The 45,842-nt window shown below is 39.9% G+C and carries 45 protein-coding genes and 1 rRNA gene; 27 read left to right on the forward strand and 19 right to left on the reverse strand.

Annotation, left to right across the window (positions count from 1 at the left end):
- Window positions 1-218: 218 nt before the first annotated feature.
- Window positions 219-920, reverse strand: coding sequence for a metallophosphoesterase (locus tag ACFVSW_RS21625; protein ID WP_387318729.1), 702 nt, complete (start codon window positions 918-920; stop codon window positions 219-221).
- A gap of 311 nt (window positions 921-1,231) precedes the next feature.
- On the opposite strand from ACFVSW_RS21625, the gene ACFVSW_RS21630 reads away from it, so the two are divergent.
- Window positions 1,232-1,852 carry a DUF3885 domain-containing protein gene (locus ACFVSW_RS21630; protein ID WP_387318730.1) on the forward strand — a complete coding sequence of 207 codons (621 nt, stop codon included), beginning with the start codon at window positions 1,232-1,234 and terminating at the stop codon, window positions 1,850-1,852.
- 928 nt (window positions 1,853-2,780) lie between these two features.
- On the opposite strand, the gene ACFVSW_RS21635 is transcribed toward ACFVSW_RS21630, so the two are convergent.
- From ACFVSW_RS21635 to ACFVSW_RS21645, 3 genes are all read right to left on the reverse strand, one after another.
- Entirely contained in the window at window positions 2,781-2,924 is a 144-nt protein-coding gene (locus tag ACFVSW_RS21635) for a YvrJ family protein (protein WP_387318684.1), read from the reverse strand.
- Window positions 2,925-3,003: 79 nt separating this feature from the next.
- Window positions 3,004-3,222: a DUF2922 domain-containing protein gene (locus ACFVSW_RS21640; protein WP_387318685.1), complete on the reverse strand. Its 219-nt coding sequence runs from the start codon at window positions 3,220-3,222 to the stop codon at window positions 3,004-3,006.
- Between the two features lie 42 nt (window positions 3,223-3,264).
- Window positions 3,265-3,483, reverse strand: a complete 219-nt coding sequence (locus ACFVSW_RS21645; RefSeq protein WP_387318686.1) for a DUF1659 domain-containing protein — start codon at window positions 3,481-3,483, stop codon at window positions 3,265-3,267.
- 569 nt (window positions 3,484-4,052) lie between these two features.
- Between ACFVSW_RS21645 and ACFVSW_RS21650 the strand changes: the two genes are divergently transcribed.
- From ACFVSW_RS21650 to ACFVSW_RS21665, 4 genes are all read left to right on the forward strand, one after another.
- Window positions 4,053-6,575 carry a beta-glucosidase gene (locus ACFVSW_RS21650; protein WP_387318687.1) on the forward strand — a complete coding sequence of 841 codons (2,523 nt, stop codon included), beginning with the start codon at window positions 4,053-4,055 and terminating at the stop codon, window positions 6,573-6,575.
- Between the two features lie 172 nt (window positions 6,576-6,747).
- Window positions 6,748-8,310, forward strand: coding sequence for a right-handed parallel beta-helix repeat-containing protein (locus tag ACFVSW_RS21655; RefSeq protein ID WP_387318688.1), 1,563 nt, complete (start codon window positions 6,748-6,750; stop codon window positions 8,308-8,310).
- A 1,053-nt stretch (window positions 8,311-9,363) separates the two neighbouring features.
- Complete coding sequence (locus tag ACFVSW_RS21660; RefSeq protein WP_387318689.1) at window positions 9,364-9,546, forward strand: hypothetical protein; 183 nt, start codon at window positions 9,364-9,366, stop codon at window positions 9,544-9,546.
- A gap of 172 nt (window positions 9,547-9,718) precedes the next feature.
- Window positions 9,719-11,392: a M4 family metallopeptidase gene (locus ACFVSW_RS21665; RefSeq protein WP_387318690.1), complete on the forward strand. Its 1,674-nt coding sequence runs from the start codon at window positions 9,719-9,721 to the stop codon at window positions 11,390-11,392.
- 417 nt (window positions 11,393-11,809) lie between these two features.
- Here ACFVSW_RS21665 and ACFVSW_RS21670 read toward each other — a convergent pair whose 3' ends face one another.
- From ACFVSW_RS21670 to yjcZ (ACFVSW_RS21695), 6 genes are all read right to left on the reverse strand, one after another.
- Window positions 11,810-11,917, reverse strand: a complete 108-nt coding sequence (locus ACFVSW_RS21670; protein ID WP_387318691.1) for a YjcZ family sporulation protein — start codon at window positions 11,915-11,917, stop codon at window positions 11,810-11,812.
- 56 nt (window positions 11,918-11,973) lie between these two features.
- Window positions 11,974-12,099, reverse strand: coding sequence for a sporulation protein YjcZ (gene yjcZ / locus ACFVSW_RS21675; RefSeq protein WP_387318692.1), 126 nt, complete (start codon window positions 12,097-12,099; stop codon window positions 11,974-11,976).
- Between the two features lie 701 nt (window positions 12,100-12,800).
- Window positions 12,801-12,920 carry a YjcZ family sporulation protein gene (locus tag ACFVSW_RS21680; RefSeq protein ID WP_387318693.1) on the reverse strand — a complete coding sequence of 40 codons (120 nt, stop codon included), beginning with the start codon at window positions 12,918-12,920 and terminating at the stop codon, window positions 12,801-12,803.
- A gap of 41 nt (window positions 12,921-12,961) precedes the next feature.
- On the reverse strand, window positions 12,962-13,081 hold the full coding sequence (gene yjcZ, locus ACFVSW_RS21685; RefSeq protein WP_387318694.1) for a sporulation protein YjcZ: 120 nt from the start codon (window positions 13,079-13,081) through the stop codon (window positions 12,962-12,964).
- Between the two features lie 661 nt (window positions 13,082-13,742).
- Window positions 13,743-13,838, reverse strand: coding sequence for a YjcZ family sporulation protein (locus tag ACFVSW_RS21690; RefSeq protein WP_387318695.1), 96 nt, complete (start codon window positions 13,836-13,838; stop codon window positions 13,743-13,745).
- Between the two features lie 64 nt (window positions 13,839-13,902).
- Window positions 13,903-14,022, reverse strand: a complete 120-nt coding sequence (yjcZ, locus tag ACFVSW_RS21695; RefSeq protein ID WP_387318694.1) for a sporulation protein YjcZ — start codon at window positions 14,020-14,022, stop codon at window positions 13,903-13,905.
- 451 nt (window positions 14,023-14,473) lie between these two features.
- Between yjcZ (ACFVSW_RS21695) and ACFVSW_RS21700 the strand changes: the two genes are divergently transcribed.
- Together ACFVSW_RS21700 and ACFVSW_RS21705 are read left to right on the forward strand one after the other, a co-directional pair.
- A complete protein-coding gene (locus ACFVSW_RS21700) occupies window positions 14,474-15,445 on the forward strand; it encodes a hypothetical protein (protein ID WP_387318696.1) in 972 nt (323 codons plus the stop codon).
- Between the two features lie 49 nt (window positions 15,446-15,494).
- Window positions 15,495-16,844 (forward strand): hypothetical protein, encoded by a 1,350-nt coding sequence (locus tag ACFVSW_RS21705; protein ID WP_387318697.1) that lies wholly within the window; start codon window positions 15,495-15,497, stop codon window positions 16,842-16,844.
- A gap of 97 nt (window positions 16,845-16,941) precedes the next feature.
- On the opposite strand, the gene ACFVSW_RS21710 is transcribed toward ACFVSW_RS21705, so the two are convergent.
- The 4 genes from ACFVSW_RS21710 to ACFVSW_RS21725 form a co-directional block, all read right to left on the reverse strand.
- A complete protein-coding gene (locus tag ACFVSW_RS21710) occupies window positions 16,942-18,684 on the reverse strand; it encodes an ABC transporter ATP-binding protein (RefSeq protein ID WP_387318698.1) in 1,743 nt (580 codons plus the stop codon).
- Window positions 18,685-18,894: 210 nt separating this feature from the next.
- Window positions 18,895-19,647: a twin-arginine translocase subunit TatC gene (tatC, locus tag ACFVSW_RS21715; RefSeq protein ID WP_387318699.1), complete on the reverse strand. Its 753-nt coding sequence runs from the start codon at window positions 19,645-19,647 to the stop codon at window positions 18,895-18,897.
- 71 nt (window positions 19,648-19,718) lie between these two features.
- Window positions 19,719-19,898, reverse strand: a complete 180-nt coding sequence (gene tatA / locus ACFVSW_RS21720) for a twin-arginine translocase TatA/TatE family subunit (protein ID WP_387318700.1) — start codon at window positions 19,896-19,898, stop codon at window positions 19,719-19,721.
- A 37-nt stretch (window positions 19,899-19,935) separates the two neighbouring features.
- Window positions 19,936-21,150 carry a metallophosphoesterase family protein gene (locus ACFVSW_RS21725; protein ID WP_387318701.1) on the reverse strand — a complete coding sequence of 405 codons (1,215 nt, stop codon included), beginning with the start codon at window positions 21,148-21,150 and terminating at the stop codon, window positions 19,936-19,938.
- Window positions 21,151-21,582: 432 nt separating this feature from the next.
- On the opposite strand from ACFVSW_RS21725, the gene ACFVSW_RS21730 reads away from it, so the two are divergent.
- A complete protein-coding gene (locus ACFVSW_RS21730) occupies window positions 21,583-22,383 on the forward strand; it encodes a DeoR/GlpR family DNA-binding transcription regulator (protein ID WP_387318702.1) in 801 nt (266 codons plus the stop codon).
- Window positions 22,384-22,597: 214 nt separating this feature from the next.
- On the opposite strand, the gene ACFVSW_RS21735 is transcribed toward ACFVSW_RS21730, so the two are convergent.
- From ACFVSW_RS21735 to ACFVSW_RS21745, 3 genes are read right to left on the reverse strand one after another with little or no spacing between them, the layout of a single operon-like run.
- Window positions 22,598-23,290, reverse strand: a complete 693-nt coding sequence (locus ACFVSW_RS21735; RefSeq protein WP_387318703.1) for an LrgB family protein — start codon at window positions 23,288-23,290, stop codon at window positions 22,598-22,600.
- Window positions 23,260-23,667 carry a CidA/LrgA family protein gene (locus tag ACFVSW_RS21740; protein ID WP_387318704.1) on the reverse strand — a complete coding sequence of 136 codons (408 nt, stop codon included), beginning with the start codon at window positions 23,665-23,667 and terminating at the stop codon, window positions 23,260-23,262. The genes ACFVSW_RS21735 and ACFVSW_RS21740 overlap by 31 nt, the downstream gene beginning before the upstream one ends.
- Window positions 23,668-23,719: 52 nt before the next feature.
- Complete coding sequence (locus ACFVSW_RS21745) at window positions 23,720-24,373, reverse strand: GntR family transcriptional regulator (RefSeq protein ID WP_387318705.1); 654 nt, start codon at window positions 24,371-24,373, stop codon at window positions 23,720-23,722.
- A 609-nt stretch (window positions 24,374-24,982) separates the two neighbouring features.
- Here ACFVSW_RS21745 and agaB point away from each other — a divergent pair.
- The 18 genes from agaB (at window position 24,983) to ACFVSW_RS21835 (ending at window position 42,865) form a co-directional block, all read left to right on the forward strand.
- Complete coding sequence (gene agaB, locus ACFVSW_RS21750) at window positions 24,983-25,456, forward strand: PTS galactosamine transporter subunit IIB (RefSeq protein WP_387318706.1); 474 nt, start codon at window positions 24,983-24,985, stop codon at window positions 25,454-25,456.
- Between the two features lie 11 nt (window positions 25,457-25,467).
- Window positions 25,468-26,271 carry a PTS galactosamine transporter subunit IIC gene (gene agaC, locus ACFVSW_RS21755; RefSeq protein ID WP_387318707.1) on the forward strand — a complete coding sequence of 268 codons (804 nt, stop codon included), beginning with the start codon at window positions 25,468-25,470 and terminating at the stop codon, window positions 26,269-26,271.
- A complete protein-coding gene (gene agaD / locus ACFVSW_RS21760) occupies window positions 26,258-27,058 on the forward strand; it encodes a PTS galactosamine transporter subunit IID (RefSeq protein ID WP_387318708.1) in 801 nt (266 codons plus the stop codon). Before agaC ends, agaD begins: the two co-directional genes overlap by 14 nt.
- The gene (locus ACFVSW_RS21765) at window positions 27,059-27,496 is read left to right on the forward strand and encodes a PTS sugar transporter subunit IIA domain-containing protein (RefSeq protein WP_387318709.1); all 438 of its coding nucleotides are present in this window, start codon (window positions 27,059-27,061) and stop codon (window positions 27,494-27,496) included. It begins immediately after the preceding gene.
- A gap of 263 nt (window positions 27,497-27,759) precedes the next feature.
- Complete coding sequence (locus ACFVSW_RS21770) at window positions 27,760-28,536, forward strand: Cof-type HAD-IIB family hydrolase (protein WP_387318710.1); 777 nt, start codon at window positions 27,760-27,762, stop codon at window positions 28,534-28,536.
- Between the two features lie 74 nt (window positions 28,537-28,610).
- Window positions 28,611-29,777 (forward strand): SIS domain-containing protein, encoded by a 1,167-nt coding sequence (locus ACFVSW_RS21775; protein ID WP_387318711.1) that lies wholly within the window; start codon window positions 28,611-28,613, stop codon window positions 29,775-29,777.
- An 88-nt stretch (window positions 29,778-29,865) separates the two neighbouring features.
- Window positions 29,866-30,801 (forward strand): tagatose-6-phosphate kinase, encoded by a 936-nt coding sequence (gene lacC, locus ACFVSW_RS21780; RefSeq protein WP_387318712.1) that lies wholly within the window; start codon window positions 29,866-29,868, stop codon window positions 30,799-30,801.
- 15 nt (window positions 30,802-30,816) lie between these two features.
- A complete protein-coding gene (gene lacD, locus ACFVSW_RS21785; protein ID WP_387318713.1) occupies window positions 30,817-31,803 on the forward strand; it encodes a tagatose-bisphosphate aldolase in 987 nt (328 codons plus the stop codon).
- Window positions 31,804-32,314: 511 nt separating this feature from the next.
- Complete coding sequence (gene melA / locus ACFVSW_RS21790; protein WP_387318714.1) at window positions 32,315-33,619, forward strand: alpha-galactosidase; 1,305 nt, start codon at window positions 32,315-32,317, stop codon at window positions 33,617-33,619.
- 55 nt (window positions 33,620-33,674) lie between these two features.
- A complete protein-coding gene (locus tag ACFVSW_RS21795; RefSeq protein ID WP_387318715.1) occupies window positions 33,675-34,946 on the forward strand; it encodes an ABC transporter substrate-binding protein in 1,272 nt (423 codons plus the stop codon).
- Between the two features lie 143 nt (window positions 34,947-35,089).
- Window positions 35,090-36,040, forward strand: coding sequence for a carbohydrate ABC transporter permease (locus ACFVSW_RS21800; RefSeq protein ID WP_387318716.1), 951 nt, complete (start codon window positions 35,090-35,092; stop codon window positions 36,038-36,040).
- A 9-nt stretch (window positions 36,041-36,049) separates the two neighbouring features.
- Complete coding sequence (locus tag ACFVSW_RS21805; RefSeq protein WP_387318717.1) at window positions 36,050-36,874, forward strand: carbohydrate ABC transporter permease; 825 nt, start codon at window positions 36,050-36,052, stop codon at window positions 36,872-36,874.
- A gap of 71 nt (window positions 36,875-36,945) precedes the next feature.
- The gene (locus ACFVSW_RS21810; RefSeq protein WP_387318718.1) at window positions 36,946-37,881 is read left to right on the forward strand and encodes a carbohydrate kinase family protein; all 936 of its coding nucleotides are present in this window, start codon (window positions 36,946-36,948) and stop codon (window positions 37,879-37,881) included.
- A gap of 106 nt (window positions 37,882-37,987) precedes the next feature.
- Complete coding sequence (locus tag ACFVSW_RS21815; RefSeq protein WP_387318719.1) at window positions 37,988-38,707, forward strand: GntR family transcriptional regulator; 720 nt, start codon at window positions 37,988-37,990, stop codon at window positions 38,705-38,707.
- A 107-nt stretch (window positions 38,708-38,814) separates the two neighbouring features.
- Complete coding sequence (locus tag ACFVSW_RS21820; RefSeq protein WP_387318720.1) at window positions 38,815-39,726, forward strand: ROK family protein; 912 nt, start codon at window positions 38,815-38,817, stop codon at window positions 39,724-39,726.
- 11 nt (window positions 39,727-39,737) lie between these two features.
- The gene (locus ACFVSW_RS21825; protein WP_387318721.1) at window positions 39,738-40,904 is read left to right on the forward strand and encodes an SIS domain-containing protein; all 1,167 of its coding nucleotides are present in this window, start codon (window positions 39,738-39,740) and stop codon (window positions 40,902-40,904) included.
- Between the two features lie 41 nt (window positions 40,905-40,945).
- Window positions 40,946-42,094 (forward strand): N-acetylglucosamine-6-phosphate deacetylase, encoded by a 1,149-nt coding sequence (nagA, locus tag ACFVSW_RS21830; RefSeq protein WP_387318722.1) that lies wholly within the window; start codon window positions 40,946-40,948, stop codon window positions 42,092-42,094.
- Window positions 42,095-42,196: 102 nt separating this feature from the next.
- The gene (locus tag ACFVSW_RS21835; RefSeq protein WP_387318723.1) at window positions 42,197-42,865 is read left to right on the forward strand and encodes a D-lyxose/D-mannose family sugar isomerase; all 669 of its coding nucleotides are present in this window, start codon (window positions 42,197-42,199) and stop codon (window positions 42,863-42,865) included.
- 123 nt (window positions 42,866-42,988) lie between these two features.
- Here ACFVSW_RS21835 and ACFVSW_RS21840 read toward each other — a convergent pair whose 3' ends face one another.
- Together ACFVSW_RS21840 and ACFVSW_RS21845 are read right to left on the reverse strand one after the other, a co-directional pair.
- Window positions 42,989-44,500 carry a DHA2 family efflux MFS transporter permease subunit gene (locus ACFVSW_RS21840; protein WP_387318724.1) on the reverse strand — a complete coding sequence of 504 codons (1,512 nt, stop codon included), beginning with the start codon at window positions 44,498-44,500 and terminating at the stop codon, window positions 42,989-42,991.
- 142 nt (window positions 44,501-44,642) lie between these two features.
- Window positions 44,643-45,263: a TetR/AcrR family transcriptional regulator gene (locus ACFVSW_RS21845; protein ID WP_387318725.1), complete on the reverse strand. Its 621-nt coding sequence runs from the start codon at window positions 45,261-45,263 to the stop codon at window positions 44,643-44,645.
- 520 nt (window positions 45,264-45,783) lie between these two features.
- Here ACFVSW_RS21845 and ACFVSW_RS21850 point away from each other — a divergent pair.
- Window positions 45,784-45,842: ribosomal RNA gene (locus tag ACFVSW_RS21850) — 16S ribosomal RNA — on the forward strand; the annotation flags it as partial.

Below are 45,842 nucleotides of genomic sequence, written 5' to 3' on the forward strand. Positions count from 1 at the left end.
ATAGCGCCTATTGGATACCATTTGCAAGATTATTTGGTAGAAACGTGTTCCAATAGCGCCTATTGGATACCATTTGCAAGAATATTTAGTAGAAGCGTGTTCTAATAGCGTTGATTGGATACCATTTGCAAGTTGGGTCGTTTATAAGGGCTATAAACGACCGGCGTTGAGAGATTTTCCCAAGTGGGTAGCTTATAAGTGCTTTAAGCGACCGAGGTTCAATCAACATAAAAAACTTGTGAACTCCCAACTTCCAGACAATACAATCTTCCACCATATGCACAGCCACCATCGATTCCAATGATTTTATTTTCCCCGAAGTATACATCGCTGCTTTCGTGCAAATTCATTGTCGGTGTATGTCCAAATACAATGGTCTTTTCTCCCTGATATCCCTTGTGAAACTCCTCGCGAATCCATACTAGTGTATGAGGTTCAGTCGAAGCCACTGGTGTATTTGGATGAACACCTGCATGAACAAAGATGTGGGTGTCTGTTTCATAGTAGTATGGAAACTTTTTTAGTATTTCAATGTGTGCGCGGATACCATCATTCATTTGAATTGGCTTAGGCATTTCGTCCGTCGTATACCAATACTCGGCATCGTCCTTTTCAATTTCATAGCCATAATTTTGAAGCGTTTTTATTCCGCCATTGTAATACCATCTTTTCAAGTTCATTGGATCACCATGAAAGGCATCGATCATCATCTTTTCATGGTTTCCATTTAAAGCAATCGCTCCCTCGCTCTTCAGTTGAATGACTTTATCTAAAACAGCTTTCGAATCGGGCCCCCGATCGACAAAATCACCTAATAACAGGAGCAGGTCTCGGTCTTGGTCATATTGAACAAGCTCCAAAAGGCGTTCAAATTTTTCTAAATCCCCATGTATATCACTTATGGCAAGCATTCGTTTCAACTGTCTCACATCCTTTTGAACCGGTACAATCGTTGTTTTAAATGACTCTATCATACCATACTCTATTAAACCGGTGCCTGTGGCACAAGCTTTATGATTCCATCTAAAATTAGGTAAGTCTCCATGGGCGTTACAAGTTTTTTAATGGGTGACGATCACATTTTATCTTATTACATATGGGAGTAACTTTTTTTGAAGAAACATATTTTGATTTTAATGTTAAAAGCCTAACCCCAAATTTAAAGGGAAAGATAAAAATTGGGTTTAATGAAGATAATATAGGAGGTGCGGAAATGAAATTAAGCCACTTTATGAATAAGAATTTCCCCAATTTAGAGCTTAGACCACCTTTGTTTTATAGTTGGGATATTGGTATACGTTTTGAACTAGGGGTGGAGTGGAAAAGAGAATATGATTATCCCGACAACCCTTATATACTGGGGTGTTATAAAAGGGCAATTACTTTATTCGAAGCCTTACATTCTCCAACAGAGGAAATTTTTTTCGTGATGGATGTAAATGATTTTGATAATGGGAAAAACATTAGGCATCAGTTAAAGAACTTTTCCCGCTATGTTGAAAAATCATTATTGTTTAGGCTGAAACATCAAGCAATGCCTTATATATTCCCAGAGGATGATGAAGAAGGTACATATAAAACTCATAGATTTTCTCTAAACTGCAAAACATCTGATTTTAAATACATTCCATTATTAAAAGCAATTTGCAATCAAGACTTGGGGTTGAAACCAAGTATTTTCCATAGAGTTTACTTCATAAATATCAATAAGAAAACTATCTTTCAAGTTTACGATGACAGAGGCTGTGATTTATTAGCGACATCACCTGAAACAATTAGAGGTATTTATGACAGATACAATGATTGGATTCTAGAATACGATAGGAAGGAAATAGACAAGGTGTTTAAATAAAGGAATATAGTTTCTCTTCTATTGTTAAAGGGGTGCAAGAGTTTGCAGAACAGTGGCTATTGCGGCAGCTTCTTTTTTCTTCAAGTAACGTGTGCAGTTTAGAGAGATTCAGGCTAAAATTACCTGATGTAATACATAAAAATAACAATTATTATTGATTGGAAAACAAAGTATTGTTGAACTAACTTTACTTCAAGATGGGATTCCACAGAGATCCCATCTTATTCATCTTCAACTAAAGGCGCCCAGATAATTAAAGGAGAGTGTGAAAATGTGAGAACTTTACGTAGGTGTAATTTCTAACCCATAATCCGAGTACTTACCACTCTACTGCCCAGAAGCAAACGCTGCCATTTTGTTTGCCATTATCCCGTAACCTCTGTCAGCCTTAGTTCTTTGTTCAGCAAAATTCCTGCATTAATAAGGTGGTTCAGGAATTTTAATCCATAAAAGATTGGATGTAAAATTCAGCCCGTAATGTAGTCCAAGATAATTGTAATCTAAGATTCTTCTCCATAAGTCTTCAATGTTCTGTTTTGTTGCAACAGCAAATATAATCTACGAATAAGTGTTTCCTTCCTTTTTTTCTTTTCTAAAACTTTACTTTTAAGATTAAATGACATATTCGCACCTCGATGTCTTGTTTATTAAGTGTGATCGGACTTTTTGCTTAACGCTTATATTATTCGACAATATTTGTGTTTTTTTGTCCTTCGTCTATTAAAAATATCCTCTATAGGAAATAGACATTCCCAAATCTTTCAAAAGTAACACCTCTTTTTTCTTACCCAATTTATCTATACCGTAGGCAGATGGTCTCTTCAGAGGGCGGGGGGACCGTAGGGAGAGAAAGGTATCCTACAAGTAAACCACCCTGCACCGCTATTAGCAGAGCGGTCCACCCTTAATCGCAGCGAAATGACTGAATCTATGATTTCGCATTCATGCGGTTGGGCAGTTCCTGTATGGACTGGACCACCATATCAAGCTTGGATTCAATCCGATAGAGCAGATAGAGGGTCACAACAATCGGGAATCCGACCTGGCTGATGAATGAAATGATTTGTTCCACGAGTACTCGCTCCTTTCTATATTAAATGTGTTGTAAAGAAAGGCCGGCTTCGTTTGTTGCGAATCCGGCCTCTACCTTATTAAACAAGTTCGTAATCCGTTACATTACGTTCGATGACTCGCGCTCCTTTTGCAGCCGCTAACTTTCCGGTGGCTGTTGTGAAAACTCCCGATGCAATAATCTGTTCCATCGATTGTTTCACGAGAACTTCATTAATCGGTTCTCTTGGATTATCTACCGAAATGCTTGCCGTCTTTCCAAACTCCGTTTCAAATTGTAATACCAATGTTTTTGCCATTTCCTTCACCTCCGATCATCAAAGTTTCACCAATCCAAACATTTAAGCTAAAATCTCAGTACTGTCATTGCGTTCCACTTTGTTTAGGGTGTCTTTGCACAAAACAGAGATTGCCTGTGCCGCTTGAAACAACTGATCTGCCGTTGCCTCTTTTTTCACATTGCTAAACGTTTTAGCTTTGTAAAGTGGTTTTCCTTCGTCATCAATCCCCGCTTCAAACACCATGCGAAGCTTCGTCCCTAGTAATAATTCCATTGCCATTGTCGCCACCTCCTTTCACCTTCTATTTATAGTTTTAGAGGGAAAAAGGACAGGGTGGAGGGAAATAATTTTTGGAACGAGGGAGTGAGCCGAGAGGACAGGCACCTTGTCCCACTCACACTTGAACATTCTTGATTCATGACAAAACCCGTAAGAGTTTCTTAATGGTTATTAAATGTAACATTACCCCCATTTCTAGTTCAGCCACTAACCATAGTTCCATGCCACCTTCGAGTGGTTTCCAAATATTATTGTAATAAAAATTATTTGATAAATAGAAATTGTTCCATCCTGTTTACATATATTTAGAATATTGAAGTATAACTTCATTTATTTTGATTGTATATTTGGCGAATCATTGATTTATAAAGGGTTTGAATACCCTTAGGGACTTTAGGAGCGTTACTAATCTCGTGGTTTTTGTTCCTGTTATGTAATCAACTGTTCATACCAGTGTAATAGTTTTTCGCTATACTAATATACTTATTTGAAAGTAAGGGAGAGATTAAAATGATAAAACGGATTATTTCAATACTAATAGACAAATAGATAGGAAGGGAGAGAGTAAGATGATAAAACGAATTAGTTCAATTTTTTTGACAGCAATAATTTTCATGTCTACGTTAGTAATTCCTGCTGATGCGGAGAACGGTGGAACGGAAGGGACTAAACCCTGGATGAACACCCAGCTCTCTGCTGAAGAGCGTACCGAGCTGCTTCTCGATGCAATGACGATGGAACAGAAGATCCAGCAAATTGCGATCTCGCGCTTCAATGAGAACGATACTGGTGATACGGTCGTCATCAAAAGGGGCGGCACTAGCAAGTACCAGAACGGTGAATTCGCGCCCCAGGGTACCCTGCCCAAGTGTGAGTGGCAGGACACCGGCCGGCAGATCCGTGGGATCGAGGATCTGGGCATCCCCACAGTCCGCATGACCAATGGTGGTACTGGCGTGAAGGGCGGATCGTGTGGCAATGACCCGGAGGCGACCGGGCTGCCGTCGACCCTGGCCATGGCCGCAACCTTCGACCGCGGGCTAAACTATGAAGCCGGCCGAATCCTCGGCGAGGAGACCCGGGCCTTCGCGCACCACGTGCTACTCGGACCGGGCATGAACCTTGTGCGTCACCCATACAATGGACGAAACTATGAGTACTTCAGTGAGGACCCGTACCTGACGGGTACACTGGCAACTGAGCAAGTCAAGGGCATCCAGGACCAAGGGGTCCAAGCCCAGCTTAAGCACCTAGCCGGTAATGAGCAGGAGACCGAGCGATGGACGATGGGTGTCCAGGTTCCCTCAAAGGCCATGAACGAGCTCTACATGCTTCCATTCGAGATGACCGTCAAGGATGCTGACCCAGCCTCCGTGATGTGCTCGTTCCCGGATGTCAACGGTACCTTTGCCTGTGACAGCTCTGAACTGCTTCAAGATGCACTAAGGGACAAGTGGGGCTTCGATGGTTACGTTATGAGTGACCGTCGCGCGATTCATGACATGGTTTCTGCCATTAAGGCGGGCATGAATGTCGAGCTCGACTGGGCACCGCAGTACTACACTCAAGAGAAGATCCAGGAGGCTCTTGACTCTGGTCAGGTGACCGAGGACGACATCGACAATTTACTTCGTCCGCGGTATATCAAGATGATCGAGTACGGCCACATGGATGAGCCATACGACAAGTTTCTGCCGGAGATCGTCGATCCGATGGCCAACGGCGCCAGCGCACGGAAAATGGCCGAGGAAGGGGCCGTGCTGTTGAAGAACGATGACGGGTTCCTGCCGCTGAATGGCGAGCCGAAGTCAATCGCACTGATCGGCGTCGAGTGGTTCGCCGGTGAGGCCAAGATGTCTCCGCGTTCCGTTCGGGACAACAACGAGAACGTCGTGACCCCTTACACGGTAACACCAAAAGAGGGCTTAGAGAATGTCATCAAGGAACTCGGATACAATACAAAAGTAACGTATAATGATGGACGTGACCCGGAGGCTGCAGCCAAGCTGGCCGCTGAGTCTGACGTTGTACTGCTGATGGTCGGCGACAACCCGCATGAGACCGTGGACCGCGATACCCTGGGATTCCCGGCCATCGACCTCAACACGAATCCGGACAAAGAGGACTGGGTGGAACAGGAGCCGCTGATCGACGCAGTTCTGAAGGCCAATGCGGAGAACACCACTATGGTCCTGAAGACCTCCGGTACGGTTCTCATGCCGTGGCTGGATAAGGTCCCTGCAGTCCTCCAGGCGTGGTTCCCAGGCATGGAGGATGGCAATGCCGTCGCTAATCTGCTCTACGGTAAGGTCAATCCTTCCGGCAAGCTGCCTATGACGTTCGGTGCTACCGAGCGTGAGGCTGCGTTCGCGACAGAGGAGCAGTACCCTGGAACCCGTCAAGACACTGGTAAGCCAGGTGGCCCTGGCCCGTACGGTGACGGTTCTGACCAGTTAATCGCCAAGTACACCGAGGGACTCGAGATGGGCTACCGCTGGTACGAGGCCAACAACGTGAAGCCGGTCTTCCCATTCGGGTACGGCCTGTCGTACACGACTTTCAAGTATGACGATCTCAAGGTGAAGAAGGTCCGCGGTGAAGGCAAAGGCAACAACGGCTCGTTGTCCGGTATTGACGTGTCCTTCACTGTAACCAACACCGGTGACGTTGCCGGTAAAGAAGCGGCACAGGTCTACCTGACCCTGCCAAACGAAGCTGGGCAGCCGACCAAGCGACTTGTTAACTTCGAGAAGGTTTACCTTGAGCCAGGTAAGAGCCAGCAGGTGACTGTACGGATTAACCAGGCTGACTCCAACCACCCGTTCTCCTATTTCATTCCGGAAGAACCGGATAACCTGGCGAACTGGGCTGACGGCGAGTGGGCAACTGCTGACGGAAAGTACCGCGTGCATGTCGGTAGTTCCTCGGCAGACACCCCTCTGGAAAAGGAAGTTCCGTTGAACTTCAAACTCAGCAAAGACGACAGCATGGGGAACGGAAACAACGGAAACAATGGAAATAAAGGAAATAAAGGAAACAAAGGAAACAACGGGAATAACGGAAACAAAGGAAACAACAACTCCCAACATTAGGCCTCTGGCCATGGGATGACATCGGCGACCCGGTAGGGGGCGTCAGGCATCCCGAAGATAGTGAGCCCGCGGGCTCGGCGAATCAAGCCGAAGCCCGCGGGCTCACTGCTTTTCTCGACGCTTCCATGGGCGACGAGAGGGACTAAAAGAGTCAAGGAAGGATGTGAAAGGTATGATGAAGGGATCCGTTCGGAACAGCCGGCGAGGTCCGGCGCATTCGTGGTGGGTGGTCCTTGGCCTGGTGGTCCTCTTGACCGCATGCACCGTCGAGGAATCTGATGGGCCGGTCGGGAGAGATGACGCCGTGGGACCCGCCCAGTCCGGGCACGGCGACTGGCAGGTCCCCGGCTTGGTGGACCGGTCCGGCACGCCAATCGAGGTGCCGAAGCCTGGTCCGGCCACTGGCAGGACCCTGGACGTTACGGACTTTGGGGCAGATCCGAATCCGGACTCGCACGACGACGCATCAGCCATACGGGCGGCACTGGACGCAGCCAAACCGGGTGACGAAGTCTTGCTGCCGGCCGGCACGTATGACTTGCGCTCCACTGACCCGGCCGACAAGTCGGCGAACATCGTGCTGCGCAGCGGAGTGAACCTGCGCGGTGAGGGCCAGGAGCGCACCGTGCTGCTGACCTCCCTCGACGGCGAGGATAACAGTCGGGTAATCCGCGGCTCCGGCGTCCGCGACGTCATTGTCGCTGACTTCACCATTACCTCCCGTCATGAGGGTCCACTTGGCGAAGACACCGACGACGGCGACGCGGGTGGCGGCCCGATGTACGGAATCTACCTTGGAGCCCACGAAGGGAAGGCCAGCTCCCGGGTCCTTGTGGAGAACCTGGGCATCCGGAGGTTCGAGCGCCACGGGATTTCCGTCAAGGCCAGCCGTGAAGTGACCCTCATTGGAAACTACGTTAGTGAGGCAACTGCCGTTGGCCCCGGCGGACAGGGCTACGGCATCGCTATCGAGGGCTCAGCGGACCAGCACGACCCGGATGCCGCCAACGATTCCCGGCACAATGTGGTCATCGGCAATACCTTCGATGGCAGGCATTTGCGGCACGCCATTCTGCTGCAATTCCCCACACACAACAATCTCGTGGCGGAGAACACCATCGTCAGCAGCCACCTCGACGCCATCGACCTGCACGGTGAGGGTGAATACCTGAACGAGGTCCGGGACAACACGGTCATCGGCGGGCAGCAGGCGGGCATCGCGCTAGGCAATTCAGGCGGGGCCAAGAACAAGCACGACGCCTCAGGACCTGGAAACTGGGTGCACTCCAATGACCTGATTGGAAATCGTCAGGGAGTCCTCGTCATCCTGGGAACTCCTGACACCCTCATCGAGGACAACAGGATCACCGCCGGGGAGGATTCGAAGGCCGGCATCGAGGTCCGCAATGCACCAGGCACAGAATTGCACGGTAACCACATCACTGGAGGGACTGACGGATTCTGGGCCATCCGGCTCAGTGAAGACCGCGGTACTGACGGACGGGGAAAAGGAATCCCCTCAGGCATCAGGATTGAGTCCAACGTCATTCGTCAGGCCGCCAATGGCATCAGGATCGATGCCGGGGAGGACCTCAGGATAGTCGAAAACGTCGTCGACGGCATCGACGGGGCCGAGCTAAGGGTGGCCGACGGGATCAAGGTGAGCCAGTCGGCCCAGCGGTCCAGCTCCACCAGGGCACCGGGGGCATCGAAGTCGCGGGAGAGCACCCGGTGATGGCGGCCAGCACCGCAGCGCCGTCGGTAGCCTCCTCCCCGGACAGGGCCTGGCGCCAGCGGGCCACGCCACGCGCTCGGTGGACTGCTGCAGCATGCCGGAAGTCCACTCCCAGTCGGCGCGGTAATGGTTGGACAGCAGTCCGGTCCGGATGGCGACGGCCTCGGCGCCCTGGAACGTGGGATGGGGGCAGATATGAAATGAACCGTAAAAGCTAGACACGAATTTTATGCTGCGTTTTGGATATTCCATTAATCTGGCTTTTCTTTGAACTAAGTAAAGAAAATTCAATAGGGATAAATGTGGCACCATCTGTCCAACCAAGGGTAAGCATGCGAAATCCCTTATAGAAACGCAACGGTGCGAAAGTTGAGTAACTAGTAATTCTTATTTTAACTTCTATAATTAACCCAGCCTTCATCAAAAAGAGGGCTGGGTTCCATCTAATAAGTTCCCTCATTTTTCACTAAACCATATTTAATATATTCACCATATTAAACCAAAGGAAGCCCTAACCTCGATCAAATGTTTGATTTTCTGACAAAAATCTTAGCCGCCAATCTAACCTGCCCTTTTCTACTTAGTAGTTGTCTTAGTTTAGTAGCCGATCATAAAAGAGGCTCCTACAATGATGATATATTTTTGGGGATAAGGGTGGCTTGGACAATCATCATATAGTAGGAAAAAATCAGCGATTTTCCTAAAAATTTTCCTTTTAAAAAGGCTCTGTTATAACTGATTGTTGATTTCATGTGTTTGAAAAATAAACGGTAAAATTCCGTTTAAATTGGGAAATACCCATATTTCCTTAAAAATAAAGGGAGTTTTTCCGTTTATATTATCCAAATCTTTGGATTTTGCCTTATTTAGAGCGGTTAATCGGAATATCTCCGCTTATATCTGCTTCTTAAGCTTTCTCTATATACATTAGCCGGAAATTCTCCGCCTATGAATTCTCATACCTACAAGAAAATCAACAATGAATAATAACAGAGCCTTTAAAAAAAAGAACGTCTGCAATTCATGCAAACGTTCCATTGGAGGTGTTAGGATATGTCTGAGCTTATAGCATCGGTGGTAATAATAACATATGCATTTAGAATAAAAGTGAATGGACAAGTGCTGATTAAAAATAAAATAGGCAGGAAATGTACAATAACAACCATTCTTGACCACATGTTCTTACTATTTTTGTTAGGTTATTTTAAACTCATCATTAACAGGTTTGCCTTCTAATGACTCAAATTCGGCAGATACCCCTTGACGCAGTCAGTAAATTATACCTATCCTAGCCTGATGCTAGGTATTTATTACCTATTTTTACAAAAATTAAAATAATTCTAATTATTCATGCGAGTGAATTTTTGTTAATCTATAATAAAATAGATGGAAATAATAGGGGGGATTTATGTTGAAGAGAAAATTTATAGTACCAGTAGCTCTATCGTCAGCATTGTTGGTAGGTTCTATCCCGGTGAGTAGTGTATTTGCAAAGCCGATTGATTCGAAGGTGGTTAATAGTGTACAAGCTTCTAAGAAGTGGAATGAGAACGCTAGCGTTCCTCTATTTGTGAAGGAGCGATTTGCAGAGAAATTCTCTTCTAGCACCCCTTCCAATGCACTAAATTATTTAAAGAAAAACGAAGGTAAAACTGGAATTAAAAATCCGGACAAAAGCCTAAAAGTAAAAGATACACAAAAAGATGAACTGGGTATGACTCACGTCCGCTTTAATCAGTCAATAAATGGAGTCAATGTCGAAGGGTCCGAGGTTATTGTTCATTTTAATAAGAATAATGAGGTAGTATCCATAAATGGAAGAATCAATCAGACTATTGCCGATGATACAGTTGACACGACAGCCAGCTTAAGGAGTGATACTGCATTAAAGACGGCAATGTCCACTGTCAATGCTCCTAATGAGTTGACATATGAGCCGACTACTGAGCTAGTAGTCTATCCTTTTGAAGGAGAAAATCATACAGCTTATAAGGTGAATGTGAACTTCATGGGGGATGAGCCCGGAAACTGGTTTGTCTTTGTGGATGCAAAAACAGGACAAGTCATCGACAAGTATAATGGCTTAATGCATGCGGATGAAATAAGAACACAAAAAGGTGTTGGAAAAGGTGTACACGGTGATCATAGGGAATTACATATTTCTCAAGTGAAGGAACCGAAATCTGGAACTAAGTTTGCGTTAGCAGATTACGCTCATGAGAACCTTGAAGCTATCTTAACATATGATTCTAAAAATGATACAGATACTAGAAATGATACCCTATATGTTGGGAATTCTGCTGCCTTTATCGGTGATTATGATCGAGCTGCGGTCGACGCCCATTATAATTCCGAAAAGGTTTATGACTATTATTTAAATGAACATGGCCGTAATTCTCTAGATGGGAAAGGGATGGCAATAAAATCCTATGTTCACTATGATAAAAATTATAACAATGCGTTCTGGAATGGTGCTTGGATGACCTATGGGGATGGTGACGGTGAGTTCTTTATTTCACTATCTGCCGGACTTGACGTTGCTGCCCATGAAATGACCCATGGTGTCATCACTCATACAGCAAATTTAGTATACCGCGATCAACCTGGAGCACTAAACGAATCATTCGCTGACGTCTTTGGTGCGCTTGTTGACGATAAAGATTGGGAAATGGGCGAGGATATTATGGCACCGGCTGCTAAAGCAGATGGTGTAACGAGATTGCGTAGCTTGAGTGATCCTAACAGTGTTAAAGTTAGTAATGCGCAAAGAGCGGCGTATGGAAGCGGAGTATATCCGGCTCATATGGATGAATTTTATCACATGCCGCGTAACGTAGATAACGGCGGTGTCCATGTGAACTCCTCCATTACAAACCATGCTGCTTACTTGATTGGTCAAGAAATTGGCAGGAAAAAATTAGGACAGATTTACTATCGAGCTTTATCAGTATATTTAACTCCTAATTCCAATTTTAGCGACGCGCGTAAAGCGATCGTACAGTCTGCGATCGATATTTATGGTGCAGGCAGCGCGGAAGAGGCTGCAGTTAATTCCGGTTTTGATGCGGTGGGAATTTATTAAAAATATAATTGCAACCTGCATGCAGGAATAGAATATTATAAGCGGATTTTAGATGAATATTGAAGTGTGTTTTATGTTCCCTCAAACTAAGAGTTTGGGGGGATTTTGTTTGAAAGTTGAAAAGGCGGTTGAGAATGAAAAACATCCCGGAGTGAGACTATGTAGTTCACTCCTTTAGAATTTTGGGGTCAGTCCTCCGGTGAACTAAAGCTTTAACGCACCGGGGGACTGACCCAATGTCACCTATGTAAATGGAGAAACCGGGTGTCATGCACCATCCAAAGGCACCATCCAATTGAAGATTAGTAGTTATTTGCATGTGTAATTCATCCTCCTTTCATTTCAGAAGCCTATCTGTTAAAAAGGACAGAGTAGCCTAAGCTAACCTGCCCTTTCCTACTTAGTAGTTGTCTTAATTTAGTAGCCGCTCATAAAAGAAGCTCCTACAACGATGAGTAGAACGAACAACACAACGACTAAAGCAACAGCGTTTTGTTCTCTATGTTCGTGTCTAAATTCTTCCATGAATATTACCTCCATAATAGGATTTTACTTCGCCCCAAATCATACCGTTTGGTTGATTAAATGACGCTAGTCAGTACGATAATCAGCAGAATGAACAATACAACGATTAAAACAAAAGTTGAACCGCCGCCATAACCACCGCCGTAGCCGTAACCGCCGCTATATCCACATGATCCAAACATATTTTTCACCACCTATTGGGTTATTTGGAGGAAAAACACTCCTACTATGTATATATATTTTCTTAAGACAAGGGTTGATTGGACAAATATCATCGTGTTAAGACAAAATTAGCGATTTGCTTAAACAATTTCTAAAAATGAAAAGAAGCGACTGCAAAACATGCAATCGCCTCTTCGGAGGTATAAATATATGCTGGTGCTGGCGGTGGTAGTAATAATATATGCACTCAGAATAAAACTGAATGGACAAGTGCTGATTAAAAAAAAAATAGGCAAGAAATGTACAATAACAACCATTCTTGACCACATGTTCTTACTATTCTTGTTAGGTTATTATAAACTCATAAAAGATGAACTTGTTTTTCAACTAACCTTCTACCTTTAATTGTATAAGAACAGCTGCCTTTGATAGCTGCTGTTCTTACCTGAGGGCTTTTCCGGAAACACTGCTTAATTCATTTACTTAAAAGAATCTACGTCTTCTTCTGTCGAATTCAAAGCGTCTTCTTCTTTCGAAATCAAAGTCGAACGGGAAAAATTCTCTTTCAAAAGGGAAAAACCGTCTTCTTCTAAAGTCGTCTCGAAAAAATCGATCTCTTCGATCAAAATCAAAAAATGGCATTTAATTCATCCTCCATTCATTTTAGAATCAATATGACAAAGGGACAGTTTAACTTAACCTGCCCTTTGTTCCGTACAAATTAGTAGCCGCTCATAAAAGAAGCTCCTACAACGATGAGTAGGACGAACAACGTAACGACTAAAGCAACATTGTTTTCTCTACGTTCGTGTCTAAATTCTTCCAAGTTTAACACCTCCATAATAGGATTTTACTTCGCCTCAAATCCAACCGTTTAGTTGATTAAATGACGCTAGTCAGTACGATAATTAACAGAATGAACAAAACTACGATTAATACAAATGAACTGCCTCCACCATATCCACCACCGTAGCCATAACCGCCACCATATGATCCGTACATAATTTTTCACCACCTATTGGAATATTAGAGGGGAAAACCCTCTATATATATATATTTCTTAAGATAAAGGTGGCTTGGACAATCATCATATAGTTAGAAAAATTCAGCGATTTACTTAAACTATTTCTAAAAATGTAGCTATAGAACGCCGTTAGGTTAATAAAAAAAAGCCGCCAATTATAGCAGCCTAATCTTAAAGTAAAAAACGCCTTATGTTTAATAACTTTCAATTTGTTCAATAAGAACAGCTGCTTATGATGACAACAGTTCTTTTACTTAGGCACATGGAAACACTGTTTAAATCTTTTGCTTAAAAGAATCTGCGTCTTCTTCTTTCGAATTCAAATCGTCTTCTTCTTTCTAATTCGATTTCAATTTCAAAGGGAAACCGTCTTCTTCTATTTATATTAGGAAAAGAGAGGCGATTAGAAAGAAGGGAATGAAATCAAAATCAAAGCCTCGACGCATAAATATTCCTCTGGATGGGTCAACCCTATCTATTACTCCTCTGTGAACTCTTCCATAATGGTCCCAGACCTCAACAGCTCGTCCACAATTTCTCATAGCGAAATTTCGCATTTAATTCATCCTCCTTTCATTTCATCAGTCTAATTGACAAAGGGACAGATTAACTTTCAACCTGCCCTTTGTTCCATACAAATTAGTAGCCAACCATAAAAGAAGTCCCTACAATGATTAGAAGAACGAATAATACAACGATTAACGCAAAAGGATTTCTCCTTTCCTCAAATTCCATGGCTAACAACTCTTTTACTTGATTAAAAAGGATTCAACTCGTCCAAATCCAACCGTTTAGTTGATTAAATGACGCTAGTCAGTACGATAATTAACAGAATGAACAAAACTACGATTAATACAAATGAACTGCCTCCACCATATCCACCACCGTAGCCATAACCGCCACCATATGATCCGTACATAATTTTTCACCACCTATTGGAATATTAGAGGGAAAAACCCTCTATATATATATATTTCTTATGATAAAGGTGGCTTGGACAACCATCATATAGTTAGAAAAAATCAACGATTTGCTTTATCAATTTCTAAAAATGAAAACAAGTGTCAATGTGGAAAAAGGTGTCAGGCACCATCCAGCTCGACATCCTTTTTTCATGATGGGTGATAAAAAGCCATTTAGAACCAGGGGCGAAACCATTTTAAATCAATTGTTTGATTAGAATTGAGACATGTCCAATCTAAAGATAGTTCTAAATCGCTAAAATGTTCCAAAACTAAAGGTAATTTGAATCATTAAATTGTAGGTGAAAAGAATTGTTTCTTTATATTCGTGAAGAAAATGGTCAAAAAATGTTTAATTATCACGAATTTTGTTCGTGAACATGACGATTAATGAAAGGGGGTGAGATGTTGCACTTCCGTCATTTTCTTATACCAGTGCTTATGGTCGGAGCAGCCCTGTTTTTACCAGATAACACCTTTGCCGAAAAGAATGAGCATGGTGGACAGCAGAATTCCCACAAGGAACATGTTCAAGTGAAGAATTCTTCAGAAAAATCTGGGAACACAGCTAAACAGTCTAACGTTCCGGCAAAAGCTGAAAACGCGAAGCCAAGGGAAAAAACTGTGGTGATGCCTGAACAGGCTAGTAAAAAACAGAATGGTGTAAAACAGCAGGATTCCAATCATGCTGAGAAACAAGGTAATTCCAAAAAGTCAGCTACTACAGATCCGAAGACTTTACCGGAGCAGGCAAATGGAAACGGATACGGTCTATCTAAAATAAACAAGACTGAGAAAACCGTTAAGGCTCCTGGTCAGGAGAAAAGCGAAGCTGTCAGGGATGATAAAAGAGGGCAGGGAAAGAATAAGCTTAAGGATAGGGACAAGCGTTCCTCTGATATTGCAGTAAAAGATAAAGTCGAACACCCCTCTGATATCACTGTTAAAAATAAAGCCGAGCATCACTCAGGAAACACTGTAAAAAATAAATCCAAATCGACGAGATTGGTTACTAGCTTTGAACCAAAAGCAAAAGGTTCAGATCTATCAGTACCAAAAAAGGTTGAAAATTTTGAACCTTCTTTACCAGTTCCACCACAAAAGGGAAATGTCCCTTCCAGTAAGGAAGAGATACCAAACGTCGATCAGGTTTTTAACCCGACCCAACGTTTAAACAGTCCTGGTGGTCAATCAAATGAGCGAGTCAGCCAGGGTTTACAAACAGTAAGTTTCTTGGAGAAGTGGTTTGAATGGAATAAATATGCTGAAATCAAGCTTGTCCAGGCTCACTTTTCACGGGATAAACTTTTGAATAATCAATGGGTAAATGCTCCACCTTCACCACCGCCGCAAGAAAGCTCCTTTATTATAAACCGTTAACCGCAGCTAAATGCCACGGAAACAGGAAAATAAAAGGAGCGAATTAAAAATGAATCATTATCTTAATCCTAATAAAGTTGTTAAATCGTTTGTATTAGCTGGAGCTGTATCTTTTGGAATTTTTGCAGGTGCACATTTTACGGAAGCTTCCGGCCCTGATAAGGAAAAAGCGGAGCACACAGTTCATGTAAAATACGAAAATAAGGAAAACGGTCATGAGAAAGAAAAGCATGAATCTCGTTCAAAATTTGAAAAGCCTGCGGCACCAAAAGTAAAGGCACAACATAAAGCCGAAAACGAAGGAAATGAAGAAAACGAAGACAAGGAACACCATAAAGCTGAAAAAGTGAACAAATCGCAAGCAAGTGCGCATGCTAGTGAATCGGCAAAAATGCATGCTGCACCAAACTCAGCCGTTCACGGCAAGGCTGAAAAAGCTGAAAAGGTTAACAAATCTCAAGCAAGTGTGCATGCCAGTGAATCGGCAAAAATGCATGCTGCACCAAACTCAGCCGTTCATGGCAAGGTTGGAAAAGTTGAAAAGCCGATAAAGGAAGTCCCAGCTGAAGAGGCGGTTAAAGAGGAAGTTCCAGTTCAAGAACCAGATGTTAATACGGACGTAACAACAGAAAATCAAAGTACTGATACCGTTTCTCCATCAGAAGATAAAGCGGACGTTGAAAAGGATGAAAAAATGAAAGATCATGATTCCGATTCAGCAGTAAAACCTGAGGATGAAGATGATCAGGGTGAAGATGATGACCATGATTCTGATTCTAAGAAAGTTGCTCATCATCATGAAGCTGTAGTGAAAACAGAGGATGAAGATGATCAGGATCAAGATGGTGACCATGATTCTGATTCTAAGAAAGCTGCTCATGATCATGAGGCTGTAGTGAAAACAAAGGATGAAGATGATCAAGGTGAAGATGATGACCATGATTCTGATTCTAAGAAAGCTGCTCATGATCACGAAGCTGTAGTAGCTGAAGATAAAACAGCAGAAGAAACAACTGAAGTTGCAACAGAAGAATCTACTGAAGTTGTAACAGAAGAAGCAACAGAAGAATCTACTGAAGTTGCAACAGAAGAAGCAGCAAACGAATCTACTGAAGCTGTAACAGAAGAAGCAGGAAACGAATCTACTGAAGCTGTAACAGAAGAAGCAGCAAACGAATCTACTGAAGCTGTAACAGAAGAAGCAGCTAACGAATCTACTGAAGCTGTAACAGAAGAAGCAACAGACGAATCTACAAAAGTTGCAACAGAAGAAGCAGCTAGTAAATCTACTGAAGCTGTAACAGAAAAAGCAGCTAACGAATCTACTAAAGCTGTAAAAGAGAAGCTGCTAGCGATTCTGGAAAAATTGTTACAGATGATAAAACTGATCCTGCAATAACTGAAAAGTTGTTCCGTTAAAGGGTCACATTTTTGAATAAAGATAAAATCGGCTCTCCCCTTTCGTTAAGGAGCGAGCCGATTTTTGTATAAAGAGCTTAAACTTGTAATTCAAATTGCTTTGAATATAGATGTGCATACGCTCCATCGTGTGCTAGTAACTCAATGTGCGAGCCTTGTTCAACAATACCATCCTCCGTTAACACGACAATTCGCTCTGCACTGCGGATCGTGGAGAGGCGATGGGCAATGACGATGGTTGTACGTCCTTTTGCTAACATTTCTAGTGATTCTTTGACAATGCTTTCACTCTCGTTATCTAGTGCACTCGTTGCTTCGTCTAAAATAAGAATAGGTGGATTCTTTAAGAATAAGCGGGCGATACTTAGTCGCTGCTTTTGCCCCCCAGACAGTTTGACACCTCGTTGTCCTATCTCGGAGTCGTACCCGTTTGACAAGCTCATGATAAAATCATGGGCATTGGCGTGCTTTGCTGCCACAATAATTTCTTCATCGCTCGCTGCTGGATTTCCATAGCGGATATTTTCCATCACCGTTCCCGCAAAGAGGTAAACATCTTGCTGTACAATCCCGATTGTTTTTCTTAATGACTGTAGGTCGATATTACGGACGTTGATTCCGTCTAGTAACACGTCCCCATCTGTTACATCATAAAAGCGGGGAATGAGCGAGCATAATGTTGTTTTTCCTGCACCAGACGGACCCACTAACGCAACGTATTCTCCCGGTTTTATACGAAGTGACAGGTTTACTAAAACATTGTCCAAATGGTCTTCGTAACGGAAGGAAACTTGCTTGAACTCAATTTCACCATGTATCTCTGGCAGGGTAATAGCATTTGGTTTGTTTTCAATTGACGGCTTCAGATTTATGATTTCCATAAAGCGCTGGAAGCCAGTGATTCCTTCTTGAAACTGCGTGCTCATATGAGTCAGTCGTTGGATTGGATCAATCATAAAGCTGATATACAGTAAAAAAGTGATCAAATCTGCTAAATCTAAAGTTTGGTTGACGATAGTGGCACTACCAAAAATGATCACCGTGATTGTAATCAGTTGGATAAACGTTTCAACACCATTGAAAAAGTACGCTTCAGCTTTGTAGGTATTCTTTCGGCTATCAAGGAAACGATTATTTTCTCGGTTAAACTTCTCGATCTCTATGTGTTCGTTCGTAAACGATTTGACGACGCGGATTCCCGATAGACTATCCTCTACTTGTGCGTTTATGTCCGCGATTCGCTCTTTGTTTCTTCTTAATGCCTTGTTCAGCATCTTATTAAAATATAATGCAAAGACACCTAAGAATGGCAAAAAACAAAATACAGCGATCGTTAATGGAGCGTTAATAAAGAACAAAATGACAAATGCTCCAATAAAGCGAACGAGATATTTGACGTAGTCTTCTGGACCGTGATGGTATAGCTCGGAAAGCAGTAGCAGGTCGTTCGTTATTCGAGACATGAGCTGACCTGTCTTTTCCTTATCGTAAAAGCTAAAGGAAAGCTTTTGCATGTGCGCGAACAGCTCGCTGCGCATATCACGTTCCATACGAGCTCCGACTTCATGTCCTTTGTAGTCTACAAAGTAGTTCCCGATATTCTGGATCGCCACTAAAACAAGCATAAGCCCACCAATCCAATACACTTCACTTAAAGCAGTGGACAAGTCTCCTTCCAGAACATCTTTCGTAATATAGCGAACGAGCAACGGAAATACCAAAGTCACAGCAGATACTATAAAGGCACATGCCAATACCGAAAGAAACAACGTTAAATACGGTTTATAATATGATAAAAATTTTTTTACTGGAAAACGCATAATTAACCCCTTTTTGGTGTTATTTTAAATAAAATAAACACTATAAGGGGATACACCGTTACATTTAAGAAAGTGTTCCACCCTTATATGTTTGTACGGTTTGATTCATCATGTTTTTCATGTAATTGGCCTCCTTGTTGGTTAATACTTCCATTGTAAACGATTTTATATTGGTGTGAACAGTCTATTTCAGTAAGTTTTCTTATTTGTTTATGACGTTTTTTTCATTGGAATAATATTATTATTTACTTGTTGCTCTTTGCTTTTTTTTCGATAAACGATTTTAGACAATGTAACACTAAATTCATATAAAACGAATAGTGGTACGAGAACTAATATTTGTGACATAAAATCAGGTGGAGTTATGACAGCAGATAGAATGGTTAGTAAAAAGTAAGATATCCTTCTAGCTTTAGATAGAAACTTTGGATTAATGACACCAATTGATGTAAGGAACATAGCAATGAGCGGTATTTCAAATACCAATCCAAGCGGCAGTGTTAAGTTTATGATGAATTTAAAATACTTTTCGGCCGTAAACAGCGTTTCAAACTGGCCTTTAGATAAGGATAATAAAAAGTTAAGAACCATTGGATACACGACAAAATAACCGAATGAAAGCCCTGTTAGAAACAAAGTAAAAAATCCTGGAATGTAGGCTAATGTTATTTTTCGTTCTTTTTTAGTTAGTCCTGGTTTTACAAATAACCACGTTTGATACGCAGCAATTGGGATGGTAAGTGCGACCGCGCTCACTCCTGAAATCATAAAATAGATACTAAGGATTTCAGTTGGTCCTAATACTGCTAACTCACGATGAAGATCACGAATAAGCCACTCATAAATGTCCTGCACAAAAATGAATGATCCAAATAAAAAAACGATAAAAGTGAGTATTGTAATGATTAATCGCTTCCTTAATTCCCCTAGGTGATAAACAAGTGTTAACTCTTGATTTTTCATATAAGGCTCTCCCTTTTTCCTTTTAGAAATAAGAGGAAGATGTAAGCTTTGTACTTACATCTTCGACACTTTTACTTAGAATCACTACGATCTTCTTTTTCCTCTGACATAATATCCTTTGCTGAACTTTTAAATTCTCTTAATGTATTCCCAAATGCACGCCCAATTTCAGGTAATTTAGATGGCCCAAATATGATGAGAGCAATAATTAATATTAAAATTAGACCAGGCACTCCTATATTTTGTAACATGTTGTTACCTCCATTAAAAATACTTTTTAACGATCAATTATTCTTTCACTGCTTTTTCCTTTTTTCCATTATTTAATGGTAAAGGATCCATACTTTGATCGTTCGCTGTTAAATCAATTCCATAGTCCTTAGCGAAAACCATGTGGGTTTCTACAAGAACACCTTCTTTATTTTCATCTAAATTGAATACTCTTGCTCCACGAAGTCTGTTTCTGTCAGCTCCGGAAAGACCGTACGTTCCAAAACCTGTGTTACCAGCATAACCAAGCAAAATTCCATAATAGTTGCCACAGTAGGTGTTTACATGATCATGTCCGCAGAAAACTCCCTTAACGTCCCCTCTGTCCAACATGGCTGAAAACAAACCGCCGTTAACCGGCCCTGGACATTCATCTTCATTTCTTTCTCCAACTATATTATGTTTTGCTGCTGCAAGATTATGGTTAGCTTGTGTTCTACTATCAACACTTCCATACCACATAAAACGATGTTCCCATAGAGGGATATGAATGAATACAAGTGAAGGCACTTTAAAACCGTATTGCTTCTCAAGTTTTTTTGATTTCTCATAATACCAATTCACTTGATTAAACCGAAGCCAGTCCCAAGTAGGGTAACCTTTAAAATCCTGTCCGGCAATTTCTGCTGGTGCATATCTTCCGCTATCAAGAAGCCAGAGGTTGAATGCGGCATTATTACCTTTTGAATTTTTTATTAAAAGGTTCATGTTCCCTGTTCCAGAAAGGCCCTTTTCTCCAGGTTCATTCATATTATATTTGTAATTCATATAGAACTTCAGCATGTCATTCTCATACATTCCACTATTAGGTGAAGAATCTTCATCATGATTTCCAAATGTAACCGCCCATTTAATTCCTCTTTGTTCCATTGGTTGTGCTACATTATTTAAGGCTTGTTTCATCTCTAATTCAGTATCACAGCCTCCTGTAATATTGTCACCGTTAAGAACAACAAAATCCGGCTTTTCTGAGTCAAGAACTTTCTCCATAAGTTCAAGTGTCCTACGATCAATTCGTTCATCATCTTGAGTGTCGTTAAATTGTACAACTTTATACTTTCCATCTGAGTTAAATTGAAGCTTAGCATTTCCAATTTCTTCAGCATGGACTTGGTTAGTAAATAAATTTCCGGGTAATCCAGTAGACGCAAGTGTTAACGCAAGCGTACTCATTCCTCCTATTTTCATAAAACTCCTTCTGTCTAACCCTTTGTTTAGATCCTGATTACTCATAATAATTACCTCCAAATTTTTAAAAAATAATAGAGCCTAGCAATCGAAAAGAGTAAAAATAGGGGAAAAAGCTTTATACAGTTTCGTGTACAAGCAGAACAGCCACCATTGTCCCCGTAATCTACTATTACATCGTAGAATAAAAATATTGATAAATTATTAATTATGCTAGAAAGGTAAGTAAAGAAAACAAAGAGAAAACAGAAAACCATAAGCCAAAGAAAACGACACAAATAGCCTTTCTAAGAAAAATATTCAGATTATTTATAGTAGAAAAGATAGATGAAAAAGATGCTTTTTGATTTTGTTTTATTTTCTATTTTTGATTAATTTACAAAACTTAATATTTTCTTAGGCATTTTGTTATATTCAGTTCTTATAATTGGTTTAAATAAAGCCAAATTCAAATGATGGAGGCATTGGAAGGATAGTATGAATAAGGATTTAATTACAGAAAGGTATAGAGTAATAATTAGAGAACTTGATATAAAAAATAAAATTAATGTAATGGATTTAGCAATAAAATTAAACGTAACACCAGAAACGATTCGAAAAGATTTAAGCGCGCTTGAGGAGAAAAAGAAATTACGTAGAATTCACGGTGGGGCTATTCGATATTTTGGTTTGATTAAAGAACCTCATTTTAATAAGAAAATCGGCATCTCTCATAATCAAAAAAAAATGATAGGGGAAGTTGCGGCAGCTTTCATTATGGATGGAGAAACAGTTGCTCTAGATGTAGGATCAACAACCTTACATATTGCGAGTTCAATTGAAAATGTAAAAAATATCACGATTGTGACCAACTCATTAGCAGCAGCCGAAATCTTAAATAATCGATTAGAAAGCCAACTATTTGATGGCAAAGTAATCGTACTTGGAGGAATAACTAATCCAATGCAACGTTCAATCAGTGGACCATTAACCAATCAGCTATTAGAACACTTTTATTTTGATAAAGCGTTTATTTCATGTGGAGGAATTAGCAAAGATGGAATATGTGATTTTAATATAGATGAAGCAACTGCATCTACCATTATGATGAAAAGATCAAGAAGTGTTTATGTTGTAACTGATTCTTCAAAAATTAATCAGAAGGCTCTTTTTCATATAGGGTCATTCTCATCAATTAATTGTGTTATTTCAGATCAAGAAATGCCCGCTGATTGGTCTAAAGACGCTATGGTTAGAAACCTAAAATGGATAAAAGTGGGTGACATGTATGAAAATTGATTACCATGTTCATATTAAGGAAGCTCCTTAATAAACAGGAATTAATTTAAAAGTTTTTGAGGGATTATTCAACGGTGACAGTTTTGCAGACGGGGTACGACCAAATAACCGAAGTCCAATTTCCAAGGAGCATATAAAGGAAATTGGGCTTCTATTTAGTAGGGAGATCGGATTCTTACATAAGTATTCTATATTTTATTCGTGAGAGGGTTTCTCAAATTTGAAATATCCACACGACGATGTATCCTAAAAAGGAACCAATGATTGCAGTCAATGTCATCGTAACAGAGCTCATCGAAAAGGTCAGTTCACTGTATTCGGCAGCTTTAGAAGTTCCCATGGCATGTGAGGCACTACCAAGAGCGATACCTCTTCCAATGGGGCTATGCACTCGCATAATTTTAAAGATAGTAGGAGCTGCTATTGCACCAAAGATCCCTGCAATCATAACACCAACAATTGCCATTGAGGCATTTCCTCCCAATCCGTTAGCTACTTCTATCGCAACAGGAGTAGTAAGGGATTTAGGGATAATGGAAAGAATTAATGTGTGATTTATCCCGATTATCTTAGCCAGGAGACCAACACTGACCATTCCAGAAATTGCACCGATCAAAACTCCTCCTAATATGGGGAATATGTGCTTTATTAAAAAATGACGTTGTTTATATAAAGGGTAAGCAAGTGCTACAACGGATGGACCTAAGAGTGAACTAATCCATTGCCCGCCAATCATATAGGTTTTATAAGGAATATGAAACACTGAAAGGATAACGATAATAAGAGTAGTTGCAGTTAAAACCGGAATTAAATATGCGTAAGAATACCGTTTATAAATTCTAGTCATTAAAAAATAAGTGACGACGGTTAATAAAATCATGCAGAATGCGAAGAGAGCTTGTTGCATTCTTTATCATCCTTTCTTTCTTGTGCTTTTTTTTCAAAAAATTGACTTGCCGTTCCTGCTATTGCAATGGTAATGATGGTGCTTAATAGAACGGCTGCAATGAGCAATGCACCTTGAATCGAAAGTAAGGAAGGATAGTTCATGATCCCAACTGTTGAAGGAATAAAAAATAACATTAATGTACTTAACAGAAAACCTGCCCCATTCTCTATATACTTTACTGGGACTATTTTTAAGCATAAACAAATGAAAAGTAATAGGAGAGCTATTATACTACCCGGAATGACTAGGTGAAATAGGTTGTGAATAACAGTTCCGATGTAGGAAAAAATAAATAAAATGCATATTTGCAAAAGGATATTGAGAATTTTCTTCATGTTGTGTTGCTCCTCTTTTTGGAAGCAACTTCCCTTCTTTCGTCTTTTTCTTTTACTCCGTAAGATTTGCGATTATGGTGCTATATGTGTTATCAAGATGGCTCAAAACAGCATCCGTTGTTTGGCGTAAATTCCTTGCTTTTAGCCCCTCAATAATTAATTTATGTTCGTCATAAGGCTTATCTAAGCTTAACCCTGTCTTTAAAGCAGCGAATCCATACCAATTAAAATGGTCAATGAGATTTTCGATTAATTGATATAGTCGATTATTTTGACTTAACTCCGCTAGGAACAAGTGAAAGGAAGTATCATAGTATACAAACTTTATAGGATCTTCCTTAAAGTCGGATAGTTGTTTATCCATCTTCTCAATCTGATAGATAGTTTCATTATCGAGTAGAGGAATCAGTAGTTCGATGACCAATACTTCATTAGCCTTTCGCAGCTGGAAAACTTCATCAACATCGTGTCTATTAATGGTTTTGACCAAAATTCCTTTTCTTGGTACAGATTGAATCCACCCTTCTACTTCTAACTGTTGCAAAGCTAATTTTAATGGGGTACGGCTGATTCCAAGGCTATCACTAAGTGAACGTTCATATAACATCGATCCAGGTTCGACTTTGTGTTGAATGATTCCTTTCTTAATTTCTTTATATGCATGATCTTTAAATAATTGGGGCTGTTCCGCCTTTAAGAAACTCATCTATTTTCATCCTTTATCATAATAGTAGTTAGATCTTAAGTGATTATCAGTATTGTTAATAATCTAAGAAAAGGAAAAAAAAAATCTGGCATCTGGAATACCAGATACCAATTTAAAAAGTTTATCATTTATTTCATATTTTTGCAACTTCGGGGTCTGATTCCCGCTCTGATTAGCTACCGAACGCTCGCGTTTAAGAAGAATTCGGTAGGCTATTAGCCCGAAAATGATGTTGGAGTGGAATTTGGGTCCAAACATTGAAGTAGAGCGCGTCTATTTGAAAGTTTGAGTGGAATTTGGGACCAAACATCGAAGTAGAGCCCGTCTACTTGAACGGTTGAGTGGATTTTGGGACCGAACATCGAAGTGGAACGTCTGGAAGCACGTTAGTAAATTGTATAAAAAAATCTGAAAAGAGCGTTTACAAAAATGTTGTAAAGGAATATAATCAAAAGTATAGAAACTGGTCATGACAACACAATCAGTTTACATGCTTTTGGATAGTGGTAATGACAACATAGCCATAGAGAAAAATAAATGTATAGAAGGAGGTGTGGTTGCTAATCCTTTCAATTTACAAATAACTAACAACAAGGAGGCAATATCGTTATGGCAGAACCTAATATTCTATTAACTCGGATTGATAACCGTTTAGTCCACGGACAAGTTGGGGTAACATGGACGACTACATTAGGAGCAAATTTATTAATTGTTGCGGATGATAATTTAGCAAAGGATCCCCTTCAACAGCAATTAATGGCAATTACGGCAGAGTCATCAGGAGCAGGTATTCGCTTTTTCACTGTAGAGCACACGATAAATATTATTAGTAAGGCAGCACCACATCAGAAAATCTTTATTATTTGTCGGACACCAGAAGAAGTTAAAAGATTAATTGACGGTGGAGTTCCACTAAAAGATGTCAACGTAGGGAATATGCATTTTACCCAAGGGAAAAGGCAACTAAGCAAGAAGGTTTATGTAGATGACAAAGATCTCGAAACATTAAAATACATTGCTTCGAAAAATGTAAACGTATTCATCCAGGATGTGCCGGGTGACAACAAAGAAACTATTAAGTAGGGGGTAAGAACATGCACGACATCACGTTGATCCAAGGAATATTGCTTGTTGTATTAGCCATTATTGTCGGTTTAGATGCATGGCTGGAAGGACTCTTCATTTTTAGACCAATTATTGTTTCAACTCTTACTGGTATTATTTTAGGTGATGTAACGTTAGGGCTTGTCTGTGGTGGATTAACTGAGTTGGCATTTGCCGGGTTAACACCTGCAGGTGGAACACAGCCTCCTAACCCAGTGTTAGCAGGTATCATGACACCGGTTTTAGCATATACAGCCGGCGTTGATGAAAAAACAGCAATCGGATTGGCTTTGCCATTCAGCTTTTTAATGCAATATATTTTATTATTCTATTATTCATCATTCTCGGTATTTATGGTTAAAGCAGACAAGTATGCCAAAGAAGCTAACATTAATGCTTTCTCAAGATTAAATATTTTAATGCTTGTCATTGTTGCAGCAACAAACGGTATTGTTGTTTTCCTTTGTGCATATGTAGCTCAATCGCCAATGAGACATCTGGTTGAATCCATGCCTGAATGGTTAACACATGGCTTTGGAGTCGCAGGTGGACTCTTACCTGCAGTAGGTTTTGCATTATTATTACGTGTAATGATGAAAAAAGAACTTATTCCATTCTTAATTGTTGGATTTGTCTTTGCATCCTTCATTCCATACTCAAACCTTTTACCAGTAGCAGTAATTGGTGCCGCCTTTGCTATGTACGAGTATTTTAATAATCAAAAGAACAAAACTTTAGCATCTGCAGCACCTTCAACATCTTCCGAAGGAGAGGATTATAGTGACGGAATCTAAACGCGTATTATCAAAAAAGGATATTACTAAACTTGCATTTCGCAGCACACTTTTGCAGTCGAGTTTCAACTATGAACGGATGCAAGCAGGCGGTTGGACTTGGTCCATGCTTCCATTTTTAAAAAAAATCCACAAGGATGACGACAAAAAGTTATCTGAGTCTATGGAAGATAACATGGAATTTATCAATACTCATCCAAACCTTGTTGGTTTCCTCATGGGCTTGCTTCTTTCCTTGGAAGAAAACAAAGAGGATAGAAATTTAATTAAAGGGTTAAAAGTAGCCTTATTTGCACCGCTTGCGGGGATTGGAGATGCCATCTTTTGGTTCACGCTTCTACCGATTGTTGCCGGGATATCCGCTTCCTTTGCCATTCAAGGTAGTCTTATCGGACCGCTAATTTTCTTGATTGTATATATCGGAGTGTTTGCTCTTCGGGTTGTTTGGACACATATGGGTTATGAACTTGGAACGAGTGCGGTTGAAAAAATAAAAACCAGTTCCCAAGCCATCTCCAAATCGGCAACTATTCTTGGTAGTACCGTAATTGGCGGATTAATCGCTGCCTATGTGCATATTGAAGTCTTATCAACGGTGAAAATTAACAAAGATCACGCGGTTAATCTGCAAGCAGATTTCTTTGATAAAATTTTCCCTAGCATTTTACCATTAGGATTTACATTGCTAATGTTTTACTTCCTCAAGAAAAAGAAAGCTAGTCCAGTTTTGTTAATAGCTGTAACTTTTATTTTTGCTATTCTAATGTCAGCATTGGGAGTGTTATAATTGAAAAAGCTTATTGTTACTGGTCATGGTCAATATGCTAGCGGACTGAAAAGTTCTTTAGAATTATTGGCAGGCCCGAATCAGGATTTCCTGTTCATTGATTTTCCTGCTGAAATGACGGAGGCTGGTTTAAAGGTGCAAATGGAAGAAACAATCCAATCATTCAGTAATGATGAATTGTTATTTATTTGCGATATTTTAGGCGGAACACCCTATAAAAATGCTGCAACATTAGCGAATGAAAATGCCCGTATCGAGGTAGTCGCAGGTTGTAACCTCGGGTCTATATTAGAAGCAGTCTTTCAAAAGGAAACGATGTCCTTGGTTGATCTTGCCAATTCATTAGTAGATTCGAGTAAAAAGTATACAGTGAAATTTGAAAAAATAAGAGAAGCTCAGCCAGTTCATAACACAGATTCATTCGAAAATGGTATTTAGGCGAAAATCAAACCTGCTACAGCTTGCATGAAGATTAAGCGTTATGGAATTTATCAAGGTAACTATGTCGAGTATACGGAAAGTGTAGCTAGGGGAGATCAATTCTTCTATACGGCTGAACTAAATAATCAACTATATTAAATCCTTGTGGATTTAATATAGTTTTTACTTTTACTGGTTATGACAACACAACCATATGGAATGACATATGGTTTTACTTTTACATTTACTGGCATAAGATACGTAACAATGAGGTGATTGAAATGAAAAATAGCCTGCTTTTTTTTGATATTGATGGGACGCTAAAAGACGATAAACAAGATCTTCCAAAAACGACGAAAGAAGCCATTTTTCAGTTAAAAGAAAATGGGCATGAAGTGGCCATTGCAACAGGCCGTGCCCCTTACATGTTTGAAGAACTGCGAAACGAGCTGGATATTCATACATATGTCAGTTTTAATGGCCAGTATGTAGTTGTAAAAGATGAGGTTGTCTATACGAATCCATTAAATAGGGAAGCCTTGCAGTTGCTTACACATATGGCTGAAAAGAATAACCACCCGATTATTTATATGGACCAATATGATATGAAAGCGAATGTTTTACACCATGAATTTATCACAGAAGGCCTGAATTCTTTGGCTTTAACGCTCGAAGCAAGCCCTGATCCTGACTTTCATAAAGAAAGAGATATTTTCCAATCAATGTTATTCATTCAAGACCAGGAAGAGGTGCAATACGAGCAGGCATTTAAAGATTTTAAATTTGTCCGCTGGCATCCTTTATCCGTTGATGTCGATCCAGCTGGAGGATCAAAGGCAAAGGGAATCGAAAAAGTCATGGTGCATTTAGGTTATTCGATGGATCAGATGTATGCTTTTGGTGATGGGTTAAATGACATTGAAATGCTTTCATTTGTTCCAAATAGCGTCGCCATGGGGAATGCACACCCCTTGACAAAAAAGGCAGCCAAATTTATCACAAAATCAGTTGACGAAGATGGAATATTCTATGGGTTAAAAATGTTAGGTTTACTATAGATTGGTGTGATTACGGTATTGTTGGGGCTGGATTACGCGTATTAGAGAGAATCTAAACGAGAAGGGCGATAGATATGTTTACATTTAATCAAGAAAAACTTGTGTCTTTAGGTGCAGCTATTACAACAGAGGAAATAAAGCAACAACCAGATTTATGGGATGAAACTAATTCCCTGTATATGGAGAAAAGTGGAGAGATTCAAGCATTTTTGCAAAAATTATCCGAGAAACATGATCGAGTTCGTGTCATTTTTACAGGTGCTGGGACGTCTGCCTATGTCGGCGAAACGGTCACACCGTATCTAAAAGAAAAAGTCGATGAAAGCCAATGGGAATTGAACAGTGTTCCAACCACCACGTTGGTGTCGAACTCTTATCAATATTTAAAAGTAGATTTCCCGACATTGTTGGTTTCATTTGCTCGAAGTGGAAATAGCCCCGAAAGTGTCGCGGCCGTAGAAATCGCTGAACAAATGGTTACCGACTTTTATCAGCTAACGATTACCTGTGCAAAAGATGGTGAATTAGCCAAGCGAGCCAAAGGGGATGAAAATAATCTCTTGTTGTTGATGCCTGAAAAGGCAAATGATCAAGGGTTTGCGATGACCGGAAGCTATACATGCATGACGCTAACGGCCTTACTCGTTTTTGATCCGTTGTCCGTTAAAGAAAAATCGACGATTGTCAAAACGATACGCCGAATGGGTGAAAGTGTCATTAGTAGAGAAGATGCGATTCAAAACATTATTGATCTTGATTTTGAGCGCATCATTTATCTTGGCTCAGGAAGTTTAGAAGGCTTGACGAGAGAAGCACAATTAAAGGTATTGGAGTTAACTGCAGGTAAAGTTGTCACTGCCTTTGATTCATCGTTGGGTTTCAGACACGGTCCTAAATCATTTGTCAATGAAAAGGCATTGGTTTTTGTTTTTGTTTCCAATCACCCTTATACTCGTCAATACGATTTAGATATATTAAAAGAATTACAACTGGATAACATCGCCAACTACATTTGTGCAATCGAAGTGGACGGGGAAAAGAATTATGATGGTGATACGTTCTTATTCAACAGCGAAAACCAAGCCATACCGGATGCCTACTTGGCATTGCCGTTTGTCATGGTTGGACAAACGATTTCCCTGTTAGCTTCCATTAAAGTTGGAAATACACCGGATACTCCTTCACCAAGTGGAACGGTCAATCGGATCGTAAAAGGCGTAACTATCCACGAATACAAGTAAACAGAGGAAAGGAATCACTACCTTTTCTGTGTTTTGATGGCGTTTGTCGTTATCAGGTTTAAAACTTCATTCAGAAAGAGGGAGTGCGATGATTTTAGCTGTCACGATGAATCCATCCGTAGATATTTCCTATCCGATTCATGAATTCAAACTAGATGATGTTAACCGTGTGGAAACTGTTCGTAAAACTGCCGGTGGAAAAGGGCTAAATGTTGCCCGGATTATCTCGCAAATGGAAGAAAAAGTCTTGGCCACAGGTGTGCTTGGTGGAACCATTGGCGAATACATTGTTCAGGAATTAACTAAAAGCGATATTGAAAATGACTTTTTAAGAATCAATCAAGAATCAAGAAATTGTATCGCCATTCTTCATGATGGCAAACAAACGGAGATTTTAGAATCTGGCCCGACATTAACTGCAGATGAAGGGGCGGCCTTTTTAGAGAAATATGAAAGTCTGCTATCGGAAGTTTCACTTGTGACGATATCAGGCAGTTTACCAAAAGGCCTGCAAATGAATTTTTATCAGCAAATGTTAGAAATAAGCCATGAAAAGGGGATTCCTGTAATAGTTGATTCATCAGGGGAATCATTAAGACAGGTTTTGTTACATAAGGAAAAACCATTTGCCATCAAGCCGAATATAACGGAATTGTCTCAGCTTCTTAGAATGGAAGTGAAACAAACAATAGGCAGTTTGAAACATGTGTTAAACAATGAGTTATTTAATGGGATTGAATGGATTGTCGTCTCGATGGGGAAGGACGGTGCCTTTGTAAGGCATGGTGAGGATTATTTCCGGATTACCATCCCTAAAATCGACGTGATTAACCCTGTCGGTTCAGGTGATGCTACTGTTGCTGGATTAGCCGTTGCTCTCAGTCGAAATCAGTCAGTTGAAACAGTACTGAAAACAGCCATGACAACGGGAATGCTCAATACTATGGAGGCTGGAACAGGTTATATAGATTTAGCAAAATTCAGCCAATTCTTTAATTTGGTAAAGGTTACAAAAATAGATTAATAGGGGTGTTTGTCAGTGATAGAACTAACCAAAAATAAACTAGCAGCTTTAAAACGTTTATCCGATGAAAATGGAGTAATTGGAGCATTAGCAATTGATCAGCGCGGCTCATTAAAGAAAATGATTGCGGCAGGAAGTGCGAGTCATGTCGGAGATGAAGGCATTATCCGCTTTAAAGAATTGGTTTCGGAAGAGTTAACACCATTTGCGACTGCTATTCTATTAGATCCAGAATATGGTCTGCCGGCTGCAAAAGTCCGCAGCAAAGATGCGGGATTATTGGTGGCTTATGAAAAAACCGGCTATGATGCAACAGCTGTGGGGCGTTTGCCTGATTTATTGCCGGAGTGGTCTGTTAAACGGTTGAAGGAAGCCGGCGCAGATGCCGTTAAATTCTTACTGTATTATGATGTGGATGAAGATAAAAAGATTAATGACTATAAACACGTCTATATGGAACGGGTTGGATCTGAGTGTGTGGCAGAAGACATTCCGTTTTTCTTAGAAATTGTGTCATACGATGCTGAAAATGATGATGTCAAAAGTAAAGCATATGCCAAAGTGAAACCGCATAAAGTAATTGAGGCAATGAGAGAATTCTCTAAGCCCCAGTACAATGTGGATGTATTGAAAGTAGAAGTTCCGGTAGATATGAACTTTGTCGAAGGTTACACAGAGGGTGAAACAGCCTATAGTAAGGAAGAAGCTGCTGCTTATTTTAAAGAGCAAAGTGAAGTAACAGAGCTTCCATTTATCTTCTTGAGTGCTGGAGTAAGTGCAGCATTATTCCAAGAAACCTTGAAGTTTGCCAAGGAATCTGGTTCAACCTTTAATGGTGTGTTATGCGGCCGGGCAACATGGAAAGACGGTGTGGCACCATTTGCTACAGATGGCGAGCAAGCAGGACGTACCTGGTTACAAGATACTGGTAAAAAGAATATTGAAGAACTGAACGGAGTATTGAAAGAATCAGCAAGCTCTTGGTTTGATAAAGTTAAATAAAGTAGAAGGGGACGAGGGGACATTCTTGTCCCCATTTTTTTAGTAGGCTGTGTTAAAGCACATTGTTTATTTTGAGCACAATGTTGATTGGAGTGGAAGGCGCGAGACTCCTGCGGGATCAGCGGGACAGGTGAGACCCCGCAGGCGCTTTAGCGCCGAGGAGGCTCACCGCCCGCCCCGCGGAAAGCGAAGCGCCTGGAACGGAAATCAACATTCACTTTTAACACAGCCTTTTAGTAAGGATGAATAATACTATTAATGTAGAAAAATGTCGAATGAAAATTTTGAAAACTCAAATAAAACGATGATATACTTGTATTAACTGGTAATGACATCACTACTATAGATGAATCAATTCTAGAGGATGGGAAATCACATTAGTAATTCTTAAAACAAAGGAATAAGAAATTATTTATTTGTAAGCCCTTACATCCAACAAGTTATAACATCATTACCAAAAAATATGAATCTTTATCGTGACATAAGAAGAAAATGGAGAGGATGATACACAATGACAAAAGTAACTATAATTGGAGCTGGCAGCTTTTTTACCCACAATATTGTGATTGATATTTTAAATATTGAAGGCTTGGATAAGGGTGTAATAGGTTTAGTAGATATTGATGAAAAACGTCTGGAAATTGCTCATCGTCTGGTAGAAAAGGTTATAGCACTTACCGGAAAAGACTGGAGCGTCACTTCTTCAATCAATAGGAGAGAAGTTTTGCCAGGATCCAACTTCGTTATAAATCAAATTGAGGTTGCCGGATTATCGACAGTTAAACATGAGTATGAAATACCGCTTAAATATGGGGTAAATCAATGTATTGGCGATACAATGGGGCCTGGCGGACTTTTTAAAACCCTGCGGACTTTGCCGGCATGGAGAGATATCGTCGCTGATATCAACGAATTATGTCCGGAAACGACAATCTTAAATTACACGAACCCAATGTCTGCCGTAACCCTAGCGACAACCCGAATGACAGATATCCCGGTAGTGGGTCTTTGCCATTCGATACAAAATACTTCAAGGCAACTTGCAAGTTATTTGGAAGTCCCATATGAGGAATTAAAATGGACAGCAGCTGGCATCAACCATATGTCATGGTTTCTGGAGCTAAATTACAAGGGTGAAGATATGTATCCAGTCCTAAAAGAAAGGATAGCCAATAATCCTGTACTTTTAGCAAAAGATCCAGTGAGGCTGGATGCTATGAAATATCTGGGTAGCTTTGTATCGGAATCCAGTGGACATTTTTCCGAATATATTCCTTATTATCGAAAACGTCAGGATTTAATAGATAAACATTGCAGTACAGGATATAACGGTGCGACAGGGTTTTATGCCAATAACTGGCCGACATGGAGAAAAGAAAGTGATGAGGATATTTTAAAGATATTGTCAGGAGAGAGCGCTATCAAACTGGAATCCAGTCATGAATATGCGGCGACGATAATTGAAGGGATGATAAAAAATACCCCGCAGGTAATCTATGGGAATGTCCAGAATAAAGGGCTTATTGAAAACCTGCCGTCTTATGGAGTTGTTGAAGTCGCATGTCTAGTTGATCGAAATGGCATACAGCCTTGTCACTTTGGAAAACTCCCTGAACATCTGGCTGCACTGTGCCGGAGTAATATGGCATTTTTTGAATTAGCCGTGCAGGCCGTACTGGAAAATGACAAGGAAAAGGCCCTTTATGCCCTGACAATTGACCCTCTTACATCTGCAGTTTGTTCGTTGGCAGAAATCAAGGAAATGTTTGAAGAATTATTTGAAGCAGAACGTGAGTTTATTGGTGATTTAAGGTAAAGAATCAATCGGTGGGAATGCAAAATCTATTAAAAACAGGAAAGAGGGGAATTCAGTGAAAAACTTGAAAGTAATTTGGGTTGTATTCTTAATGCTTTTACTTACATTATCTGCATGCAGTAACAGCGAATCAATAAGCGGATCCAGTGACGGTAAAGTAAACTTGACATGGTGGAGCCATGATGGTCCAACTTTTGTAAAGGCAAATAAAAAATTTATAAAGGATTACGAAGCAGCAAATCCAAATGTAAAAATAAATCTGCAAATCTACCCATATGATGCTTTTGTTCAAAAATTAAAAGCAGCTTATGCATCAAAGAATCCACCTGATATGGCTCAAGTATTTGGCAGCTGGGTGCCGGAATATACGAAGAATGATTTGCTTTCTCCTGTACCCGATGAGATGAAAGATTGGGTAAAGTCAGGTTTTTATGAGCCTGCTTTAGGTGCATATACTCATGATGAGGTCCCTTATGGAATTCCACAGGAGTATAATATCGAAAATGGCGGTGTATTAGCAAATCCCGAGATGTTTAAAAATGCTGGGCTGGATTATCCAAAAACTTGGGATGAGCTAATAACTGATGCTCAAAAACTTACAGTAACCCAAAACGAAAAAATCCAAGTAAAAGGTTTTGACTTTGTTAACTATGACAATATCACATTTACGTTTTTGTCCCTCATTCTTCAACAAAAGGGGGAATATTGGACGAAAGATAATCAAGTTAATTTTTCAACACCAGAAGCGGTGAAAGCTATGAACGAACTTAAAAAATTCGTAACTGATTATAAGGTAACAGACTTACGAGATTTTGGAGGGAAATTGGATACTTCAGATCTATTTTTCAAGAATAAGGCAGCAATGGTCATTAGAGGACCTTGGTCTATTGCGGAAGGGAAGGAAAATTATCAGACTGAGAAGCTGGATTATATTCCGATGCCTTCCTTTACAGAAAATCCAGCGTATTTTGCAGCAGAATCCGGCTGGGGGGAAATCGTTGCAAAAAGTAGTAAACATCAAGAAGAAGCATGGAAATTCATTAAGTATATGACAGAAAAAGAAAATGCAAAGTATTTTAATATTACAACGTTTACGGTTCCAGCGAACAAAGATGCTGCTCAGGATCCAGAATTTTTGAAGGCCTTACCGAAAATGAAAGCTTCCATTGATGTCCTGCCTTATGGAATGTTCATTGGGATCATTGATACGGATTTCTTAAAGAAGACAATTAATGATAACTTCCAATTGATTGCTGTTGATAAAGTTTCCGTTGAAGATGGTTTAAAGAAAATTGAAACGACCATAAATCAAATGCTAAATAAATAAAAGTTATCTAGAAAGGAAACTAGTCAAATTGTTGAGGTTACCCAACCTCGGTCAAAATGGGGGGACATCCCCCCATTTTACTGAACTATGTCATTTGTTAGTTTGAAAAAGTTGACGATTAAAGTCAGCAAGGGGGGATAGCCATGTCGTCGATTCCTGAATCAACAGGAACCAAATCTGCTATAGAGATTAAGGGAGGGAAAAAGAGAACACAAACCCAAATTAAGGTTCAGAACCGATTTATTTTCTTTTCTTTGACACCAATCATGATTGTTTTCATCGTTTTCTCAGCAATCCCAATTGTTTGGGGGTTGGTTTTGTCCTTTTATCAATATAATCCACTGCAAGAGCATTCTCCTTTTATCGGTTTACGGAATTATATGGATCTTTTAAAAGACGATGTCTTTATTAAATCATTTTGGAATACCTTTAAATTTGTCATTATTGCTGTTCCCGCCAATATCGCTATAACCTTATTGATTGCAATTGGTGTCAATCGAATCAGAAATAACATGTTCCGCAATCTATTTAGGACTATTTACTTTTTGCCATGTATCGCCCCCTTGGCGGGATCGGCAGTAGTATGGACGACGATGTTTAATAAGGATACAGGTCTTTTCAATGTCCTGTTGAATTTTTTACATATGCCTGGCGTTGATTGGCTCACGGACCCGTCTTTAGCCATGTACTCTGTTATTGCCATGACACTTTGGGCGGATATGGGCTTTAATATTGTCCTATTTATGGCTGGATTAGATTCCATTCCAAAAATGTTTTATGAAGCAGCAGAATTGGATGGTGCAAATCCCTGGAAAAGATTTTGGAATATTACGGTTCCGCTTTTAAGCAGAACAACTCTTTTTGTTACTATTATGACTTGCCTTGCCTACTTTCAAATGTTCCCTCAGTTCCAGATCTTAACAAATGGTGAACCTCAGAATGAAACGCGCGTCCTTGCCTTAAGCATATATGATCACGCTTTTACTTATATGAATATGGGGTACGCATCAGCTATTGCATCAGTACTGTTTGTCATCATCCTGATTATCACGATTATTCAGTTAAAATTGGGAAAATCCCAGTGGGAATATTAGGGGGGAATTATGAAAAAGAAACTAGATATTCCATATATCATTTTGTTTTTGATTGTTTCTATGGGTGCCGTTATCATGTTTATACCATACCTATGGATGGTATTGTCTTCCTTGAAAGGAAATCATGAAATTCTTTCAGGAGCGACTAATATTTTCCCCCAAAAAATAACGCTGGAAGGATACAAGACAGTTTTAAATGATGCACCTTTCATAAGATGGCTGATTAATAGTTTAATATCTTCCACACTTATTACACTGGCTACACTTTTTACAAGTGCATTAGCAGGCTATATCTTTGCAAAATTCAAATTCAGAGGGCAAAAGCTTTCCTTTATATTAATTTTAGCAACTATGATGGTTCCATTCCAGGTCATTATGATTCCCAGATATTTAATTGTTTCTGATTTAGGGTTAATTAATAACCTATTCGCCCTAATTATTCCAAATTTGATAAGTGGATTTGGTATTTTCTTAGCAAAACAATTTATTGAATCAATTCCCAATGATTTAATTGAAGCGGCGAGGATTGACGGGGCTGGGGAATTCCGGACCTTTTGGAGCCTGATTGTACCGCAAATAAAACCTGCCTTATCCGCTGTCGGCATCTTTACTTTTATGGCTGCATGGAATGATTACTTATGGCCATTAATTGTCCTGAATGATCTGGATAAAATGACCGTACCACTGGCATTGGTTTTCTTTAACGGACAACATCTTGTGAATTATAACGTGGTCATGTCTGCCGGTGTGTTAATCATGATTCCAGTTGTCATTGTATTTTTAGTGTTCCAGCGCCAATTCATTAAAGGTATGACCATGACTGGGATGAAATAAGACAGGAAGTGTAGTATTGAAGAAAAGGAAAATTGTCCATCCTTTATAAAAAATACTAGGAGGATAAGCTTGTGGAGAAAAACGTTTTTGTTTTAGGAGAATTGAATGTAGATTTAATTTTCTCCGGGGAAAATATCACTCCGGAATGGAATAGGGAAAAGTTAGTCAATCATTTTGAACAGGTATTGGGTTCATCCTCGGCAATAACGGCATGTGTCTTAGCGGGGCTTGGTCACCAGGTTTATTTTGTTGGCGTGGTAGGGGATGACCCATTCGGACATTTTTGCATCGAACAGCTCAGGGCTAAAGGGGTTAAAACCGACTATATAACTGTTGACCCTGAATTAAAAACCGGAGTAACACTATCATTAACTACCACAAAGGACCGAGCGTTGTTAACGTTCATGGGTGCTATTTCAAAATTGACGAAAAAATATTTGCCGGAAAATTTATTTGAAATGGCCGATCATCTTCATTTTGGTTCTTATTATCTACAGCAAGATGCCAGACTGCAATGGAGGGAAATTTTTACGGAGGCTAACAAACATCATATCAGTACATCCTTTGACACTGGTTGGGATCCCAACAATCAATGGTATCAAAATGATTTATTGGAATTACTTGAGTTTACAGATTTATTTATTCCGAGTGAAGAAGAATTATTTAGTATTTTAAGTATAAATAATCTAACAGATATACCGGCATGTCTACCCGAAAAGCATGGGATGTTAGCTATAAAAAGAGGGGAAAATGGTTCGGTCCTATTTGATAATGATGCCCATTTCATAAGTGTTGATGGGTTTAAAGTAAACCCAATAGATACCACCGGGGCCGGTGACTCATTTAATGCGGGATTAATTTCAGGCTTTTTACAAAACAAACGCGGTAAAGAGCTTCTTAAGTTTGCAAATGCATGTGGTGCATTAGCAACCTTAAGAATCGGCGGGGCGAGTTATGTTCCTTCTTTGGAAGAGGTTTATCACTTTCAAAATAGCAATACAGAATAATAAAAAAGAAAAGTTGTTTTAATTAAGTGGTAACTTTTTTAAAAAAATATATAATATATATAATATATTACTGGTAATGACAAAGATACCGCAAAAGGAGTAAACCATGTTTAAGAGTGATTCACGGATTCCCTTGTACTATCAATTGATGGATACATTAATAGAAAAAATCATTTCAGGTGAGTTTAAGGAAGATGATCAGCTTCCTTCAGAACGAGAATTATGTGACTCCTATCAGGTGAGCCGGACAACAGTAAGGCAAACAATGCAGGAGTTGGAAAAGGAAGGGTATATTTATAAACTTCATGGTAAGGGGACCTATGTTTCACCAAGAACGCATCGTCAAAGCCTGTTGAAATTCTATAGCTTTTCAGAGGAAATGAAGAAAGCGGGTAAACAACCGACTACACAGGTTGTTTCTTTTGAAAAAATTCATTGTGATAAAAAGATTGCCAAAGTCATGTATCTAGATATAGAAGATGAATTATATAAAATTATTCGTGTTAGGCTTGCAGACGATGATCCAATGTTATACGAAACCTCTTATATTCCAGTGAAATACTTTCCAAACCTTACACGTGAAGAATTGGAGCAGACTCCAATGTATGAAATATTTCGTTCCAAGTATAACGTGAATATTTCCAGTGCATCGGAAAGCTTTAAAGCAGTTAGCGCAAACAAAGTGGAAGCAGATATGTTAAATATCATAGAGGGTTCACCGTGTCTGATGTTGGAACGTGTCGCATATGACCAATCTGCGGTGATTGAATATACCATTTCCAGTGCGAGGGGCGATAAATTCACGTACACAGTAGAACTAAAATAGATACTTTGAGTGTCTATTTTAGTTCTACTGGTAATGATGACATGAACGGTAAGGGATTTATTCTCTAATTTCTAATTATTCAAATAAATAAAAGAGGTGCCGATGGTATGAAAAAGGCAATCGGAATTGATATCGGGGGGACAAAGATTGCTGCCGGTATCGTATCGGAATCGGGTGAATTGCTGGTACGTTCGGAAGTGAAAAGTGACCCTACAGATCGTGAGAGAATGTTTGGGAAAGTTGTCGATGCAGTAGAATTGATTATCAATCGAACGCCTTTTTCCATGGAAGAGATATCAGGTATTGGCGTGGGTGTGCCAGGGAAGGTAGACCGTGAGCAAGGCATCGCCATTTTTCAAAATAATTTGCCCTGGGATCAGTTTCCTATTAAAACGCGCTTGCGGGATCAGTTTCAGGTTGATTCCATCACCATCGATAACGATGTGTATATGGCGGCATTTGCTGAATGGAAGACTGCCCGGGTTCAAGTACCAGAGACCTTTATTTACGTAACCATTAGTACAGGTATTTCCTGCTCAATCATTCATCACGGCTCCTTTTTTCGGGGAGCGGGTTTTGCCGGAGAACTTGGGTTGATCCCCGTGCTTTCCAAAACAGCCGGGATGAAAAATGAGCGGTTAGAAATAGTTTCGGCCGGCCCGGCTATCGAAAATTTAGCTAGGGGGAAATTGGGGGCAGAGCATATTACTACCAAAGATGTCTTTCAGGGTTATAAAAACGGAGCCCTTAAATATCAGTCCATTATTGAAGAAGTCACAGATAATCTTGCCCAAGGTCTTTATTCTATTTCCTGCTTACTGGACCCGCATAAAATCGTTTTCGGCGGCAGTGTGATTGTGAACAATCCATTCCTACTTGAGTTAATCAAGGAAAAACTAAGAAACTATCAATTGCCTGAACAACAACATGTTTTAGAGTCGATGTGCATTAGTACACTGAAGCAGGATAATGGCATCATTGGGGCAGGCTTAAGTGTATTTGAAAACTTAAATCGTTAGGAGTGTTGGATATGTTTTTATTAGAGGAAGAGAAATTACTGCGATTAGGAGCGTCCATAACAACGGCAGAAATAAGACAGCAGCCAGATTTATGGGGCGAAACCTTTTCGGTGTATGTCGATAAAAACAAGGAAATTCAGGAATTCCTCCGCTTATTATCAGAGAAACATAATCGGATTCGCATTCTTTTTACAGGTGCTGGAACCTCTGCTTATGTTGGTGAAACAGTAACACCTTATTTAAAAGAAAAAACGGATGAAAAGAAGTGGGAATTGCAAAGTGTTCCAACCACCACGCTGGTGTCGAATCCTTATCAATTTTTAAAGGCAGATATCCCAACATTATTGGTCTCATTTGCTAGAAGCGGTAACAGTCCTGAAAGCGTCGCTGCGGTAGAACTGGCGAAACAAATCGTCACGGATTTTTATCAGTTAACGATCACCTGTGCCAAAGACGGTGAACTGGCCAAGCGGGCAAAGGGTGATGATAATAATCTATTAGTCTTAATGCCTGAAAGATCAAATGACCAAGGCTTTGCGATGACGGGAAGTTACACTTGTATGACGCTTGCTGCCTTACTCATCTTTGATCCCTTAACAGTGGCAGAAAAATCAGCGTTTGTCGAAACGATTCGCCTTATGGGCAAAAGTGTCCTTAAAAGGGGAGAGGATATCCAAAAAATCATCGATCTTGAATTTAATCGGGTGGTTTATTTAGGCTCAGGAAGTTTGGAGGGCCTGGCAAGAGAAGCGCAATTAAAATTACTAGAGTTAACTGCAGGTAAAATTACAACAGCCTTTGATTCACCACTTGGCTTTAGGCACGGTCCAAAATCATTTGTCAATGAGATGTCGCTGGTGTTTGTCTTTGTATCCAATCAGAACTATACACGTCAATACGATTTGGATTTATTAGCGGAATTAAAGCAGGACGATATCGCCAATTATATTTGTGCCATTGAAGTGGACGGAGAAACAAATTATGAAGGCTACACATTTTCATTCGATAGCGTTTCCCAGATACTGCCGGATGCCTATCTCACCCTGCCTTTTGTGATGATTGGTCAAACGGTTGCCTTGTTAGCTTCTATTAAAGTAGGGAATAGACCTGATACCCCATCACCGAAGGGAACTGTTAACCGGGTTGTAAAAGGTGTAACCATTCACGGATACGAATAATGGGGGGATTTCCCCCCTTATTAGAAACGAAGGTGGAAAAAATGGCAAAGTTTATTTTTGCGGAAAAGTTCTTTCTAGAAGATATGGTTGCAGGCCCTGGCTTTTTGGAAATCAATGACGGACGGTTTGGTAGCTTTTCTGAGCAGGAACCAGGCGGATCTGCAGAAGTCATTGATTATCGAGACCTGTGGATTGCCCCCGGTTTAGTTGACACACACATCCATGGATTTAAAAGTCATGATGTGATGGACAATGACTTTGAAGGTTTAAATAACATCTCTAAAGCCTTATTATCTTGCGGGGTGACTTCATTTCTGCCCACCACTTTAACTTCATCAACCGAATCGTTAAATCAAGTGGTTGAAATGATTGGCGCCATTTATACAAGGGTTCAAGGGGCAAAGATTAAAGGCATCTTTTTGGAAGGGCCATTTTTTACCGAAAAGCATAAGGGAGCGCAAAATGTTACGTACTTTGAAGATCCCTCTATAGACAAATTGAAAAAGTGGCAGGAATTATCCCACCACATGATCAAAAAAATTGCGATTGCACCGGAAAGAAAGGATACAGCAGAGTTTGTTGAATATTGCGTGAAGGAAGGCATTACGGTTGCATTGGCCCATAGTGATGCCACATATGAGGAAACCAAGCGAATCGTAGAAAAGGGGGCATCCATCTTTACCCATACATACAACGGAATGAGCCCGCTGCATCATCGCGAACCAGGGATGGTCGGCGCTGCCATGAATCTTAAGGATGTCTTTGCGGAAATCATTTGCGACGGACACCATGTTCATCCCGCGGCTGCCAACATCTTAATGAATGTTCGCGGTCGAAAAGAAACTGTGATGGTGACCGACTGTATGATGGCTGGGGGCATGCCGGAAGGGGATTACCAGCTGGGAGAATTTCCTGTGGTGGTGGAGAATGGCACTGCTCGGTTAAAAACTGGAAGTCTTGCGGGGAGCATTTTGCAACTGAAGGATGCGGTGAAAAACGTTGTTAAATGGGGGATTGCTACACCGGAAGAGGCAATCTACATGGCAAGTACGGCTCCGGCGAAGAGTGTTCAAATGGATGACGAATGTGGAAAAATTGCCCCGGGTTATGCGGCTGACTTTATTGTGCTGTCTCCTGAACTGGAATTAAAAGCAACTTACCTCGATGGGGATTGCCATTATCGAGTCTAATTAGCGGGAGAATGAGGACAGGCGGAGACCACTGAAAAAAAAGGCTCATATATATTTAGTTGACTTTACTAGACAGGTGTCCAAATTAAGGAGATGTTTTTTGTGAAGCGTTCGGAAGTAAATAAGCTGATGAAAGAAGCTGTTGAATTTATTGAAAAGATGCATTTTAAACTACCTCCCTTTGCATTTTGGAGTTTTAATGACTGGGAAACTAAAGGCAGCGAGTATGATGAAATAAGAGATAATCTACTCGGATGGGATATTACGGATTTTGGAAGCGGTAATTTTAGAAATGAAGGCTTACTATTATTTACAATCCGTAATGGTAATCTAAAAAATAATAAATATAAAAAGTCTTATGCTGAAAAAATTCTGATTGTTGAGGAAGAACAAGTTACTCCGTTCCATTTTCATTGGAATAAAATGGAGGATATTATTAATCGTGGAGGCGGCAATCTTCTGGTAAAGGTATATAATTCGACAAAAGATGGAGGATTTGCTAGTACTCCTGTACAAGTATCTATGGATGGTAAAGCCTTAACTGTTGAACCCGGAACTATTTTAAGGTTAACACCTGGTGAGAGCATAACCTTACCGGTAGGCATGTACCATAAATTTTGGGGAGAAAAAGGTACAGGCAAGGTATTGCTTGGAGAAGTTTCAATGGTGAATGATGATTTTTCAGACAATAGGTTTTTGGGAATATACGAAAGATTCTCGGAGCTTGAAGAAGATGAAACCCCGTTATATTTGCTGGCTAATGAATATTGAACTATGGAATTTGGGGCAGTTTTAAACCTAATTTGGGATATTTTATTATTATAAGCGGAAAGAAAAAATGGAGCCAACTATCATAATGATAGTTGGCTCCATAAGTTATAATAATTATTTAAGTTAATCTACCACGGGTTTTGTTTTTATTTTCCCCTGCTTATTTATCGTCCCTTCAACTTCTTTACTTATATTTACACGTTTAACGAAGAAAACTAATAGTAGTGCGACAATATTAATGCCAAGAGCTATATAGAATGAATATTGGATTCCGGCTAATAATGCTTTCTGTGTTAATAAAGCTTTAGTAGCAGCTGTAAAGGTTGTTGGATCAACACCACTAATTAAACTTTCAGCTTTTGTCTTTGTCACAGAATTCATTATCGTAATAAGAATAGCCGTACCAATCGAACCGGATACTTGCTGAGCCGTATTGTTAACAGCTGTACCGTGTGGATTTAGGCGTGTTGGTAATTGATTAAGGCCGTTTGTCATAATTGGCATCATCACCATTGCCATCCCAAACATGCGCAGAGTGTAAACAAGGATAATATATGTGTGACTAGAGTCGATTTGCAGGTTTGCCAACATGTAAGTTGAAACGGCTGTAATGGCAAGCCCTATTACGCCAAGAATCCGTGGTCCATATTTATCGAATAATTTACCTGTAATTGGTGACATAATCCCCATTATTATCGCACCAGGCAGCATCATTAAACCTGAATCAAGTGGTGAAATACCTCTTACGTTTTGTACATATGCCGGTGTTAAAATCATGCCGGAAAACATCGCTACTGCGTTTACAATCGCAATGACAGACCCAAGTGCAAACATTGGGTACTTGTAAACACGTAAATCCAATAATGGTTCATCCATTTTGAATTGACGTACAATGAAAGCGATTAGGGCAATAGCGCCAACGATTAAAGTTGTTAAGACGACTTTATCTGTCCAGCCATCAGAGCTTGCAGAGCTGAACCCATACAGCAAACCGCCAAAACCGATAGATGATAATAGTACTGAAAAATAATCAAGTGTAGCCTCTTTGTTTTGCACCATTACATTCTTGGATTTCCAAATCCCCAAAAGTAAACTAATGAGAGCTAACGGTAAAATCATTTCAAAAAGTAAACGCCAGTCATAATATTCTACAATATAACCTGATAAGGTTGGCCCGATTGCTGGGGCAGTAATCATAACTAATCCAAAAATCCCCATTGCTGTTCCGCGTTTTTCTCGAGGGAAGCTTACAAGCATAATATTCATTAATAAAGGTCCCATTACCGAAGAACCTGCTGCTTGGACCATCCTTCCTGTAAGTAATAAACCAAAATTCGGTGCAACGGCTGCTATGGCAGTACCTAAAGTGAAAATTGCCATGGATGTAATAAATAAACTTCTATTTGAGAAGCGTGTTAATAAAAATGCTGATGCCGGAATTAATATACCACTGACAAGCATGTAGCCAGTAGAAAGCCACTGGATCGTGGAGTAATCTTTAATGTTTAAATCGACCATGATGGATGGCAATGCTACATTTAATAGCGAGTTATTTAAAAAAGAAACAAATGCTCCGATAAAAAGAATCGCAAGCATTAAATAGGGTGGTTTTTTTTCTTGTAATGTTGAATCCATATATTTGTTTTCTCCTTTTTTAACATTTCATTAATCATGTTAGACCGTTTGTATATTTGTGCATCAATACCTTGTTCTTGAAGTTTTTTCACAATACTCTCCAAATGGCTACTCTTTTTGTTCACTGCTTTAAGGGAACTCATTAGTGCTCTCCCTTATAAATTCCTCTTTTTAGCATCTCCATTTGCTCAACATAACTTTTTAAAGCCTCTTCATCCGTTAAATTCCTTACAAACATTTGAACAAGGTTTTGAAAAGTTACAGCCATAATAATTTTTAAAATATGATGAAGTTCTCGTTCATCTCTTATGTTCAAATTGTTGGTATTCATTAAGCTAATCATAGTTAAATACTGATTTTTTTGACTCTCTTCATAAATATTATTAGCTAATGTATTTTCCATTTTATAATTCATATTTAAAAAAGCATTTTTAAAAAAGTTTTTGTGTTCTTGATTTCTGTGACTCTGAGTCATAAATTGAAACGAATCAATAAAAGTTTCAAATATATCTCCGTTTTTCTCCTTTAAGGTCGCAATAAATCGGTCATTATTTTTCTGTGAAAGCTGGTTTAACAGATAATAATATAGATCTTCTTTTCCTTCGAAATATTGGTAAAAACTTCCTCTGGGGATTGCCGCATCTTTGATAATATTGGCAATGGATGCTTCATGTAATGGAACCCGAGAAAATTCCTTTTTAGCAGCTTGAATTAAAGTGTCTTGTTTATCTATAGGCAAGTGAAAAAATGTTTGTTTTGGCATAATTATATTCCTCCAATCTAAACATGTGACAATGTGTCACAATTGATAATGAATTGATTGTATATGACACGTTGTCATAAGTCAATAGAAAAAGTGACAATGTGTCATACGTGCGCAGAAATTATCAGTTACTCGTGTGAGATTCTAGAAGTTGCCTCTAAAGAGCAAGGCAGCACAATATATTTGGGATAATTCAAGATTTATAGATGGATTTCTGCAGCTAATTTAAATGGATGCTACAAATAGTATTGACTTTGGGGAATAAAATGAGTAATATTTGAAACTGTCACTAATAGATTAATAGAAATAACAAAAACTTTTTTAAAAAAAGTGTTGCAATGAAAAAATGTATCTGTTATGATATTACTTGTCGCTGAAACAAGCGATAAATTATTGAAACAGTATTACAGCTGTTTTGAAAATTGTTCTTTGAAAACTAAACAAACAAAAACGTCAACAAACAATATTTTTTAGTTTCTTTTACGAAACTAAGCCAACGTAACAAATGAGCTAATCAACTTTCTTGGAGAGTTTGATCCTGGCTCAGGACGAACGCTGGCGGCGTGCCTAATACATGCA

This window comes from Neobacillus sp. NPDC058068 (assembly GCF_042885335.1).
In the GTDB taxonomy this organism is placed as follows: domain Bacteria; phylum Bacillota; class Bacilli; order Bacillales; family Cytobacillaceae; genus Neobacillus.

Coding starts and splice junctions, on each gene's coding strand:
- yjcZ (WP_387318692.1), bottom strand. CDS start 12,099: ATGTTTGGATCATGTGGATATAGCGGCGGTTACGGCTACGGCGGTGGT.
- nagA (WP_387318722.1), top strand. CDS start 40,946: ATGGCAAAGTTTATTTTTGCGGAAAAGTTCTTTCTAGAAGATATGGTT.
- ACFVSW_RS21740 (WP_387318704.1), bottom strand. CDS start 23,667: ATGAAGAAAATTCTCAATATCCTTTTGCAAATATGCATTTTATTTATT.
- ACFVSW_RS21735 (WP_387318703.1), bottom strand. CDS start 23,290: ATGCAACAAGCTCTCTTCGCATTCTGCATGATTTTATTAACCGTCGTC.
- ACFVSW_RS21665 (WP_387318690.1), top strand. CDS start 9,719: ATGTTGAAGAGAAAATTTATAGTACCAGTAGCTCTATCGTCAGCATTG.
- tatC (WP_387318699.1), bottom strand. CDS start 19,647: ATGAAAAATCAAGAGTTAACACTTGTTTATCACCTAGGGGAATTAAGG.
- ACFVSW_RS21745 (WP_387318705.1), bottom strand. CDS start 24,373: ATGAGTTTCTTAAAGGCGGAACAGCCCCAATTATTTAAAGATCATGCA.
- ACFVSW_RS21705 (WP_387318697.1), top strand. CDS start 15,495: ATGAATCATTATCTTAATCCTAATAAAGTTGTTAAATCGTTTGTATTA.
- ACFVSW_RS21800 (WP_387318716.1), top strand. CDS start 35,090: ATGTCGTCGATTCCTGAATCAACAGGAACCAAATCTGCTATAGAGATT.
- ACFVSW_RS21820 (WP_387318720.1), top strand. CDS start 38,815: ATGAAAAAGGCAATCGGAATTGATATCGGGGGGACAAAGATTGCTGCC.
- ACFVSW_RS21660 (WP_387318689.1), top strand. CDS start 9,364: ATGTCTGAGCTTATAGCATCGGTGGTAATAATAACATATGCATTTAGA.
- ACFVSW_RS21805 (WP_387318717.1), top strand. CDS start 36,050: ATGAAAAAGAAACTAGATATTCCATATATCATTTTGTTTTTGATTGTT.
- yjcZ (WP_387318694.1), bottom strand. CDS start 14,022: ATGTACGGATCATATGGTGGCGGTTATGGCTACGGTGGTGGATATGGT.
- ACFVSW_RS21645 (WP_387318686.1), bottom strand. CDS start 3,483: ATGGCAATGGAATTATTACTAGGGACGAAGCTTCGCATGGTGTTTGAA.
- ACFVSW_RS21710 (WP_387318698.1), bottom strand. CDS start 18,684: ATGCGTTTTCCAGTAAAAAAATTTTTATCATATTATAAACCGTATTTA.
- lacC (WP_387318712.1), top strand. CDS start 29,866: ATGATTTTAGCTGTCACGATGAATCCATCCGTAGATATTTCCTATCCG.
- ACFVSW_RS21650 (WP_387318687.1), top strand. CDS start 4,053: ATGATAAAACGAATTAGTTCAATTTTTTTGACAGCAATAATTTTCATG.
- ACFVSW_RS21725 (WP_387318701.1), bottom strand. CDS start 21,150: ATGAGTAATCAGGATCTAAACAAAGGGTTAGACAGAAGGAGTTTTATG.
- ACFVSW_RS21680 (WP_387318693.1), bottom strand. CDS start 12,920: ATGGAGGTGTTAAACTTGGAAGAATTTAGACACGAACGTAGAGAAAAC.
- ACFVSW_RS21630 (WP_387318730.1), top strand. CDS start 1,232: ATGAATAAGAATTTCCCCAATTTAGAGCTTAGACCACCTTTGTTTTAT.
- ACFVSW_RS21845 (WP_387318725.1), bottom strand. CDS start 45,263: ATGCCAAAACAAACATTTTTTCACTTGCCTATAGATAAACAAGACACT.
- ACFVSW_RS21655 (WP_387318688.1), top strand. CDS start 6,748: ATGATGAAGGGATCCGTTCGGAACAGCCGGCGAGGTCCGGCGCATTCG.
- melA (WP_387318714.1), top strand. CDS start 32,315: ATGACAAAAGTAACTATAATTGGAGCTGGCAGCTTTTTTACCCACAAT.
- tatA (WP_387318700.1), bottom strand. CDS start 19,898: ATGTTACAAAATATAGGAGTGCCTGGTCTAATTTTAATATTAATTATT.
- ACFVSW_RS21670 (WP_387318691.1), bottom strand. CDS start 11,917: ATGGAAGAATTTAGACACGAACATAGAGAACAAAACGCTGTTGCTTTA.
- ACFVSW_RS21815 (WP_387318719.1), top strand. CDS start 37,988: ATGTTTAAGAGTGATTCACGGATTCCCTTGTACTATCAATTGATGGAT.
- ACFVSW_RS21730 (WP_387318702.1), top strand. CDS start 21,583: ATGAATAAGGATTTAATTACAGAAAGGTATAGAGTAATAATTAGAGAA.
- agaB (WP_387318706.1), top strand. CDS start 24,983: ATGGCAGAACCTAATATTCTATTAACTCGGATTGATAACCGTTTAGTC.
- agaC (WP_387318707.1), top strand. CDS start 25,468: ATGCACGACATCACGTTGATCCAAGGAATATTGCTTGTTGTATTAGCC.
- ACFVSW_RS21825 (WP_387318721.1), top strand. CDS start 39,738: ATGTTTTTATTAGAGGAAGAGAAATTACTGCGATTAGGAGCGTCCATA.
- ACFVSW_RS21775 (WP_387318711.1), top strand. CDS start 28,611: ATGTTTACATTTAATCAAGAAAAACTTGTGTCTTTAGGTGCAGCTATT.
- ACFVSW_RS21690 (WP_387318695.1), bottom strand. CDS start 13,838: ATGGAATTTGAGGAAAGGAGAAATCCTTTTGCGTTAATCGTTGTATTA.
- yjcZ (WP_387318694.1), bottom strand. CDS start 13,081: ATGTACGGATCATATGGTGGCGGTTATGGCTACGGTGGTGGATATGGT.
- ACFVSW_RS21640 (WP_387318685.1), bottom strand. CDS start 3,222: ATGGCAAAAACATTGGTATTACAATTTGAAACGGAGTTTGGAAAGACG.
- ACFVSW_RS21840 (WP_387318724.1), bottom strand. CDS start 44,500: ATGGATTCAACATTACAAGAAAAAAAACCACCCTATTTAATGCTTGCG.
- ACFVSW_RS21770 (WP_387318710.1), top strand. CDS start 27,760: ATGAAAAATAGCCTGCTTTTTTTTGATATTGATGGGACGCTAAAAGAC.